The 57,671-nt window shown below is 58.8% G+C and carries 48 protein-coding genes and 1 pseudogene (1 of these 49 cut by a window edge); 25 read left to right on the top strand and 24 right to left on the bottom strand.

The features are described 5' to 3' along the window. The 5 genes from RAD04_RS11245 to RAD04_RS11225 form a co-directional block, all read left to right on the top strand. Positions 1–194: the end of a hypothetical protein gene (locus tag RAD04_RS11245; RefSeq protein WP_461623842.1), read on the top strand. 382 nt of this gene lie to the left of the window's left edge; the window shows 194 of its 576 coding nt (coding positions 383–576); its start codon lies off the left edge, out of view; its stop codon occupies positions 192–194. Between the two features lie 752 nt (positions 195–946). Next, positions 947–1,711: a Crp/Fnr family transcriptional regulator gene (locus tag RAD04_RS11240; RefSeq protein WP_461623841.1), complete on the top strand. Its 765-nt coding sequence runs from the start codon at positions 947–949 to the stop codon at positions 1,709–1,711. Between the two features lie 265 nt (positions 1,712–1,976). Next, positions 1,977–3,017 (top strand): PAS domain-containing protein, encoded by a 1,041-nt coding sequence (locus RAD04_RS11235; RefSeq protein ID WP_461623840.1) that lies wholly within the window; start codon positions 1,977–1,979, stop codon positions 3,015–3,017. Positions 3,018–3,415: 398 nt separating this feature from the next. Further along, positions 3,416–5,524: a HAMP domain-containing methyl-accepting chemotaxis protein gene (locus tag RAD04_RS11230; protein ID WP_461623839.1), complete on the top strand. Its 2,109-nt coding sequence runs from the start codon at positions 3,416–3,418 to the stop codon at positions 5,522–5,524. A gap of 7 nt (positions 5,525–5,531) precedes the next feature. After that, a complete protein-coding gene (locus tag RAD04_RS11225; protein ID WP_461623838.1) occupies positions 5,532–5,876 on the top strand; it encodes a hypothetical protein in 345 nt (114 codons plus the stop codon). Between the two features lie 213 nt (positions 5,877–6,089). On the opposite strand, the gene RAD04_RS11220 is transcribed toward RAD04_RS11225, so the two are convergent. After that, positions 6,090–6,272, bottom strand: a complete 183-nt coding sequence (locus RAD04_RS11220) for a hypothetical protein (RefSeq protein WP_461623837.1) — start codon at positions 6,270–6,272, stop codon at positions 6,090–6,092. Positions 6,273–6,309: 37 nt separating this feature from the next. Then, on the bottom strand, positions 6,310–6,504 hold the full coding sequence (locus RAD04_RS11215; RefSeq protein ID WP_461623836.1) for a hypothetical protein: 195 nt from the start codon (positions 6,502–6,504) through the stop codon (positions 6,310–6,312). A 1,456-nt stretch (positions 6,505–7,960) separates the two neighbouring features. On the opposite strand from RAD04_RS11215, the gene RAD04_RS11210 reads away from it, so the two are divergent. From RAD04_RS11210 to RAD04_RS11200, 3 genes are all read left to right on the top strand, one after another. Continuing rightward, positions 7,961–11,326, top strand: coding sequence for a CHAT domain-containing protein (locus tag RAD04_RS11210; RefSeq protein ID WP_461624076.1), 3,366 nt, complete (start codon positions 7,961–7,963; stop codon positions 11,324–11,326). Further along, complete coding sequence (locus RAD04_RS11205) at positions 11,323–11,787, top strand: hypothetical protein (RefSeq protein ID WP_461623835.1); 465 nt, start codon at positions 11,323–11,325, stop codon at positions 11,785–11,787. Before RAD04_RS11210 ends, RAD04_RS11205 begins: the two co-directional genes overlap by 4 nt. 209 nt (positions 11,788–11,996) lie before the next feature. Further along, on the top strand, positions 11,997–12,761 hold the full coding sequence (locus tag RAD04_RS11200; RefSeq protein WP_461623834.1) for a hypothetical protein: 765 nt from the start codon (positions 11,997–11,999) through the stop codon (positions 12,759–12,761). A gap of 700 nt (positions 12,762–13,461) precedes the next feature. On the opposite strand, the gene RAD04_RS11195 is transcribed toward RAD04_RS11200, so the two are convergent. From RAD04_RS11195 to RAD04_RS11185, 3 genes are all read right to left on the bottom strand, one after another. Further along, on the bottom strand, positions 13,462–15,096 hold the full coding sequence (locus RAD04_RS11195) for a hypothetical protein (protein ID WP_461623833.1): 1,635 nt from the start codon (positions 15,094–15,096) through the stop codon (positions 13,462–13,464). Positions 15,097–15,477: 381 nt separating this feature from the next. After that, entirely contained in the window at positions 15,478–15,660 is a 183-nt protein-coding gene (locus tag RAD04_RS11190; protein ID WP_461623832.1) for a hypothetical protein, read from the bottom strand. A gap of 2,585 nt (positions 15,661–18,245) precedes the next feature. Then, positions 18,246–18,548 (bottom strand): hypothetical protein, encoded by a 303-nt coding sequence (locus tag RAD04_RS11185; RefSeq protein WP_461623831.1) that lies wholly within the window; start codon positions 18,546–18,548, stop codon positions 18,246–18,248. 369 nt (positions 18,549–18,917) lie between these two features. Here RAD04_RS11185 and RAD04_RS11180 point away from each other — a divergent pair, with 369 nt between their 5' ends. The 3 genes and pseudogenes from RAD04_RS11180 to RAD04_RS11170 all read left to right on the top strand — a co-directional run. Further along, a complete protein-coding gene (locus tag RAD04_RS11180) occupies positions 18,918–19,220 on the top strand; it encodes a PQ-loop domain-containing transporter (RefSeq protein ID WP_461623830.1) in 303 nt (100 codons plus the stop codon). A gap of 308 nt (positions 19,221–19,528) precedes the next feature. Beyond that, the gene (locus tag RAD04_RS11175; RefSeq protein ID WP_461624075.1) at positions 19,529–20,269 is read left to right on the top strand and encodes an SDR family oxidoreductase; all 741 of its coding nucleotides are present in this window, start codon (positions 19,529–19,531) and stop codon (positions 20,267–20,269) included. A 43-nt stretch (positions 20,270–20,312) separates the two neighbouring features. After that, positions 20,313–20,432: pseudogene (locus RAD04_RS11170) on the top strand (SDR family NAD(P)-dependent oxidoreductase); the annotation flags it as partial. Between the two features lie 214 nt (positions 20,433–20,646). Here RAD04_RS11170 and RAD04_RS11165 read toward each other — a convergent pair. The 4 genes from RAD04_RS11165 to RAD04_RS11150 all read right to left on the bottom strand — a co-directional run bounded on the left by RAD04_RS11165 (position 20,647) and on the right by RAD04_RS11150 (position 24,012). After that, complete coding sequence (locus tag RAD04_RS11165) at positions 20,647–20,985, bottom strand: alpha/beta hydrolase (RefSeq protein WP_461623829.1); 339 nt, start codon at positions 20,983–20,985, stop codon at positions 20,647–20,649. A gap of 46 nt (positions 20,986–21,031) precedes the next feature. Further along, the gene (locus RAD04_RS11160; RefSeq protein ID WP_461623828.1) at positions 21,032–21,889 is read right to left on the bottom strand and encodes an HD domain-containing protein; all 858 of its coding nucleotides are present in this window, start codon (positions 21,887–21,889) and stop codon (positions 21,032–21,034) included. 527 nt (positions 21,890–22,416) lie between these two features. Then, complete coding sequence (locus RAD04_RS11155) at positions 22,417–22,605, bottom strand: hypothetical protein (protein WP_461623827.1); 189 nt, start codon at positions 22,603–22,605, stop codon at positions 22,417–22,419. Positions 22,606–22,923: 318 nt separating this feature from the next. Then, complete coding sequence (locus tag RAD04_RS11150) at positions 22,924–24,012, bottom strand: ABC transporter substrate-binding protein (RefSeq protein ID WP_461623826.1); 1,089 nt, start codon at positions 24,010–24,012, stop codon at positions 22,924–22,926. An 893-nt stretch (positions 24,013–24,905) separates the two neighbouring features. Here RAD04_RS11150 and RAD04_RS11145 point away from each other — a divergent pair. Both RAD04_RS11145 and gmd read left to right on the top strand, forming a co-directional pair. Further along, entirely contained in the window at positions 24,906–25,472 is a 567-nt protein-coding gene (locus RAD04_RS11145; protein ID WP_461623825.1) for a transglutaminase-like cysteine peptidase, read from the top strand. Positions 25,473–25,739: 267 nt separating this feature from the next. Continuing rightward, positions 25,740–26,831, top strand: a complete 1,092-nt coding sequence (gene gmd / locus RAD04_RS11140; protein WP_028142344.1) for a GDP-mannose 4,6-dehydratase — start codon at positions 25,740–25,742, stop codon at positions 26,829–26,831. Positions 26,832–26,923: 92 nt separating this feature from the next. On the opposite strand, the gene RAD04_RS11135 is transcribed toward gmd, so the two are convergent. The 3 genes from RAD04_RS11135 to RAD04_RS11125 all read right to left on the bottom strand — a co-directional run bounded on the left by RAD04_RS11135 (position 26,924) and on the right by RAD04_RS11125 (position 31,027). Beyond that, on the bottom strand, positions 26,924–28,231 hold the full coding sequence (locus tag RAD04_RS11135; protein WP_461623824.1) for a WcaI family glycosyltransferase: 1,308 nt from the start codon (positions 28,229–28,231) through the stop codon (positions 26,924–26,926). A 63-nt stretch (positions 28,232–28,294) separates the two neighbouring features. After that, positions 28,295–29,269 (bottom strand): GDP-L-fucose synthase family protein, encoded by a 975-nt coding sequence (locus RAD04_RS11130; RefSeq protein ID WP_461623823.1) that lies wholly within the window; start codon positions 29,267–29,269, stop codon positions 28,295–28,297. 756 nt (positions 29,270–30,025) lie between these two features. Beyond that, complete coding sequence (locus tag RAD04_RS11125; protein ID WP_461623822.1) at positions 30,026–31,027, bottom strand: ABC transporter substrate-binding protein; 1,002 nt, start codon at positions 31,025–31,027, stop codon at positions 30,026–30,028. A 251-nt stretch (positions 31,028–31,278) separates the two neighbouring features. On the opposite strand from RAD04_RS11125, the gene RAD04_RS11120 reads away from it, so the two are divergent. From RAD04_RS11120 to RAD04_RS11105, 4 genes are read left to right on the top strand one after another with little or no spacing between them, the layout of a single operon-like run. Further along, a complete protein-coding gene (locus RAD04_RS11120) occupies positions 31,279–32,778 on the top strand; it encodes an undecaprenyl-phosphate glucose phosphotransferase (protein WP_461623821.1) in 1,500 nt (499 codons plus the stop codon). Between the two features lie 11 nt (positions 32,779–32,789). Beyond that, positions 32,790–33,389 carry a WcaF family extracellular polysaccharide biosynthesis acetyltransferase gene (locus RAD04_RS11115; protein ID WP_461623820.1) on the top strand — a complete coding sequence of 200 codons (600 nt, stop codon included), beginning with the start codon at positions 32,790–32,792 and terminating at the stop codon, positions 33,387–33,389. A gap of 25 nt (positions 33,390–33,414) precedes the next feature. Beyond that, positions 33,415–34,161: a class I SAM-dependent methyltransferase gene (locus RAD04_RS11110; RefSeq protein WP_461623819.1), complete on the top strand. Its 747-nt coding sequence runs from the start codon at positions 33,415–33,417 to the stop codon at positions 34,159–34,161. After that, positions 34,158–35,225, top strand: a complete 1,068-nt coding sequence (locus RAD04_RS11105) for a glycosyltransferase family 4 protein (RefSeq protein WP_461623818.1) — start codon at positions 34,158–34,160, stop codon at positions 35,223–35,225. Before RAD04_RS11110 ends, RAD04_RS11105 begins: the two co-directional genes overlap by 4 nt. A 10-nt stretch (positions 35,226–35,235) precedes the next feature. Here RAD04_RS11105 and RAD04_RS11100 read toward each other — a convergent pair whose 3' ends face one another. From RAD04_RS11100 to RAD04_RS11085, 4 genes are read right to left on the bottom strand one after another with little or no spacing between them, the layout of a single operon-like run. Next, positions 35,236–36,729, bottom strand: coding sequence for an oligosaccharide flippase family protein (locus RAD04_RS11100; protein WP_461623817.1), 1,494 nt, complete (start codon positions 36,727–36,729; stop codon positions 35,236–35,238). Beyond that, positions 36,729–37,700, bottom strand: coding sequence for a polysaccharide pyruvyl transferase family protein (locus RAD04_RS11095; protein WP_461623816.1), 972 nt, complete (start codon positions 37,698–37,700; stop codon positions 36,729–36,731). The genes RAD04_RS11100 and RAD04_RS11095 overlap by 1 nt, the downstream gene beginning before the upstream one ends. Positions 37,701–37,714: 14 nt before the next feature. Next, complete coding sequence (locus RAD04_RS11090; RefSeq protein WP_461623815.1) at positions 37,715–38,608, bottom strand: glycosyltransferase family 2 protein; 894 nt, start codon at positions 38,606–38,608, stop codon at positions 37,715–37,717. Between the two features lie 43 nt (positions 38,609–38,651). Further along, positions 38,652–40,097 (bottom strand): endo-1,3-alpha-glucanase family glycosylhydrolase, encoded by a 1,446-nt coding sequence (locus tag RAD04_RS11085; protein ID WP_461623814.1) that lies wholly within the window; start codon positions 40,095–40,097, stop codon positions 38,652–38,654. Positions 40,098–40,225: 128 nt separating this feature from the next. On the opposite strand from RAD04_RS11085, the gene RAD04_RS11080 reads away from it, so the two are divergent. Next, complete coding sequence (locus tag RAD04_RS11080) at positions 40,226–41,653, top strand: hypothetical protein (protein WP_461623813.1); 1,428 nt, start codon at positions 40,226–40,228, stop codon at positions 41,651–41,653. A 423-nt stretch (positions 41,654–42,076) separates the two neighbouring features. On the opposite strand, the gene RAD04_RS11075 is transcribed toward RAD04_RS11080, so the two are convergent. From RAD04_RS11075 to RAD04_RS11050, 6 genes are all read right to left on the bottom strand, one after another. After that, positions 42,077–42,817, bottom strand: coding sequence for a hypothetical protein (locus tag RAD04_RS11075; RefSeq protein WP_461623812.1), 741 nt, complete (start codon positions 42,815–42,817; stop codon positions 42,077–42,079). Next, entirely contained in the window at positions 42,807–45,071 is a 2,265-nt protein-coding gene (locus tag RAD04_RS11070; RefSeq protein ID WP_461623811.1) for a polysaccharide biosynthesis tyrosine autokinase, read from the bottom strand. Before RAD04_RS11070 ends, RAD04_RS11075 begins: the two co-directional genes overlap by 11 nt. Before the next feature lie 269 nt (positions 45,072–45,340). Beyond that, positions 45,341–45,961 (bottom strand): hypothetical protein, encoded by a 621-nt coding sequence (locus RAD04_RS11065; protein ID WP_461623810.1) that lies wholly within the window; start codon positions 45,959–45,961, stop codon positions 45,341–45,343. A gap of 140 nt (positions 45,962–46,101) precedes the next feature. Beyond that, the gene (locus RAD04_RS11060) at positions 46,102–47,550 is read right to left on the bottom strand and encodes an O-antigen ligase family protein (RefSeq protein ID WP_461623809.1); all 1,449 of its coding nucleotides are present in this window, start codon (positions 47,548–47,550) and stop codon (positions 46,102–46,104) included. An 85-nt stretch (positions 47,551–47,635) separates the two neighbouring features. Beyond that, positions 47,636–48,373 carry a hypothetical protein gene (locus tag RAD04_RS11055; RefSeq protein WP_461623808.1) on the bottom strand — a complete coding sequence of 246 codons (738 nt, stop codon included), beginning with the start codon at positions 48,371–48,373 and terminating at the stop codon, positions 47,636–47,638. Positions 48,374–48,381: 8 nt separating this feature from the next. Beyond that, positions 48,382–49,584, bottom strand: coding sequence for a polysaccharide biosynthesis/export family protein (locus RAD04_RS11050; RefSeq protein WP_038973340.1), 1,203 nt, complete (start codon positions 49,582–49,584; stop codon positions 48,382–48,384). Between the two features lie 407 nt (positions 49,585–49,991). Here RAD04_RS11050 and RAD04_RS11045 point away from each other — a divergent pair, with 407 nt between their 5' ends. The 3 genes from RAD04_RS11045 to RAD04_RS11035 all read left to right on the top strand — a co-directional run bounded on the left by RAD04_RS11045 (position 49,992) and on the right by RAD04_RS11035 (position 52,195). Continuing rightward, positions 49,992–50,429, top strand: a complete 438-nt coding sequence (locus RAD04_RS11045) for a hypothetical protein (RefSeq protein ID WP_461623807.1) — start codon at positions 49,992–49,994, stop codon at positions 50,427–50,429. Between the two features lie 76 nt (positions 50,430–50,505). After that, positions 50,506–50,781: a hypothetical protein gene (locus RAD04_RS11040; RefSeq protein ID WP_461623806.1), complete on the top strand. Its 276-nt coding sequence runs from the start codon at positions 50,506–50,508 to the stop codon at positions 50,779–50,781. A 142-nt stretch (positions 50,782–50,923) separates the two neighbouring features. Beyond that, positions 50,924–52,195, top strand: a complete 1,272-nt coding sequence (locus tag RAD04_RS11035; RefSeq protein ID WP_461623805.1) for a hypothetical protein — start codon at positions 50,924–50,926, stop codon at positions 52,193–52,195. An 11-nt stretch (positions 52,196–52,206) separates the two neighbouring features. Here RAD04_RS11035 and RAD04_RS11030 read toward each other — a convergent pair whose 3' ends face one another. Continuing rightward, positions 52,207–52,833: a transglutaminase-like cysteine peptidase gene (locus RAD04_RS11030; protein WP_038949591.1), complete on the bottom strand. Its 627-nt coding sequence runs from the start codon at positions 52,831–52,833 to the stop codon at positions 52,207–52,209. A gap of 193 nt (positions 52,834–53,026) precedes the next feature. Between RAD04_RS11030 and RAD04_RS11025 the strand changes: the two genes are divergently transcribed. Together RAD04_RS11025 and RAD04_RS11020 are read left to right on the top strand one after the other, a co-directional pair. Next, positions 53,027–53,764 (top strand): metallophosphoesterase family protein, encoded by a 738-nt coding sequence (locus RAD04_RS11025; protein ID WP_461619376.1) that lies wholly within the window; start codon positions 53,027–53,029, stop codon positions 53,762–53,764. Positions 53,765–53,826: 62 nt separating this feature from the next. After that, positions 53,827–54,489: a hypothetical protein gene (locus RAD04_RS11020; protein ID WP_461623804.1), complete on the top strand. Its 663-nt coding sequence runs from the start codon at positions 53,827–53,829 to the stop codon at positions 54,487–54,489. A gap of 3 nt (positions 54,490–54,492) precedes the next feature. Here the strand turns inward: RAD04_RS11020 and RAD04_RS11015 are convergent, their stop codons facing one another. After that, positions 54,493–54,939 carry a hypothetical protein gene (locus tag RAD04_RS11015; protein WP_461623803.1) on the bottom strand — a complete coding sequence of 149 codons (447 nt, stop codon included), beginning with the start codon at positions 54,937–54,939 and terminating at the stop codon, positions 54,493–54,495. A 395-nt stretch (positions 54,940–55,334) separates the two neighbouring features. Between RAD04_RS11015 and RAD04_RS11010 the strand changes: the two genes are divergently transcribed. Continuing rightward, on the top strand, positions 55,335–55,661 hold the full coding sequence (locus RAD04_RS11010; RefSeq protein ID WP_461623802.1) for a hypothetical protein: 327 nt from the start codon (positions 55,335–55,337) through the stop codon (positions 55,659–55,661). 785 nt (positions 55,662–56,446) lie between these two features. Further along, complete coding sequence (locus RAD04_RS11005; RefSeq protein WP_461623801.1) at positions 56,447–57,664, top strand: hypothetical protein; 1,218 nt, start codon at positions 56,447–56,449, stop codon at positions 57,662–57,664. The last annotated feature ends 7 nt before the right edge of the window (positions 57,665–57,671 follow it).

The following is a 57,671-nucleotide window of genomic DNA, read 5'->3' as shown; positions in this document are numbered from 1 at the left end:
CCGAAATCGACGCCCGCCTTGCTGCCTATGGCTTCGATCAAGACGCCATCACCACCGAAGTCTACGTCCAGGCGCGCGAAGTCTTGGTCCTGTTCGAGAGCTTACTTAATGCCGCACAAACCAAACGCATGTTGCTGCTCCGCGAGATCCGAAATCAGCGCTTCTTAGGTGGACCGATGCGTCGGCTGCGCTGAACGATTCATCAGCACAAGGGGCCCGCCGTCGTGTCGGCATCCGCCTGTCAGAGCGGCGATGTCACTTTGGCGTGGCATACGGACATCATCCTCGTCCAATGGTCGCGTTGCGACTCCAAGGACCCAGCCAGCGACTTGCGGATTGGGTTGCGGCTCTTTCATATGCCCCCTGCGGTTTCTGGCGAAACGCGTCAGAAAGACCAGTTATTACCAATTACGCAAGGAACTCCCGAGAATATATGCGGCAACAGCCGGCTGACCTTCCTATTCAACATAAGTAGGAGACAAACATCGGTGTACGCGACGCTTGTGAAGAGAGCACCTTTTGCTGCGTCAGTGCTTCCGCGCGGCAATTGCATTGATACTGCTATTCGCACTTACTCTCTTCGTTACGCGCCGCGCGGCCCCCCGCGCTCACATTCATCCGTTCGTACCATGAGGACTTAACGTTGAGCCGACGCACAATTGGAATGCCCGAGGCCGATGAATTGAAAGACTTGACGAGGTTGTTAGCGAGTTTATGGGAAGGCGCGCAGCGGCTTCCTGAAGGATCAGAGCGGCAGGATGCATTCAGACAGATCGGTAGCTTTCATGGGCGGGTGGCGGCATTAATTATACGCCCCCTTTAGGCTCTCAGGGATGGCGTGTCGGGTTCTGCGTTGGCTACCGATCCAACTCGCCGGAAGATGATCTAATATCGGTGCGCGTAGAGGATAAACCTTTGTTGAGACCGGCATTCCGCGACGCTCCAAATGGAGCAGGCTGCGGATGCCTCACCGCTGATTCCCCGCGGTGACGGCTTCCGGCGGAATTGTAACAGCCTTCTTGCAGCACTGCCGGCGACCGACCTCGATTTTCTGAGGCCCGAGCTCGCGGTGGTCGCGCTCGAACAAGACGCTCTTCTTTCGCGTGCGGACGAGCCGATAGAGTATGTCTTCTTCCCTCACAGCGGGGCCATCTCGTTGATGATCGACATGGCGGATGGACAGACGGTTGCCACAGCCGTAGTCGGACGCGAGGGGGCCGTAGGCATGCTCTCGGTGCTCGGGCCGTCACCGTCCTCCGCTACCGCAGTCGTCCGCGCGGTGGGCACCGCCTCGCGGATCTCTGCGTCGCGATTTCACGCCGCTTTCAACCGCAGTCCCGCGATCCGGAACTTGGTCCAGAATCACGTTAGGGCGATGCTGATACAGTTCCAGCTCGGCTCGGCCTGCAATGCGTTGCACCCGGTCGAAGCCCGCATGGCTCGCTGGTTGCTCCAGCTTCGCGACCGCATCGATCACGAGATACTCCCGCTCACCCAGCAGGCGCTTTCGCAAATACTCGGTGTACGACGAACGACGGTGACACTCTTGATGCGCAATCTGCGCGCGCGTGGGGCGATTAAGTCTGATCAACGAGGTCGGATCGAGATCGACCGATTGCGGCTCGCGGCGGCAGCGTGCGAATGCCACGACACCATGCGTCTTGAAGCCGAGGAGATATTCTCGATCAATATGCCCGATCTCGCGCGGTAGCGCGTCTCATGAGTTGAATTGGGCGATGCTATGCGAGGGCGTTTCGGCCCGACCGACCACTATCCCAGTGGCTGAGGGGTAGCGGTCAGGCACCATTGCCGGACCGATCGTCGAAACTGACTGCACAGGCTGCTCCCTCCGAATCGTGGGAGTCTCAAATAGCGCCCACTCTCTGGCGCGCGGAGGAGCCGCCCACTGGACTGCGACCCCATGGCCGGGCTTCCCTCAAACATCAGTATTGAGTTTTTCTGCAATTGAGAGTTGAATGTTGGCATTTCGAAATGGGGGGCTGATTTTGCTTCAGCTGGAGGCACATCTCGGTCTGTCCGATGTGCTTCGATTGATGGAAGAAAAGCTGGGAGCAGGTGTCTGGCGCTGTGATGCAGCCGGCCGGATGCAGTGGTCGCGTGGTTTTTTTGGGCTGCTCGGACTGGATTCGCACACGGTTGCGCCGTCATACGCGGAGATCCAACGAAGAATTCATCCCGACGATCGCGGTCCGAGTCGCGATCCCAGCGAGTTGATGACAGACCGGTCGTTGCTCGATGGGGAATTTCGCATTGTTCGACCCAATGGCGCTTTGCGCTGGATTCACTGCCACACGGAAGTGCTGCTGGATAGCGCAGGTGAGCCGGAATGTATATTGGGGATCGCACTCGACGTTACCACGCAACGTAGGTTGCTCCAGACGCTGCGAACTGACGCCGAGCGCTACAGCGCAGTGGCTCAGGTGGCAGGCGGTCTGCTGTGGATCGGTAGTTCCGACGGTCGAATCACGGCGCTGCCGAATGGCGAGAAGAGACCTGAGGCCCATCGGTTCTTTGGCAAAGGCTGGGTTGATCTCCTTCATGAAGAGGAGCGCGAGGCTGCCCTGAGAAGCTGGACGGCTTCCGTCGAGACGGGACGTCCCTACAACGTCGAGCATCGGCTGCGACAGCCCGACGATACATATCGGTGGTACCGATGTATGGCCGTGCCTGTCGCGAATGGGGATGGCGGCATCCGGGAATGGATGGGTATCTCCATTGACGTGCACCAGGAAAAGCTCTCCGTTCAGCACCCGGCAACCTCGCGGCTTACCGGCGCGCAATTGCGCGCAGCCCGCGGCATCCTCAACTGGTCTGTGAAGCAGTTGGCCGCGCGAACCGGGATTTCTGCCGCCATCATCCGTCGGCTTGAGGAGTACAATGATGCTCCGCCGATGCCCGACCAAACCATGCAAATCCTTCATCATGTATTTTCGGATGCCGGAGTTGAGTTCTTGTTCCCATCTGTCGGCAAGCCTGCGGTTCGGCCACGATCATGATGAGACAGGTTGTCGCAATCCAGCTCGTCTCAGTTTCCACGGATGGTCTAAAGCATTTTCTTGGATCAGTTTTTGGGCTGCCCGCGCATTTCCGCGGCCAAGTGAACGAAAATTTGTGAAGGGTACGCGGTCTAAGTCTCTCGATACCCGTTGAAGCAGCAATTTTTGCGCGACCAACGAAAAATGAGAGTCAATTTTTTCTTAACGCGCTCGTAGGCAATTGTCTTCACCATCGTTTACACGCAGAGATAGGAGACGGGAAGCGTGCGGTACAGTTGTAGCCAGCACAGCTGATCTGCTTGGCAGCCGACCGCCGAACTGCGGCGCCAGGCGCGACACAACTAAATTCATTTTTTGCCCATCTTTTTTAGGGGTCCGATGACCCTCGGAGTGTTGCCATGTCTTTCAAAATCAGACTTCGGATTCGTGGCCGATTGATTTCGGGATTTCTTGCCGTGTGCGCGATTATCGCGCTTTCTGTCGGATACACAGTGTTTGCGGTCGGCGGGATTTCCACGACCGTCGATCGCATGGTGAACCTGCGTACACCCGTTGCGCTCGCAAGTACCGAGCTGGTTGGCAATCTCTATTCGACACTGGCGACACTGCGCGGCTACCTGTTGACGGGAAATCCGCAAGGCAAGCTCGATCGGGCCGCGATGTGGAAGGAAATGGATGCCACAGTTGCTGGCTTCGATGAGAAGGCTGTACATTTTACCAACCCTGAGAACAGCCGAAAATGGGCCGAGGCTAAGGCGCTGCTCGCAGAATTCAGAGCTGCCCAGGACAAAGCCGAAGCTGTCGCGTTTACTTCCGAGGCATATCCAGCAACAAAGCTACTGGTGACCGAAGCCGGCCCGCGCGCCGAAACAATCTTTTCCGAGATCACCAAGATGATCAACGAGGAGGAAGGCCTGGAGGCGACGGCGGAGCGGAAGAGACTGCTGAAAGCCATGGCAGACACGCGGGGCAATTTTGCCGCTGCCACCGCTCAACTTCGTATGTACCTCTTATCGGGTGAAAAAAACGACAAGGAAAAATTCTTCCTGCCGTGGCAGCTCTTCGACAACGGCTATACCGCGGTGAGTGCGAACAAGAACCTGCTCACGCCGTCTCAGCTGCTCTCTTTCGAGAAAATCACGAAGGCGCGGGGCGAATTTGTTTCCCTTTATCAGAAGATATTCGCCTTCAGGGAGTCCACGGACTGGAACGCACCTGTACATATTCTCGTAGCGGAAGCCGCGCCGCGGGCGCTGAAGATTCTCGACCTGCTTGATGGACCGAAGGGCGCCGACGGCACCCGCTCTGGAGGCATCAAGACGAACCAGAGCAGGATGCTAGCCGAGGAAAGCAACCAGGTGCAGACGAGCATATCGTTCCTGAAGCTGGTCCTCTGGGGCTTGCTGGCGGCAGGACTGGGCCTCGGCGCCACCATTGCGCTGCTCACTGCTGGCGCGATCGCGCGCCCGATCCAGGGGATGACTGCCGCCATGGGCAGGCTCGCGGGAGGCGATACGTCCACGACGATCCCCGGTGTGGGCCGGGCTGACGAGGTCGGCGAGATGGCCGAGGCGGTTCAGGTCTTCAAGGACAATATGATTGAAACCGACCGACTGCGCGCCGAACAGGCGCAATCGGAGGCTCGTGCCGCTGCCCAACGCAAGGCCGACATGCACCAACTGGCCGGCCGGTTCGAGGACGCCGTCGGAGAGGTCATCGAGACGCTGTCGTCGTCTTCGACCGAGCTCGAGGCAGCGGCCAAGACCCTGAGCAGGACGGCCGAGAGCACCCAGCAGCGCTCCAGCATGGTCGTTGCGGCTTCTGAGGAAGCCTCGACCAACGTTCAATCGGTTGCTTCCGCCACCGAAGAGATGAGTTCATCAGTCGCCGAAATCAGCCGCCAGGTGCAGGACGCAGCCAGGATTGCGGGCGCAGCGGTGGACCAGGCACAGAAAACTAACGATCGCGTCACCAAGCTGTCACAGGCGGCAACTCGCATCGGCGACGTGGTCGAACTGATCAATACGATCGCAGGACAGACCAACCTTTTGGCCCTGAACGCAACGATCGAAGCGGCGCGGGCCGGCGAGGCCGGACGCGGCTTCGCCGTCGTTGCTTCCGAAGTCAAGGCGCTCGCCGAACAGACCGCGAAGGCGACTGGGGAGATCAGTCATCAGATCACCGATATACAGGCGGCCACCCAGGATTCCGTCGTCGCGATCAAGGAAATCAGCGGCACGATCGGCCGGATCTCGGAAATTTCCTCCGCAATCGCATCCGCGGTCGAGGAACAGGGCGCGGCCACGCAAGAGATATCGCGCAACATCCAGCAGGCCGCGCAAGGTACCCACGAGGTCGCCTCCAATATAACGGAGGTGCAGCAGGGCGCGACCGAAACCGGTTCAGCCTCAAGTCAGGTGCTGGCCTCAGCACAAATGCTGTCGAACGACAGCGCGCGACTAAAGACAGAGGTCGAGAAGTTCCTGACCACTGTACGTGCAGCGTGAGGCCCACATGACAAGTACCACAACATCAGCAGATCACGCTGGAGTGGTCGCAGCGACAATCCGTGATGGGGCCTCCGAGCCGGCGGCTGCCAACATCATCCTGCTGCCATTCAGTCGGGAGCGGCACCTGATTGTCCAGACCAGAAAAGACTGCGAATTGCTGCGACGGAACGTCAACGTCGTCGTCGAATGCCTTAGAGCTCTCGATGGCCTGCTTGAAGATGGGAATGACAGATCGATACGTGAGAAATTCCAATCTCGGGTGGCGCGGCTCAACGAGCTGCTCGTGCTCCGGCTTGATCAGCTATCCGCCGCGGATCGCTTGCTGCAGGAGATGCTCCCTCATACCTGACGCAGGACGCGTACGTTCGTCCTTCAACACCTCGATGTAGCTGTCGGTGGCTTCGTGTCCCGTCGCGCGGGAGTGCCGCCCGGGAGACCGCTCTGGGCCCGTACAGGAATAGTTTGCGACGCCGCGAGATTACCTGATGCCAGCTAGGCCCCGCTGTCGTGAAGTCCCGCTTTTCCGCCCATCGCATCCTCGATCATGGATGTCAGCGCACCTTTATCGCTCGGGTTGGGTGCTAGACACTGTCGCAGCAATGGCCCGCTCGACGTCTGAAGCCAACACGCTCAGATGATCGGCAAGCCTCGCGAACAACTCTCGTTTCCGCAGATCGGTGGCTAGATCGCTGATCGATTTGCAGTCGGCGGCGCCGTTGCGGAGCATCGCCAACTGCTCATGCATGTCTCTCATCTTCGAGTGCCCCGTCAGCATCCTCTGTTCATTCAGATGAATTGATGGAGCTGTACTTGAGCTCCCGCCGATCCATTTCCGAACGGAGCAACTCGGCATAGTTATGAAGATTGTCACCAACAATGCGGGAGCGGCCGCCATTCGCGCGATCAGCCAACACTTGCCGCCGCACACTTTCCCAAAGAGACAATAAGGTCTGATCTTTCGAGCTTGAAAAGTTCATCCGCAGGCCCTCAGTAATTGGCCGCGCCGATTGTACCGCGGACCTGGTGGAACGGATTGTCCGGTTGCCGACATTGGCGTGATGAAGCCAAGGGCTCGTTGCACATTGGTCACACCGTCTGTAGGTTGCGGATGTATTGGTAGCTGACGCGGAATAGCGCGATGATCCCGGTCTAAGCGCAGGAACCGAATACCGGATGCGCAAGGCGGGACAGCCGGGATTGAAGCCTCGGTCAAGCAAAGAGAAAAGTGCATTGGGCTATGGCCGCCGGCACCTGCGGCGCTTGCAGTCGACCAGCACCGATAATGCAACTCAGAAGAGGGCTGCCGGCTATAGGACCTGGAGTTGTGCAAACAATGGGAGGACTGCTTGGCTTGCAAGGGTTTTGCACTCTTCAATATAAAACGGCAGTGCAAGCTGAATATCGATGCGAATGGAAGGGTTGATCGCGACGGAGGCTTACAGAGCAGGTGAAGCGACCAAGAATGATCTCCATCGTTTGGGCCCCGCGAACGCCAACGCGATGGCCTCGAGCAACTGCAGCTTCTCCACCGGCAGAGATCGGGACGGTTTGCGGCTCTGGTCTCGAGTGCACCTTTAGGCGTGCTGGAACAGGGCGAGTCGAGTTGCCGCGGACGATATTTCCGGACCCCGTTTGATTTCTGTTGCGATGAATATCAGCTGGATGTATTTAATAATTAAATCTGTATTAAATCCCGGTTCTCTATTCCGAAAACGCAAAACCTAGGGCGCTGACGAATGGGCGCCACCCAACCGCGCGCCATGTTCACTAAGAGCACGCCGGCGGCGAGCGCCGCAAAAGCTCCGACGTCGTCCAGCAAGGAGGCCAAAATGGGCTTAAAGGAATCCCTGGTTCTAGCAAGCGCACTGCTCGTCTGTTTACCAGCCACCCCTGCGCCAGCGGCCATCGCTGACGCCTCATACACCTTCGCTGCGACCCCCGACACCCAGCGCGGTTCTCAGTTGGCACTTTTGATCGCGCCACTCGGGCAAGCGAAGCACGATGGAGACGCCATTGAGCTGGTGGGCGGCCATGGCGGCAGATGGAATCAAGGAGGCGGCGGCTGGCATGCCGGGATGCACGGCGGCGGCGGAGGCGGCAGACGTGGAATGATGGGCCACGGCTTCAACAATATGCAGGGACGTGGCGGAGGCGGCGGCTGGCATGCCGGGATGCACGGAGCGGGCGGCGGTGGAGCGGGGCACCGCTAGAATGCAAATCCGTTAGGGCGAATGTGGCGCGCCTCGCAACGATGCGAGGTGCGGGGTGGGCCCGTTGTCGCCCAAGATGACGGAGGCCGAGGATATCAGGACGCTGCCCCCGGCAAAATTGTCTCGTCGCACGAATTCCATGCTGCGCAGGGGATTTCAAATGCGATCTTACAGCGCAATCAAAAGTCTCTTATTTGCTCTCCTGCGACCGACCTCTCGCAAGATGATTTTGAGCTGCGTCTTGATAGGGTCGGCATCGTCTGCCACCGCCCTCACGATGGAAGCGGCGATCGGGAGCTGTCGGATAAAGGTCGGTCGGCCGATTGTTCAGGCCTGCATGCAAGCCGGCGGCGATTTCGGCGGCTGTCGTGCCCGGGCAACCCCACCGGTCCGCGCCTGTGTAATGGCGGCTCTGAAATCCGCCAATGGGCGTGCGAATGTCGCGGTCGAGATTCCAGCCGAGGTGGCGCCCAAACTCGCGCCGGGAGCCCCGCTTCCCGCCGGCTTCATTGCGCCGCCGCGCACGATTTCGGACATCACGGCGATCCTCGACAGTGAAAAGCCCGATCTGAAAGTCATCGAGAAGTTGAGGTCGGCGGCTGAGGCATCGCCAACGGGCAAGGAATCCCCGCAAAAGCTGGCGCAATTCTATTTCGATCGTGGCAACGCACGGGCGCAACTAGGACGGCTGGACCAATCGATTGCGGATGCGAACGAGGCCGTTGAAGCGGGTCGGGGAGCTGCCGACCCGAGGATGATGGGGCGCCTGATGCAATTTGCGGGGCAGCAATATCTGGCATCCGGCGAACCCAGAAAAGCGCTTGAGATCTACCAGCGTCAACTCCGTGACATCGCGAATGCGGCTGGCGGCAAGGGCTACCAATTCAACGCAAATCGCCAGGTTGCCGGCATTCTGATTCAAATGGGCGACATCGCACAGGCCGAAGCTTATCTGCGGCGAAGTTTGAGTGCGATCCAGGAGGCGAGGACGAGCGGTCATCCTGCCTGGCGAACTGCCTATGCCAGATTTGGTCAGTCCTGGGAGGCTGAGGTGGAATTTACTCGCGCCATGATTTTCGAGGCACGAGGGCAATTCAGCGAGGCGGAAGCTTCTTATCGCGCGACAGAGCAGCGCAAGCGCGCCAGCATCAAGGAACTTCTGGCCTCTCCCAACCCGCCATCCGCGTCAACGCTGCTGTGGTCGATCGACACCACCGTGCTGAACCTGGCTCGAACGGAGGCGCGCCAGGGAAAACTGGCGGAAGCGGAGGTCGACGCGCGCCGTGCTCTCCTTTCTCGCTTGAAGGACGTCGGGAAGTTCAACCCGGCCACGCCGCGCTTCATTGTGGGTCTCGCCGGCATGCTCGTTGAGCAAGGCCGCTATCAAGAGGCTACGCAATTGGTGCAGGCCGCGTTGGAAGTCAATCAAGCCCTGGGACTTGCGGAAGACTCACAGCCAACCGTGCAATTCCTGGCGCAACTTGCGGGCATCCTGACGCTCCAGCGCAAGGGCCTGGAAGCAAACGAGATTTATACACGGATCGACAAGGCCATCGTCAATTGGGAGCCGCAGCGCCGCCAAGCGTTCGAGCTCAATCCTTCGCGCATCCTTTCGCTTTATGCGTCCGGCCAGGTCGACGCAGGTATCAGCTTGGCTGAGCAGTTGCTGAAGAAGCAGATCAGCCGTGTCGGCGAAAGCCATTTTGACGTCGCTTCGGTGCGTGGCACGCTGGCGGTCGGGCTGATGCGCGCCCATCGCGATGCGGAGGCGATCCGCGAATTCAAGGCCGCGATCCCCGTCATGATGGCGAACACACGCGAGAATGCCGATGAGGAAAACACGACTGTGATAGCCGCTCGCGTCCAGAGGCTGCAAATGACCGTGGAGAGCTATTTTGCCCTGCTCGCTCGTGCACCGCGCACGGCAGACGAAGTCGGCGAGGAAACCTTCAGCCTTGCCGATGCGATCAGGGCTCGCTCGGTCCAGCAGGCTCTGGCCGCGTCCAGCGCCCGTGCGGCCGCAAAAGATACAGTGCTCGCTGAGCTCGTGCGCAAGGAGCAGGACCTCACGAAGCAGGTCAATGCCCAGCTCGGGCTCCTGAACAATGTGCTCGCAATCCCGACCTCAGAGCGCGATGAAAAGGGCATGCAGCAGATCCAGGCGGCGATCTCGACGTTGCGCGTCGAGCGCGATAAGGCACGGCTGGAGATCAAGCAGAAGTTCCCAGCCTATGCTGATCTCGTCTCACCGAAGCCGCCGAGCCTGGCGGAAGTTCGGTCGACACTTGCTGAAGACGAAGCCGTATTGTCCTTCTACTTCGGCCAAAATGGCAGCTTTGTCTGGGCCATTCCGAAATCCGGCCCTCTCGCCTTTGCCGTGGTGAAAGCCGGCATTGGCGATGTTGAAAGGAAGATCCGCAAGCTGCGCGAGGCGCTTGAGCCGCAGGCGGCAATGATTTCCGACATCCCGCCGTTCGACCTGAAGCTTGCTTATGAACTCTACGAGCTTCTGCTCAAGCCAGTGGAGAGTGGCTGGAAGCAAGCCAAGAATCTGATTGTTATCACCAACGGTGCGCTCGGCCTGTTGCCGTTGTCACTGTTGCCGACCGCGCTAGCCGAAATTGCACCCGATGACGATCCTTTGTTTGCGGGATACCGCCACGTGGCGTGGCTTGCCCGCACTCACGCCGTTTCAGCTGTTCCGTCTGCAGCGGCCTTGCGCACGCTGCGCCAACTGCCGCCGGGCAAGGCCGGCCGGAGCGAGTTGGTGGCGTTCGGCGACCCGTATTTCAACAAGGATCAGCTTGCGGAGGCAGAAGCCGAGCAAGACAAAGTTCAGGTGGCTGATGCTGCCGCGAGTCTCACCCGCGGCGTGCCGCTGAAGCGCCGCAACAGCCCGAACCTCGATGGCGTCGACAGCGCGGAGCTGGCTCTGCTCCCTCGCCTGCCAGATACCGCTGAGGAGCTGAGGTCGATCGCGCTGGCGCTGCAGGCTGATCCATCGAACGCGCTGTTTCTGGGCAAGGATGCGGCCGAAGGCGTGGTCAAGAAGTTGAATCTCACCGGATTCAACATCCTGGCGTTCGCCACGCATGGACTTGTTCCGGGGGAGCTCAACGGTCTGACTCAGCCCGCACTTGCGCTCTCCTCGCCGGCAGTCACTGGCGAGGTCGGTGATGGGCTTCTGACGATGGAAGAGATCTTGGGTCTCAAGCTCGATGCCGATTGGGTGATCCTGTCGGCCTGCAATACCGGTGCCGGCGCAGGAGCCGGTGCAGAAGCCGCCTCGGGGCTCGGTCGCGCCTTCTTCTATGCTGGGACCCGTGCATTGCTGGTGACGAACTGGTCGGTGCACTCGCAATCCGCACGGCAGCTAGTGACCGACCTGTTCAAGCGTCAGGCTGACGATCCAACACTGGGGCGCAGTGAAGCTTTGCGCCAAGCCATGATGGCTCTGGTGGATGGGCCTGGTTATCTCGGCAGCGAAGGCAACGCGGAATTCGCCTATGCGCATCCGCTGTTTTGGGCTCCGTACACAATCATTGGCGACGGTGGCGTGCGGCACTCGGGCACTGGAGGGAAGGATTGAGCGGCCAGGCAACAAGGCAGGTCATGAACAAGATATGGGTAGGCGCTTTGGCAGTCAGCCTTCTAATCCCGGGCGCGGCTCAAGCGACGCAACTCATCACGGAAGAGGAAGCAAGGCTGCCGCCGCCAAAAGGTGCCATTGCCGCAGATCGTCGCGGTATTCTGCGCGGCCCCCGGGTGGAGGTGGTCTCGCCGGGTGAGATCGTTCATTCGCCGTTGCGGCTTCAACTGAAGTTCGAAGCCTTTGGCGGAGCCAAGATCGATCCGGATTCGGTCAAGATCACTTATCTTCGGACCCCGAACGTCGATCTCACTCCGCGGGCCAAGCCATTCATCCGACGTGACGGCATCAATATCCTGGATGCTGAGCTGCCGGCGGGCGAATACACCCTGAGAGTAGACGTGAAGGACACGGATGGTCGACCGGCCAGCGCGATCTTCACCCTAAAAGTAGAGCCGTAGTATGCCAGTGAGCTGTCTATACTGCCGATCTGAAAATGCTGAGGGCGCGCTTGTTTGTGCAACCTGTTCGCGCGACATTGCCGTCCCGGCCACGTTGATTGCCGAACTAGATGATCTTGTTCGAAAACGCGATCTTCTGCGCGATCAATTGCGGCACGCGCGAGCCGAGCTTGAGATGATTAGACATCCCACGAAACCGACGCTTACCGATGGAATGTCCGTTCTGCGCCGAAACGATTAAGGATGAAGCGATCGTTTGCAAGCATTGCTCGCGCGATCTGCGGGTGGTGCGTCCGATGCTGCGCGAGATCGATGATATCGTCGTCCAACTCGACGGCCTGAGGCGTGAGCTCGACCAGGTCAACGCCAATCTCGAGCGTCATAGGCATCCGGTACGGTATTTTTCGAGCTATGCAGTACCCTATGCGCTCATTCCATCGCTATTTCTGGTGATCGCGCATATTCTCGTCACGATCGTCTTCAACATCTCGCCGCTGCCACTGCGGCTCGCTTCCGTTGTGATTCCGCTGCTGTTTGGCTTTGCCGCCTATCGCGTGCACAAGGTGTCAGCGAATGGCGCCTTTATGTTGGCGTTATGCACGGCCGCTTTGAGCGTGCACGCGATGCTTACCGTGACAGGTATTCACGACAAGGTCCCAATCCTTCCAGGGCCTTGGATCGAGTGGCGAGAGGTGATCGAGTACGGCGCGAGCATCCTGCTCGCCTTCGTGTCTGGCAACATTCTCGCGGTCCTGATCTTCCATGTATTGCCGCGGGTGCTGGCGCAAGGAGGCAAGCCCAACGCGTTTGCGTTTCGTGCTGCGCGGCTGCTCGGTCAACACGTCGGCGAGGAGCAGCTCCGCCGCCGCGCGCGCCTCATCCAGGACCTGATGCACACGGCGGGCCCCCTCGCCGGTGTCGCGATTACTGCCATCGGATCTATCTATGCGGGGCTGAAGGGAATACTTACATAAGGACTTACTGTTTTGGTTGGTGTCGGTTGCATGGGCATTCGACTGCTGACACGACGACGCCGTCGCGATCTTCGCCTTCAGACCAACGGGCGCATTTTTTTGGATCAGTGTCGCGAGCGACGGCCTGAACTTCGCTGAATGGATGGAAGGATTGGGGCAACGAAGAGCGTTTCGGCGGACACACACCCGGAGCTTCTGACGAACTAGATGCGATCAAAGCAACGATCCGGATAGGCCGACGCTGCCAATCATCTCCGGCCGCCCAACTGTCCCACCCTTTCGCACGGTCTGCTGGAGCACTTCGGATGGACGCCGTTTCGGTCTAGCAACCCAGCGGACCTAGGGTATCAGACGAGTTGAGACCACTCGACCCACTGCTTTTCAATCGGACGAGACATCCTTGGGCGCACGTCCCGTGTACCTATGAACGCGGCGTCATGTGACTGGTGACTACGTCCGCTTTGCTCCTATAGCAGCCAAGTTCGTGTGGCAGCGCAGTATGTCGCGATGGGCCACATCCGGACTCTTGCACCCGCAGCAACTTTCAAGCTTGCCGTTGGCCACACGCAAAAACAAGGCATCACCGGGATGGGTCTGAACGCTGACGGGGAGCCGACCATTACTCGATGACCTCGTCCCGCTGAAGCAAGCACGAAGCTGGAAATGTGTGTCGAGCATGCGGGCAGTCTTGAGCGTCGGCTCAGGTCAACAAACCATCCTGATGTGGCGCGAAGATGAAGTCCTGCGGTCTCAGTGCTTGCTCGCTATGCACCACCACGTCGTTGCCCGGACTCAACGTGATCGTGCTCTCGTGCGTTGCAGGATCAAACGATGAGATGCTCAGATCCCTGAAGTTCTCGATACGAAGCGCAGAGACATCGATGTGATCGGTTCCCAAATTCGAGAGCCCCTGACCGAAATCCTCGATCTTGTCGTGGCCGTTGTCGAAATTGAACGCGAACGTGTCGTTCCCACCTTTGGCGAAGCCAAGCATCATCTGGGCATCGCCCCAGATGTCATCGTTTCCGGTGCCGCTTACGAGCCTGTCATCGCCGCCGCGTGCGTAATCGGACATGGACCGGGCATCGCCGACGAGAGTGGTCTCGTAGCTGCCGGCCGGATGCGCATTCAGATCATCGCCGCCGACCAGCGTGTCGTTGCCGCCGTGCGCATGGCCCGACATGGTCGACGCATCTCCATACACCTGATTGACGAGTTGGGAAAAAACGTTGCCGCCGATATAGGTGTCCTCGCCGCCAACGGCCTGATCACCCATATTGCCGCCGGCATCGCCGTAGAAGATATTCTGGTCTTGCGTGCCTGAGGCCTGGAATCTGTCGTCGCCGCCGTGGGCACGATCAGACATATCGCCGGCGGCGTCGCCATAGAACGTACTTCCCCCTAGGCCGGTCTTGTTGAACGTGTCGTCGCCTCCGCGGGCCGAACCGGACATGTTCCCGCCAGCATCGCCGGAAAAGACATTCTGGTCGGTGAGTGTTACGTCACTCGAGTCATTGAACGTGTCGTTCCCGCCAACGGCGGAAGCGGACATGTTTCCACCTGCGTCGCCAAAAACGAAATTGAACGGATTCGTGCCGCTCACAGCGAAACTATCGTTGCCGCCGGCCGCATGGTCGGCCATGTCACCTCCGGCGTCACCATAGAGATAGTTGTTGTACTCGAATCCGCTCGCAGTGAAGCTGTCGTTGCCGCCGCGGGAATGCCCGAACAGGCTTCCGCCAGCATCGCCATAGAACACCAAATTGCTATCCGGTCCAACGTGACCAACGAATGTGTCGTTGCCGCCGGCCGCGCCATTGAACATGTTTGCGCCCGCGTCTCCATACGCCGTGACTGTTTGATGCCCGCCACCGGAAACGCCGAAGTTGTCATCGCCCCCGTGGGCTTGACCGGACATTGTTTCGCCGGCATCGCCATAGGCATTCACTGTCACTCCGGGCGTAACGGCCAAGGGCAACGCGACATCGAGGATGTCATTGCCGGCAACGGCTCCGTTCGAGATATTGCCTCCAGCATCACCGTACATGTTCAGAGTGAATGTCTCGTCGGCGGTGAGCGCAGATGCCGGCACCTGGGCAGATAACGCGTCGTCGCCTGCCCGGGCATGACCAGAAATGTTTTCCCCCGCATCTCCAAACAGGCTTCCGGAACCGGAGGTCAGCAACGTATCGTTGCCGCCGACAGCGCGACCGAGCAAGTCCAAACCAGCATCCCCGAACAGCGTGTTCGCCGGATCGGAACCAACCAGTGTTTGGGCTCCGCCATGCTGTCGTCCGTTGAGAGATCCACTCGTGTCGCCAAAGAGGATAGCCATGTGCCCCTCCCTCGTGGTTTGGCGATTAATGCATCGCAATGATATACAACGTTTCGTTGCTAAAATTAAATCACGTTTTTAAACAAATTAAATCATTTGCTTGCAACGACTTCTAGCTGGGCGAACTGCGGTGGCCCACGATTCCGGTTTGGGTCATTAGCGCCATTTGGAACAACTGAGGACGCCGTTCGAAGCTCGCCTTTGGTCCATAAACCGACGTTTCGCATACCCTGGCTACGCTCGGTCCGGAGGTGAGCTCTTTTTCGCAGCTAGCCGCAACGCGATGTCGAACACGGATGAGAGTCTAGCTACGCTGAGTGTCGTCTTGAACCTGTGGCGCTCCTCTAAGGTGCCGCGCCGTCCGGGTTTGTAAGATCGATCTCAGATGAGGCCGAAGGTGATCGCGATTATGAAGAACACGGCCAGCCCGATGCCGACCAGCTTGAAGATGTAAGCCGCCTCAACATCGCGCCCAAGCCACTCGAAATCTGGCCCCCATAAGACGGTTGCGACGAACCCCAGAACACGGGTCGTGATCAGCAGGATCACGTAGATGGTGTCCATCGATTGAGCTTTCACTGGCCTACGCCGAAGTCCCATCAGCATTCCATTGATATCCCGGGGTCTTCACGCCCGGGACGCGTTGGGAGGCCGCCTGTCGGCCAGAGGCGGAAGGTAGAGCTGCGCCGAATCAGCTTTCGTTGTGACGTCGAAATGGAGAAGCTGTGCCGAAACGCTCTCGCAGAGAATACCGGCGATAGCGGGGGCCGTTACAAAAAGCGCGGTCATCGTTCCCGCTGCTTTGCGATTGCCATCCCGTGACGGAAATAGACAGCGATGGTCGCGAGAATGGCGATAACGCCAATGATCCAGGGTCCGGACCAGAATAGCGCTATGCTAAAGAGCCAAACGACGAAAGCCGCAACCAGCAAAAGAAACCAATAGCCAGAATACGAGGGAAAATCCGGCATCTTGTTTATCGGCATAATCCCGACCACTCCGTCAGTGGACCGAGCTGCAATGGCCACCAACTTAGCTCTAGCACGTCAAACGATCTGCCCACGAAATGGGTAAATTTCTAGACGTTGAACCGCGAACCACCTCACAATTTTGTCCATTGACGTAACAGCCGCAGCCACGCCCGCAATGTGCCGAAGGCAGCCGTCGCGAGGCAATCCCCTCGGTCGGGACGTCTCTCGGAAGCGGACATAGCCGCGATCTGGCTGAGGGCAGCCACGGGCTACAAGCTGACGTCACGACCGTGCTGCTGGGACCCTAACTGTATCTCCCCCGCCTTAATCGATTGCGCGATAGCGTCGACGGCCCCTCCGCGCATGTTTCGCGCATGGCTCATCATTCGTGCACGATCTAGTACTTAGTTCTCGGCGCCGGATCGAGCTTTTCACGAGGCCGTGATGTCCCAAATTTGCGACGAAGTCGTCCGGAAACGCGATTTTGGGTCGACGACATCGACCGGAAGAAGGACAGGTTCATGATCACGCCATCTCAAGGGACGGAGAGCACCCATGCCCCGCTATATGAACCTTGGCACTTCTCTCGCTGCTGCCATGCTCATCGCCGCTCTTGCGCTTGTGCCACACCCGGTCAAATCCGTTCTCGGCGGTGGTTGGCAGTGCAGCCAGACCCTCATGGTGGTCACGAGTTGTAGGCACGTGAGCGCTCAATGATGCGCAGGAGCACCGCACATAGTGCCGAGGGAAGCCCGACAGCCCGACGCCGGACCGTAGCCGCCCGCCGTGGTCGCAAGCTATGCGCGACGGCAGCAAGCCCTTCCTGCCGGTAGGCTTGCCTCGGCGGGGGGCGCTTCTTTTGCTTGGGCCTGCGTAGCCAAAACGGTCTCGTTGCGAGGTGGCTGGATGGGAAAGCGCTAACGTAAGCCATCGGCTCAATTAGATGTCTGCGGTCAATCGCAGCGGCTTCCCACTGGGCCATCGACTTCCCGTCCTCCCCTGCGCCCAGACTCGCTGCACCGCGCCAACTGAGGCGATGAGCCAGAAGCGGCAGTCATCAACGAGAGGGACAGCATCCGCCCGTCGAAGAATGCAACTGCTCTTACTCTTTCTTGTGCTGCCTTTATGGCCGACGCAGGGGTCTAAAGTCCGGCAGGCATGCTATCGCTTGTTCCAGCTCTCTTGCGATTGCCTTGTAGCGCGTGAGCACCCGCGCATAGACGTCTCGCTTGAGCTGGCTGCTTGCTGCCTGTTGAAGGCGCTCGCACTCGGCCATTTGGACGCGCAGCAGCTCTAGATGGGACAGCATCTCTCTCATGGAGAGGTAATCTATCCCACATCGCCGTTGGTTCAATGGCGAACTTGGGCAGCTACGGGTTAGCGGCGGAAGTTGGCGTTTGGCAATGAAAGAGGCCGCCAATTGGGTCGGTGGAGGAGTTAGTGAAAGCCACGAATGCAAGGGCGGTCCCGATTGCGATGCTCTAATAGGAAGCCCTGGGTTCTCGACTAAGCAGCCTCAATCGTCGTTCAAGCTCTTGTTTGTTCGCTACGAGTTTCGCGGCGAGAATGTCACTGACGACCCTATGGAGCTCCCATAGCTCTTCAAACGCCATGCTCTCAAAAGGCTTCCGTTCCATCAATCCCCCCGACTCTCGCCCCCAGGTTAGCGTTAAAAAGAAACACTGCCACTTTCTCCCGTGCGGATTATGCGAGGACGACTCCGGGCTGCTCGAAGCTGCCCAGCGTTCGCCAAGGCATTCAGTGTGGCACTCCTCGGGGGTAGGGGTTGCCCCTTTCAGGTTGCTCCAAGCGCAATGGAGAGGAGGACGAGCACCCCGGCGGCGGTCAGTGCCCAAACCAGCACGTGCTCTATCCACGGTCTATCGCGCATCATGGCGACTTCCGCCGCTCGGGCTCTTTCCATTACTCGACACCGAGACGCGCGTTGGCACCCTTGATCTAAATCAATTGATTTCGGTATTTCGGTCCACTCCCTCAGGGATCGCTCGTTTTCAGGACTGCGTAGTGAGGTCCGATGTGGTCAAAATAGGAAGAACTCAGTTTGAGCGAATCTGGACTGCTTTGGCGAAGTGAGCGAACCTCCGGCAACGAGGCGCAACGTCGCAGAAGGGCCACAACCGGACTCTAGACCTATTGGAGCGCTCGCCTCATCGTGCTTTAGTGCAGCAAATCGCTAGCTGCTACACGGTTGATAGCGGCGAGGCGCTGCTCGGCGCTTGCACCGAAATCTATGTCAGCCACGAGATCGAGCAGCCGCTGATAGGCATGGTCAGCGACGGCGACCGGTAAAGGCTCTTCGTCGAACGTATCTACATAGTTGTCAACGACGGCACTCAGCAGACGACACAGGCCCTGCTGGTCAGGCTCGTCCTTGCAGGCTTCATGGAGCCTTTGCTGAAATTCGCGGAAAGTGTGCAACCCGTGGTGCTGTTGCGAAAGCCACGTATGCAATGCGTTCATGATAGCCTCTTCAAATAGGAGGAAGAAGCCACCAACTTATACAGCTCGGGAAGGGCATCAACAAATGCGGTTTTCGCAGATCCCTAATGTGGCTTATGCAACTGCAGTCGCGATTCCGTGATCCGTAAACTTCGCAGAAGCGCCGAAATCCACCCATTTTTCGCGAGTTTTTAAACAGGAACGTCTCCAGATGTAGTGCCAGCGACGGGTGAATATGGAAAGCTTGCCGTCCGTCATCCGCTATGTTGGTGGGCTTGTCATCGGCGCTCACAGGATTGACTCCGGACGAGGATCTTGCCGCCAGGATACTGCCAAGCGCTCCTGGAACACCCGCTCGCCGACCCCTGTCGTCAAGCAATGCGTGCTAATATGGAAAACTTGAACCCCTTCATTGGTTATATTGGCACTGGGTTTGTCATTGGCGCCTATGTGCCCCAGATTTGGCACCTCTGGAGTGAGCAATGCTCGGCCGGAATTAGCGAGCGCGCCTACTTAATATGGGTGCTGTCGTCAGCGATCTTTCTCGGACATTCGATCACCATCGGCGATGTGGTGTTCATGGTTACACAGCTCGTCAACATAGTCGCTCTCGTAGCTATCTTAGTGCTTGCGCGGCGGTATCGTAACCAGATCTGCGCCGCGCATGCGCGCCAACTTCACATCCACCAGTAATTAGAGAGCCATCGGCGAACCGTGCTCGCGAGCGCTAACCTGGAGGCCGTGCTTAGTCGCAGGACTCCGATGTGTGACTTTGCTTCAAGGAGGAGTTGGACCAACTGCACTCGCAGTTGCCGCCACCAAATGCCATAGAGCGATGCTGGGCAACGCGAGCGTTCCAATCAACCAGTTTCCCCAGTGTCATTTTGATGCCGCGACAGGTCGGGTCGGCAACAACGGGGTATGATTGTTCATTGCTCAATCGTCGATTGTTCCCGATCGCAGAAGCGAGAGAAAGTTCATTGGAGGCAAGGAGAAAACAAATGGCGAATGCAAACGGAAAAGTCGCAATTGTCACGGGTGGCTCGCGCGGTATCGGAGCTGCAATAGCTGAACGGCTCGGGATTGACGGCTTTACAGTCGTCATCAACTATGCCGGCGGCGCTGCCGAGGCGGAAACGCTGGCCGAAAAGATCTCGCAGGCCGGCGGTCGCGCCATCACTGTGCAAGCTGACGTTAGCAACGCGAGTGCCGTGGCGAGCATGTTCAATACCGTGGCGTCGGCCTTCGGCGGCGTGGACGTGCTGGTCAACAACGCCGGTGTGATGCGGCTGGCAGCAATTTCCGAAGCCGAGGACTCGGTCTTCGATAGCCAGATAGCCGTCAATCTGAAGGGCACCTTTAACACCTTGCGCGAGGCGACGCGCCGGCTGCGAAATGGCGGTCGCATCGTCAACTTATCCTCGAGCCAAACGGGTCTGTTGCATCCGACCTACGGGATCTATGCCGCCACCAAAGCGGCGATCGAGGCGATGACGCAAGTTCTAGCAAAAGAGTTGCGCGGCCGAAATATCACCGTCAACGCGGTGGCGCCGGGACCGACCGCGACAAAACTGTTTCTACATGGCAAGTCGACGGACGTGATCGATCATCTCGCAAAACTTGCGCCGCTGGAGCGGCTTGGTGAGCCCGCGGATGTCGCGGCTGCGGTTGCGTTTCTCACCGGACCCGACGGCGGCTGGATCAACGGCCAGGTGCTCCGCGCCAACGGCGGAATCATCTGATCTTGCCCACCAGTCCCAGCAGAAAACTCGAAAGGGATATCCCATGAGTAAGGTTGTTCTGATCACCGGCGGGTCCAGCGGCTTCGGTCGCCTCATGGCCGAGGCTCTCGCAAAGGCGGGCCACAAGGTGTACGGCTCAATGCGCCAGACAAAATCCCGTAACCCGCGAATCTGCATAAGTAACCATGTGGCCGGCATCCTTGACCAAGTGTAGCACCGAGCGGGGCAACGCCTCGTGCAGGCGGCGCGATGGTCGGCCTCGATGAGCCGGTCACTCTTCCCATGCACGATCCTGACGGGACACCGGATATCCTGATACTGAAGCTGCAAGTGCGCAGCAGCTGGAATGAGGAACGCGCTCTCCTCGGCTGCCGCTCTCAACTGCTTGGGCCGGAGAGCCAACGAGATCGGAAATTCATTCTTGATTTCCTGGCACGCGGCGCGAACAGCGTGCGCATCAGCTTCGGCGCAATAGCCCACGATATGATCGGCGAGATCGTGTAGCGCATCAGATCGCCCAGCAGCGGCAGTGCCGGACCTGACATGAACCAAAAGTCCATCCGAGAGGTTGGAAAATAGTAGCCGGACACAAGCACCAGCCCGCTCACGGCATAACCGCTTCGCAGCGCCAGCGCGATCGCCACCAGCGTTCCCCAGGAGTGGCCAAGCACCACGGGATTGCGCACTCCGAGCTGATCAAGAGCTTTCGCGAACAAAGAAGCTTGCGTTGTGGGCGTACCCGAAACCACATTATTGAAACGCCTATAGCTCTGGACCAGAAAGTCCCACCTCTCGCTCAGCGCGAAGGACGTTGCCATAGAGACTGCCGATCCATTGTCTTCCGCTCGAGGTTACATTCAAATAGCGGATGGCAGTTTGGACGTGCGGTGCGACCTTGGTCCAGTAGAACTGAGGATATTTGTACACCACGTCCGCGGGTGTGGTGTATCCGAGCGACTTGTTGAGTCCTATCTCCTCGAACTCGTAGAACAGCGCATTTGATTTCTTCATGTAATTCGGATCGCCGAGCTGACCGATCAGGTCGGCGGCGCGAAGCAACAAACCTTCCTCTTCGTCAAGATCATCCTTGAGTTCGTTCGCTGATGCGTCTTCATAAGGAAAACGAGTGTATTCGATGGCTTGGGCAACGCGAGCAGCTTCAATTTCGTCAACTGCGTCGAGACGCTCCATGGCGAATATTTTTGAGCGGTCGACATGATAGGGCGCAAGCGCTGCATCGGAAGAGCCGATCGGTAACTCAACCGTTCGGCCGGTACCATCAACCACATAGGCACCGTCCTGGTCTCCGTGAACTATTCCCCGAACGTAGCCAATGTCGTGAAGCAGGCACGCCAGGATGAAGTGAGCATAGTCGCTAGCCGTCGTTGGCCTAAGAAGGGAGCGGCCGATCAGGATGTCGTGCCCCACGAGCGTGACTAACAAGGTGTGCTCGACGTTGTGGTAGAGTGCATCGCTGTTACCAATACATTCCAGGGCCAGCTTTGCTGCATAGGGCAGCAATTCCGGCAAGCTGGCGTGGGACGAGCCGAAGCGACCGCGTGTCTCCGAGATCAGGAACGCACCAAGAGCCTGGGACGTCAGTTCTGGGATTGTTATCATGAGCAATCTCTCACTTTGGCCGCCGAACCTCAGGAGGCCTTCTGCAGGATTGAGAGGGAGAGGACGACCTTAATAGTCTGAAGCCAAGGGATGGGTGGTAATTGACCTAGATCAACAGCAGCGACGCCGCAATACGCGTGTGCCCAGTATCGACTTCCGCTGAGTGTCACAAGCGGCGGTCAGGCAAGCCCTAGCCTGCCCCTAGCCTGCGTCCGCCCTGCCTCCCAAAACTGACAATGCAAATCCCTCGGCCCGGTTCGGCTAAGGGCCAGAAGAGAATCCCAACCTATCCTGCCCACGTTCACTTCGCCGAGAGCGAACATCGAGGTCGAGGCGCCCGACGTCAGCTCGGGCCCATCAAAGGCTACGAAGAGGTCTCCGCGGCATCGGGCCTTCGTGAAGTGTTTAGGCGCGCTTCACGCGCGGATCGCTCGTTCTCAAGGGCGATGTCGCCCCTCGTGAGTAAAGGCCTCCAGCGTCATTGCGGAGATCCGCTCGAGAACGCCGCGTCGGGTCTGCTCTTTCATTTACCCCTTTTGTTTTTCTTCTGCGCTTTTTCCATCGGAGCTTTTGGAGCGTTCTTCGAAGCGATCAGTACCCTTGGCCAGATCGTGCCCCGTCTTGCTCTCGTTTTTTGCTTCTTCCTTGGCAGTTGCCTCGCGCAAGCCCTCAGCGGCCCGCTCCCCCGCCTTTGATGATTTCCGTTCGTCATCCATTTGTTGCTCCTTACCGATAAAGCCGCTTGCCCAGGAATACTTCCTTATCTCTCTCATCAGCCGCTACAATTTCCAATCAGATTGCCCGGACATTGTTCCAGTTAAAGCTAGGTGCGCCTCCTGCCTCAGTCGAGCCGCGCGGTCCACATTCCCTAAACAGCGCAAAGCCGACATCGAAGCTACAAACAGTATGCCCGCCCTGGGTCAATCCTGTCGATCTAGTCGCGTTCTCGGCACGTCCGGGGTTGCCTTAACGGCTGACATGCCGAGCTGAACCGCAATCTTCGCCTCAGGGTTAGGAGCAGAAGCATGCCTTCGTCACTCGATCAGTTCGTCGGCACGAGCGAGGAGATAGGGCGGGATAGTAAGGCCGATGTTCTTTGCTGTTTTGATATTTATCGCCAACTCGAATCTAGTCGGCTGTTCAATCGGAAGATCGGCGGGTCGAGCGCCGCTCAGAATTTTTGCCGTGTAGTCGGCAAGCTGACGCTGAACATCGGTAATGCGTGGCGAATAACTCATAAGTCCGCCGGATTTGACGAAGAACGACCATTCATAAGTCGCGGGGATCCGATACTGCTCGCACAACGCTGCGAGTTGCTCTCGGCGTGCAATATAGAATGCATCTGGACTGACAAGAAGCGCGGCGTGCTTCCGGTTTCTGATTTCGCCGAAGGCAGCAGAAATTTGCTCGTCGGTGCTCGCCTTCAGGACGTGGATTTCTCGGCCAAGCGACTTGGCCGCAGCTTCGGCGTCCGATACCACTACGTTCGCGTTTGGATTCGTTGGATTTACCAGCATTGCGATTGTTCCGCCTGCCGGTGTCAACTCTGCCAACAACTCAAGTCGCTTGGCGGTCAGTTGCGGAGTGTACATGCTCACGCCAGTCGCGTTTCCTCCCGGCCTGTTCAAACTGGAAACAACGCCAAGAAGTACCGGGTCCATGGCAATTGCAAATACGATCGGAATCGTCTTAGTCGCTTTCGTTGTCGCCAAGACTCCGTTTGTACCAGTCGCAGCGACGATCACTCGAACGCGATCCTGAATCAGATCTGCGATCAATTCCGGAAAGCGATCATACTTTCCATCAGCGAAGCGGTACTCGATTGTGACGTTCTGGCCTTCTACAAGGCCCTTGGTGCGGAGACCATCCCGAAAGGCGACGAGCAACTCCTTACTTTTGTCGGCTGAGTCGAAGCCAAGATAGCCAATTGTTGGAAGTGCACCCGTTTGCGCGTATGCCGCGCAAGGGAAGACAACTGCCGCGACGCTGAAAAACGCAATCAATCCTCGCCACTTCATGTGCAGGCCCTCAAGGTCGTAACTGCAGGCGGCTAAGTGAGTATAGGTCAGCTGTTCGTCGCGCGCGATACAGATTGTCGCGCGCCGAGAAATACCGTATCGCAATGGGCCGGAGCCCGACCAACTTTGGATCAGAATGCGAAGAACTCAACGTCAGCATATCGGGTCCGCCCCGCCTCGCTGTGCGGACGTCGAAGAGCGCGCGGCATTATTCGCTGATGGGACGCTAGGAGACGTTTCCCGAGCAAGATTATAAGGAGCTAGGGTCTGCTCAGCGTCACAGGTGGACGAACGAAGCTAGGCCGGCAACTGTCCGTTCTCCCCTTGAAAGCGAACCCTTGCTCCGCGCTCCACCGGGGCAGCTTCGGGCCAAAAACTGACATCGTCACCGCTTCCGCCGGCCTCCATCCTATCGCTCGTTTGCCTGCTCACGCGTGTCGCTGAAGGCCCCGACGCAGAATTGCTGGCTCCCCTTGGGAGCTTGCTCACCACCAGACCAAACCGAGATGCGAAGCTTGGTGCGCGATCATCGCACTCTCAGCCAGAACTCTTCCTCGCCCCGCTCCGGGGCCACATGCGCCTGCTACCAAGGGACATCAGCGATTGGGCTGCACCAGCGGTCGGCTACGAGCTCACTCTTGAAGCGGGTCGACCTTGAGGTCCGCGGACCGGTCTCATGCTGCGGCACGTGTTGGGGCAAGAGTCACCAAGCAACGTCACGTTCTGGCGGAGGACATCCGGACGAGGTCTTGCACGGACCCTAACTTCATTCCGCAAGCGGCCTCATACGACGGCGGATCGAGTGGGAGCAGACACCTTAGATCTTGCAGGTGTCCAAGGCCGCAAACTAGTGTACCGTGGCAGCCTTCACCTCGTTCAGATCAAGCGCGCGCACGCTGCTCCACGATTGTGCATCGATTGCCTCACAATTGTCATGGCGCTTCCATCGCATCGCAATATACTTCGCCTAACAATCAGAAATGTCAGGCGAACTTTCGATGATCAGACATGCGGTCCGCATGCTGGCCATAATGTATTGCGTTTGCGGCCAGCCCGCCTATTCGAATTATGAATCCCAAGCGGTGACGCCACCGCTTTCATTCTCTCAATTCTGCATTCAATATCCCGAGGACTGCCGGCGCCATGACGATCGCAGGATCCGAGACTTCCGCTCTTCAATCCAGCGCTGGCGCGAACTCGCCCAAATCAATTCAACGGTGAACTTCGGCATAGCGCCGAAGGATCCGCCCGCAAGCCGACGCGACGCGGAATGGCAGATATTCCCTGACGAGGGCAATTGTGGGGATTACGCTGTCACCAAGCGCCATCTGCTGCTGCGATCCGGCTGGCCCAGCTCGGCCCTCCTTCTCGCTGAGGTCGTCATTCGGGCAACCGGAGAGCACCATCTTGTGCTGCTCGTGCGTGAGGGAAAAGCGGTCCTCGTACTCGATAATCTAACCCCGGTAGTTACGCCGCTGGTCGATGCTTTGGATCGATTTGCTATCGTGCGTGCGGAGTCGGGAACGGATCCTCAACGATGGACGCGAGAAGTTGCGGCCTTTTAGCCGGCCTCCTGGTCAACCGGGCTAGGACTCATAGGGTCATGAGACCCGATCGAATTTCCTCCGGTTTGGATGCTTCTCTCCGGCTACGGCCAAACGAGGGACGTACACCCTGATGGACACTGCGCCTCCGACGTAATCCGATAGGAGGATTTTTGGCGCGCCAGCTGGAGCCAGACGCTGTTAATCTAAGCTTGATTTTCGCTCTATTTCGCTCTCCCTAACCAGGTCGATTTCGTGTAAGCACCAATTTCCATTTTTGGGACAGATATGACAAAGAAACGAGCACTTATTACCGGCGTCACCGGGCAGGACGGCGCCTATTTGGCCGAACTTCTTTTGCAGAAGGGATACGAGGTCCACGGCATCAAGCGCCGGACCTCCCTCTTCAACACGGACCGCATCGATCATCTGTATCTCGATCCGCACGAGCCCGATCCACCCTTCCGGCTTCATTATGGCGATCTGACGGATTCCTCGAGCCTGATCCGGATCGTTGGCCAAGTGCAGCCCGACGAGATCTACAATCTCGCTGCGCAAAGTCACGTGGCCGTTTCATTCGAGGAGCCGGAGTATACAGCGAATTCCGACGGCCTTGGCACACTTCGAATTCTCGAGGCCATGCGGATCGTTGGACTGGAAAAGACGACCCGATTTTACCAGGCATCGACATCGGAACTGTACGGTCTGGTCCAGGAAATCCCACAAAAGGAGACCACTCCCTTCTACCCGCGTTCGCCGTACGCCGTCGCCAAGCTCTATGCTTACTGGATCACGGTCAATTACCGTGAAGCTTACGGGATGTATGCCTGCAACGGCATTCTCTTCAATCACGAATCTCCCGTCCGGGGTGAGACTTTCGTCACCCGAAAAATCACGCGGGCATTGGCCCGGATCCATCTGGGCCTGCAGGAGCGGTTGTATCTCGGCAATCTCGATGCATTGCGCGATTGGGGACACGCGCGCGACTATGTCGAGATGCAGTGGCTTATGTTGCAACAAGAAAAGCCGGAAGATTTCGTCATCGCGACCGGTGTTCAACATTCGGTTCGAGATTTCGTTAACGTGGCGGCGAGCGAAGTCGGCATGCAGATCCGATGGGAGGGGGCCGGCGTCGACGAGAAGGGTTACAATGTTGCAAACGGAAAATGCGTGGTGTCGGTCGACCCGCGCTATTTCCGCCCAACAGAGGTCGCCACGTTGCTTGGCGATCCGTCCAAGGCGAAAGAAAGACTCGGCTGGCAGCCCCAGACCTCATTCGAGAGCCTCGTTCGCGAGATGATGAAGGAAGATCTCGAATCCGCAAAACGCGATGAGCTGATTAAGCAGCACGGCTTTAGGTATTTCCCGCGCCACGAGTAGTCCTGGCAGATCGGACAGCAAGGCAAGAAGCCAAATGAGCGCCCAACTCGGCGCTCATTTTTTTGGACGACAACGAATTGAGATCCGATGCTTTAAGGTGACCGAACGGCATCCTCCACGGGAAGCCCAATGTCGCCGGCAGCGTTTTTCGAGTCGACATTCTTCTGCCCTGTCGCACTGCCCTGCCCTGCCATCGCCTCCGACCACCGGTGAACAATTGCGCGTCGATCCCAACGATCAAGCGCGCGCCTTCTTCCTTCTTCGCCGTAATGCTCACGGAGAGCCGGCGCCTCGCTGAGCTGGCAAATTGCAAGCTCAAGCGCGGACGAATCTCCGGGTGGAATCACCAGGCCCGCATCCGTGACTTCCGCCGCGAGGCCCGTGCCTTCTTCAGCCATCGCAATGACCGGCCGAGCCGACGCGAAGATCGCGCCAAGCTTGGAGGGCAACACCAGATCGGCGGCCTCGGCTTTCTGCGGGATCAGATGAAAATCGGCCGTGGCCATCAATTGATTGAAACTTTCGTTGGGCTGAAGCCCGAGAAAATGGACATTGCGACGTCCGGCAGCGAGCTGCTCCAGCCTCATTTTATGTGGCCCCTCGCCTGCAAGGATGAAGTGGATATGAGGATGGCTCTCCTCCAAACCGATCGCAGCCTCGATCACGAGTTCAAGGCCTTGCTTGTTCGACATTGTTCCGGAGTAAAGCGCAACGATATCGCCCGCGCCCAGCTTCAGCTGCTGACGGTATTTGGTCATTCGCGAACCCGGGCAGATCGCGTTGGTGTCAATCCAGTTTCTCACCTCGGCTGTCTTGTCAGGACTCAACCCCTTGATTCTCAACCGGTCCACCATCGCTTGAGAGATGGTTGAAACATGGTCGAACGATTTGAGGATCGCCGCTTCGGCTCGAAGCATCCATTTTCGCAAGCTAGGATTGCGTAGCAGACCAAGATCAAATGCCGCGTCCACCTCGAAGTCCTGCACATGAAGCCATGATTTGGCGCCGACGCAACGAGCGACGAATGAGACGAAGGCAGCCGACATTAATGATGGTGCGACGGCGATCATAACGTCGGGGCGCCAGGATAGCGCCTCAACGAGGACCGGCGCCCCGCTCGAAAGCGCGAATGAAGCGTGATGAACCAGCCGCTTGGCGCCCGAGGGATGTCCGGGCACATAAATCGGCGTACGTGTCACGCGAACGCCGCGAATATCTCTCGACCTGAAGTACGACGACTTGAACGCCGGGGGAATCTTCCAGGCCGGATAATACGGAGGTGCCGTAATGACCCTGACTTCATGACCTTCGGCGGCCAAACTTTCGCAGAGCTCAGCGTTGTATTTTGCCACACCGATCAGATCGGGGGCATAATTGATGCCGACCAAGAGAACACGCATAAGCCCCGCCCAAATCAAAAAAGTTCAGAATAAAAAAGTTTCTTGTAGTCTTACGTGTTTTTCTCAGCGCGTCGTGCTGACTTCCAGATGACGTCCAGAGCCCTTTAAAAAGTCTGCGTAGGCGGCCGCGAGACCGGCCCGCAGAGCGACGTTCGGTCGCCAGCCAAGCCCTCGAATTCTCGAGCTATCGAGCAGCTTGCGTGGCGTGCCGTCAGGCTTTGACGTATCGAACGCGAGCTCGCCCTGATAGCCCACGACCTCCGCGACTGTCCTCGCGAAATCGGCGATCGACAATTCGTCGCCGCTGCCGACATTGATCGGAAGATCGCTTGAATAGTTCTTCAGAAGGAAGACGCAGGCATCGGCAAAATCGTCGACGTTGAGGAATTCGCGGAGCGGTGTGCCGGTGCCCCACACCGAGACGCTGGATGCATTGGCGAGCTTGGCTTCATGGAAGCGCCGGATCAACGCGGCCGGGACGTGACTATGATCGGGATGATAATTGTCGCCGCGGCCGTAGAGATTGGTCGGCATGACCGAGATGAAATCATCGCCATATTGTCGACGATAGGCCTGGCACATCTTGAGGCCGGCAATCTTGGCGATCGCATACCACTCGTTGGTCGGCTCGAGCGGCCCGGTCAACAATTCGCTTTCGGCCATTGGCTGCTTGGCGTGCTTTGGATAGATGCACGACGAGCCAAGGAACAGCAGGCGCCGCACACCAACCGCGTGACTTGCGCGGATCACGCTCAATTCCAGCGCAAGGTTGTCGCAGAGAAAGTCGACCGGGAAATTGTTGTTGGCTGCGATACCGCCGACCTTTGCAGCGGCATGAATCACGACGTCCGGGCGATTGGCATTGAGCCATCTGAGCGTGGGTTCTTCCTTTGTCAGATCCAGCTCACGCCGATCAGCAACCAGCACAGTGCAATTCTCTGACGCAAGCCTTCGGACGACAGCCGATCCGACCATGCCGCGGTGACCCGCGACAAAGACACGTTTGCCCGTGAGATCGTAGGTTGAAGCCCCTGTCATCGTATCCTCTACCGGCGTTCGATTGGCCGGATCGTCACTTCCGTGAGATCCGGCTACCGCCGCATTACGCAATCACGCTGCCGATGCAGCCCCGCCAAACTGGTAACACAATCTTCACCATGCAACAGCCTATCCCGGCTCGGCAAAGATATTCATGGTGAACCCGTGCTGCGCGCACAAAAGAGCAGCACACGGCGAAACAAAAATGAGCAAGGCAGCCGCATGAGCTGTGCGGCTGCCTTGTAAATCTTCTAAGAAGCGGCGCTCGCCGCTCAGGTCAGCCGAATCTCAGTATGCCCGACGCAGGACAGGGCCGACGGGCGCGCAAACACGGTCCATATACCAGCCATAGGGCGTCTCGACCCGCACCAAGGGGCAGTGGCGCGACGGCACATACCTATATGGGTAGGGCTGCGCCCAGAACGTGACAGGCGTCGCTTGGCTTGCACCCGTGAGCAGGGCCGCCGGCGCTGGCATTTGCATCGCCGCGCTTGCTCCGCTCGCTGCACAGAAGGAAACGGTGGCGGCCAAAAGGCCTGCTCGCATCAAGGTCTTAAACATCCCAAAAAGCTCCTTGCCCCTGCGGATTTGGTCCATTCCCCGCGCCCCACCAGGAGGCTGCAACCCGAGAACCACCGCGAACCAGCCTAAATAGTAAAGCTGAGATTACCAAGGCTAGGACCAAAAAGGCAACCGACGCCGCGGCTTGGGGAGGGCCTTTATAGCGATATGGCGCGCAACTGTGGCTTCTTGGTCCTATTTATCCTCGCTCCAGGCGCCCGGAGCAGCGAGGTCGGGTGAACGACGGTACACATCCCGCAGGAACTGGTAGTTGACCGTTTGAGCTAAGGGCACCTCTTCCTCGCCAAGCTTGGCGAACAGGAGGATATCCCGAAGCGTCCGCCAACGGCTTTCGTCGTAGTCGCCGATACGGCCGCCCGTCGGCAGCACCAGGGGGCGCTGCTGCTGCAGCTCGAATGTGAGCCGCTCAGGATTCAGCCTAGTCGGCCCGGTCCCAGCCAGAACGGGCACGCTCCGTGCATAGTCCGCATAGGTAAATTGCCATCCTCTGATGAGGCCCTGAAGGACATCGGCAATCAAGGATGGCTGTTCATGGACGAGAACGTTACTCGCGAAGTAGACCAAGCCAGGAACATGGATGCCGTAGTCTTGCGGTTTGATGACATTCAGCTTCGTGAACGTCGAACTGGAGGGATCCGGTTGCTCGTCGATCGCGGCGATGATGGCATCCACCTCACCGGCCCGCAGAGCTTCGAAGCTGTCGCGGTCTGGGACCTTAGTAATCTGGCTGCGGGGAAGCCCGAGCTGCGCCATCATGGCGTCGAAAACGACGTCGCCCTCACTAACCCTACGGTATCCGACCCGCTTTCCGACCAGGTCGGCCGGACGCCGCAATCCCGAGCTTTCGAGTGTGAAAATTGCGACCGAGGTATCGAGAAAGCTCGCAGCGAAGGCGGTCACGGGCGTGCCGCGCCAACTCGCCAGCAGGAACTTCTGGCCGCTCGTCACGCCGATGGCATGTTGGCGTGCAATCGTCTGGACGAACTCGGGGTCTTCGGGCTGGGCCGCCACCTCAATGCGGGAGGAGAAATATCCCTGCCTCGACGCCGAGAGCTCGCCGGCGAAACGCGCGCCATACTGGCCGTCGAGGAGGAGCTTGACCGCGACGGCCGCGGAGGCCGTCGGAGCTCGTACGGGGGCCGCATCGGGGCGAAGAAGCAGAAGCGCGGTACCCACCAATGCCGCCGCAGCGAGGCCAATGGCGAGGTAACGCCTCCCTTTCGGCCGGGTCCGCCGCCGGGACTGGGTTCGGGGCAACGAGAACTTCCTAACGGGTTGTGAAATTTAACATATCAGTCGAGGCGAGATGGGCTACAATGAAGCTTCTGGGGTAAGGTTAATTTTCCCTTCGCCTTGTTTTAAAAGCGATTTTGACCGATAGCACAGCGCGTTCGGATAATGAATTTTGCGTCAATGGGCTTGGCAAGATGACGATTCTTTCCACTCGACCGGTGCCCGTCCCTGATTCTGCGACGGAAATTGGTACGGTCGAGCAATCCCCGGCAACCGCCACCGGCTATGCGCCGAGCTGGCTGCGTCCCGTGGTTGTCGAGCGGTTGATGGCTGTGGTCGATGCGGCACTCATCGTATTCAGCGGGATCGGCTGCGCGGTCGGCTATCACATCGCGACCGCGGGCACGCTCGGCAAGGCGGACGTCTATGCGGCGGCCAGTGTCCTGGTCGCAATCAATTTCATCCTTCTGACCATCGTGCAGCACGGCTACCGCCTGAAAACCGTCACCGACCTGCCACGCACGTTCCGGATGACGCTGACGACGTGGACCGGCCTGTTCGGCGCGCTGCTGGCGATCGCCTTCACGATGAAGGTCAGCGACGAGTTCTCCCGCGGCACCACCATCTCGTTTTATCTGGTCGGCCTCGCCGTTCTGCTCGCCTGGAAGGTCGCGGCCGCGCGCTGGACCGCGCATGGCTTACGCACCGGCGCCTTCGCCAACGGCCGCGCGATCATGATCGCCGAGTTCGGCCTTGCCACCTCGTCCAACGCGGTGGATGACCTCGGCCAGCACGGCTACCGCCTGATGCGGGTGATGGAGATCCCCGCCAAGGAGCTCGCCTCGCCGCTGCTGCTCTCCTCGCAGGCGCCGCGGTTCGAGGAGCTGATCAACTATGCGCGCGAGAACCGGATCGAGCACGTCTTCCTCTTGATGAACTGGAGCCGGCAGCACGCGATCGACAGCATTCTGGACGCGCTGAAGATCCTCCCCGTCCCGGTGCATCTGGTGCCGGACGCCAACACGGCGCGCTTCCTGCGCTATCCGCTTGAAGGCACCGGCAACACCTTCACCGCCGAGCTGCGCCGCGCACCCTTGTCCTGGAAAGAGCGTGCGCTCAAGCGGGCGCTGGATCTCGTCGGGGCGAGCTTCGCACTCCTGGTGTTCGCGCCGGTGATGCTGGTGACCGCGATCCTGATCAAGCTGACCTCGAAGGGCCCGGTGTTCTTCCGCCAGACCCGCCACGGCTTTGGCGGGCGCGCGTTCAAGATCTTCAAATTCCGCACCATGCGCGTGCTGGAGGACGGCCCGACCATCGTCCAGGCGCAGAAGAACGACCCGCGCGTCACGAGAATCGGCAAATGGCTGCGCAAGACCTCGATCGACGAGCTGCCGCAGCTTCTCAACGTGCTCAAGGGCGACATGTCGCTGGTCGGCCCCCGCCCGCACGCGGCCGCCCACAACACCGAATATGAGCAGATCATCGGCAACTACGCCTTCCGCCATCACGTCAAGCCCGGCATCACCGGCTGGGCCCAAGTTAATGGTTATCGCGGAGAAACCCGCACGCTCGACCTGATGCAGAAGCGCGTGGAGTATGATCTGTGGTACATCAATAACTGGAGCTTGGGGTTGGATCTAAAAATCATCGTTGGGACAGTATTGGTCACTTTCGCCCGACCCAACGCGTATTGATTGAGAAGGCAATGACGTCTGACGAGCGACCGAGGTTTCAGGACCTCTCGCGATCCAAAGTGCCGCCTGGGTTTAGAGGACGTTCGGGGCTGGTCGTGCTGCTGTGGCAAATTGTTCAGCAGACGTTGTTCGCTTGGTCTCCTCAACCCGCATACGGGTGGCGACGATGCTTATTGCGAATGTTTGGCGCCAAAGTCGGCAAAGGAGTACTAGTCCGGCCGACGGTGCGTGTGACTTACCCTTGGAAGGTGAAATTGGGCCATCACTGCTGGATCGGCGACAACGCCGAGCTGTACAGCCTTGGTTCGATCGAGATCGGTGAAAGCGCGGTAGTTTCACAACGGTCATACGTGTGCGCGGCGACCCACGATCACAACGATATAACATTCCCACTGGTTGCAAAAGCTGTGGTCGTTGAGCGAGAAGCTTGGGTCGCAGCGGATTGCTTCATTGCGCCAGGGGTAACAATCGGAGCTGGGGCGATCGTGGGTGCGAGAAGCACCGTTTTGACAAACATCCCGGCGGCGGTCATCGCTGCGGGATATCCAGCGGCTATACTAGGACCACGGCAGGAATCCACTCTGCTAGCCAATAGCGAGTCCGGATCCTGAGCAGAGCGAGTTTGGGAGCGACGACATGAACGCACGGCCCTCTTTTATCGAAGAGACTTATCCCGAGCTCAAGGCCGGAGGTTTCGACCGAGTTGACGGCACCGTCCAATTCTATTCCCGAGTTAACGCTCTACTCTCGCCCGATAGTATGGTAGTAGACTTTGGTGCTGGTCGTGGTGGACCTCTCATTGACGACCCTGTCACTTACCGCCGGCAGCTTAGAATGCTGAAGGGGAAGGTACGCGAAGTGATCGGTGTCGATGTCGACGATGTCGTTCTGACAAATCCAGGCGTTGACCGAGCCGTCGTCCTGCGCGGCGCGGCCATTCCACTGGAAGATTCCTCGATCGACCTAATCGTGTCCGATTTTACCTTTGAACACTTACCCGATCCACGAAGCACTTGTACTGAACTGGCGAGAATTCTCAAACCGGGTGGCTGGATCTGCGCGAGAACGCCGAACCGGAATGGATATATCTCGATGATGAACCGCCTGATTTCCGATAAGATCAAGGACAGAGTGCTGCATGCTGCTCAGCCTGATCGGAAAGAAGAGGACGTTTTTCCAGCGCATTATCTGGTGAACACATTGGGGGCACTGACAGAATTTTTTCCAACGCACCGGTTTGAACATTCGACTTATTCTTGGGATGGCTTTCCATCCTATCACTTCAACAGAAGGCTCCTATTTGCGGGTTTTCGAGCGCTGCAAGCTATTTCGCCCTCTGGCTTCAAATCGACGCTGATGATTTTCATTCGAAAGCTAGGATGAGCAAGCATCCCTTCGTCCTCGCGATAGGGCACCTTCCTCCGCCCGTTACAGGCTTTGCCTTCATCACGGGTGAAACAATCAAAATTCTCGCGAAACATGCCAACGTCGAGATCGTAAATATCGCACCCCCGACAGCGGCAGCTGCCGCACTGAGACACTTGCGCAAGTTGAAGCAAGTGCTGAAGGGGTGCTTGCGCCTTTTGCGCAACAAGCACTCACGAAAGCTCCTCTATACTGGTTGCGAAGGCGATTGGGGGTTGTTGTACACCGCAGCGACCGTCTCGATCGCAGCGGCGCGCGGGTACAAGATTTTTTTGCACCACCACAGCTTCAGCTATATCGACCGACATTTTTTTCTCATGCAACTCATTTTGCGCTTCGGCGGCGCCAGGATCGAACATATCTTCCTCTGTACGACCATGAAGGTTCGTTTCGAAGCTCAATATCGAGAGCTACCGAACTCACGAATCATCTCAAACGCCGCATTCGTACCTCTTCGTCGAAGTGGTCGTCTGCGATCGAATATAGGCCCGGTTCGCGTGGGCTTCTTAAGCAACCTAACGCGCGAAAAGGGCCTGTACACCTTTCTTGAGCTTATCAGACGCTTACGTTTGGAGCAGATCGACGTCGTTGGCATTCTTGCTGGGCCTATTGCAAACGAAGAGGACAAGGCCAATTTGGAGGCCGCCGCAAAGGAATTCGGACCATCCTTAGAGTACCTCGGACCATTATTCGGAAAAGAGAAAGATCATTTCTATGATGAAATCGACCTCTTTGTTTTTCCCACAGAGTACGCGAACGAAGCTCAACCGACTGTCCTTTTCGAAGCTCAGGCCGCTGGAAATCGAATAGTCTCCTTTGACCGCGGTTGCATTGCGAGCCAGATAGGAGACTGCGGTACCGTCATTGCTCCGGGCGATTCGTTCTACTCGGCAGCTATCGATGAAATAAGACGAACCTTAGACGAGAGGCGGAAAAGCGAAGGAGTCCGCACAAAGGTCAGAGAACACTATAGTGCACTACATCAAGCTGCGCTTCGAGAGGCCAGCGAACTGCTGGACTGAAGCTGGGGCCTCACAGAACATTCCGCCTGACCGCTGAATTCGCAATATGCCGTATAATCTTAACGGATTCCCGATCCATAATTAGCGCCACGCAAGCATAAACGGCCACGCCGAGCGTGGCTCCTACCGCGATATGCGACCAAGGGGGGAGAGCTGGTAAAAGACGGTCCACCGCCACCACCATCGCGCTCATAGCGGTAATCGCTATGAGAGGACGCACGGCTAGGTCGGCCAACGATCGGTAGGAGAGACCGTAGCGATAGTGAACAACCCATACTGACCAAGGAACAGCAATCACATGTCGTGCTGTCCATGCAATAGCAATGGCAGACAGCGGCAACCCCGAGGATGCCAGACAGGCAAGCAACGTGAAGCCGCACGATGCGCCCGCGTAGTATAGGACTAGCCTTTGGTCACCTCGGGCACGAAGCATGGGCGCAACCAATATCCTTGGAAACGCGAAGATCCACCCGATACTTAGAATGGCAATGAGAGGTGCCGATGCGTCCCATTGTTGGCCGAAGAGGATCGCCAACACATCTCCTGAGAATAAGGCCAACAACGCGAACGCAGGCGACGCAACCAAGGTCAGCACGCGCGTTCCTTTAATGAAAGCACTGACCGTAGCATCCACTGATGCTGCTCGCTGCAGACCCGCGAAAAGCGATAATGCGAACCTGCTCACTATTAGCTGGAGCATGCCTGCAATCTCTTCGACCAGTCTTAATGCGAAATAGAAGTAGCCGAGAGCGGCTGCACCGTGGAGATACCCCAACAAAACTCCGAACAGTCGATATGTTGCGCTCCAAAAGACATTCTCTAGACCTTGCAATATCCCGAAGCCCAAAAGCTCTCGCGCTCTCGCTTTATCGAAACGAAACTTTGGAAAGCGCTTCGTCAGCAGAGCCAACACGAGCAGACCGCCAGCGCTAGTGGCAATTGAGCTCAAGACCACGGCCCAAGCACCGGTGCCAAATACTCCTGAAAGAAGTAGAACCGTTAATCCGAGCAGTTTGCCGAGAATCATACGCTTCGTCAGCGCCGCTCCTCTGACTTTTCGCGCGAGCATTGCCGCCGGCACTGCCAACAAAGCATTTAGCGGAATAATTGTAGCTGCTGCGAAAAGCAGCGCCGTGATCTCGTAGCTACCGTATGCATAGCCTAAGGGCACCGCGGCCCCACCTGCTAAGAGAACTCCACAGCACCCGGACAATATGGCTAAAGAGAAGGCGGTATCAGTAGTTAACGTTTCTCCGGATCGAGCTCGAATGACCGCCTCTTGAAGCCCCAACGATGTGAACGATTCGATGAAAAGAACCGTTGATAAGGCCACGCTAGCTCGCCCAAGTTCAGAAGGCGCTATCAACCATCCGATCGCAAAAATCGACGCCAGACCGTGACAAATGTTGAAGCCGGCTTCCAGCATCACCCAAGGCACCGAACGGAACAAATGCCGCGTAGCCGGCCGGCTGGATGTGGTCTTGCCGCTTCGAGTCTTGGACATCAGTCGGCTTGACTGAGTTTTGGTGAGTCAGCAAAAAACATTTCGAAATAACGGCCCAGTTTGCCATAGGAGTTATCGCTAAACTTTACCCTTCTTGAAAGCAGTGCACCCAGTATCATCGCGTGAAGCCGATCAGTTACAATCGTTTCGTGCTCAGAGAAAATTCTAACAGCCTTTGCAATCAAGCGAGTCTCTGTAAAAGCCCATAATGGGTAAGTCTCCCAATGCCGCCGCAAGGTAGGCCCCGCGAGTTCCGCAGCTTGGAAGACCTTGAGCAGGCCCCTTTCCGTCAATCCTACTACATCGTCCCAATCGAACGACCGGTCCTGCACATTGAGACTGCCGCTCTTCTCGCTGTCTCGTCGGCTGACGATCAGAGTTCCGGATTTCAAACTGCTTGGCGGCGACACGTCCAACTCGCCCCAAAGCTGATGCGCCATATCCGGGAGAACGGCCACTTTAGCCGCACAAGATTCCGCGAACTCTATCGATTCTCGATCTCGAACGTATAGCGATACCCCGCCATGGCTACGGATCGCGCCGAGTGCACGCCTAGCGTCCACATCGGAAGTAAAATGAATCGATTGAGGAAGGAAAACAAATTTAGCGTTGCCATATCTTCTCAAGAGCATTTCACGGCACAACTGGTGCTCGGGCCATATGTCACCGAGATTACCACCTCCGTGGCAAACTATAGTAGCTCCCGACCGAACCGCGCGATCCAGCAGAGAAATAGATCTTCCAGCTTCGAAGCCACTCCTATTGGCGCGCCCCAAATCACCGATGCTGAATCGTCCAACGACATCGTGGTGCGATTGGCGGAAGAATTCCTGAGTGCCCCGATCTATGAGGAGGTCGCCAACGTTGAAATGGACAGGATAGTCCACAAAGGCGATCCTCGATTCACGTGGAATATCCGCTAGTAGCGCAAGGAGCCGATCCTTCAGGTTGTCCATCAATTGTGCGTGCATACCGTCCTCTGGATCTACGTCGACTTTGACAAGCCTAAAATGCGTCCGGGATTGATCCGTCCAAGAGCCAGATCTTTCAGAGCGGATAAATTGCCGGCAAGGCGTCCCTTACGATCAACGTACGTATCGGCTCTCGACAGCCGCAATACATTAGCGACAAAGTTTTTACCTGCGTGCGACAACACTACAGTCCATGAAATCAGTCCTTTTCGCCAAAGGTGAATTGGATTGGCAATCTGAGCATAGCCAAAGCTGAAGCCTGAACTACGTGCGGACTTGATTGAAAGATGCACACCACGAAGCTGCGGAACCCATAACACGTCGCCGTACCGGGCCATTTGTCGGCTGAATGACATATCCTCCAACCAGCCATACAAAGGTAATTCCTCATCAAATTCCAAGCAATTCGCAATAGCGACTTCAAGTCGGATCGCCATATTGCAACCATAGGCGCTAAAGACAATCTCAGGCGCCGCCGTCGGATCAATCATAGCTTCGGACGCGCGGAGTATCTCGTCTGCGTGTTCGGGTAAGATGCCAGGGCCATTCGCGCCGTCTGCAATCACCTGGCCGGTCACAATGGCGGCGTTCTCAATCTGAACGAAGATATGCTCAACGCCTTCTAAGTAGTCGGCAGCAGGGAAGAAATCATCGTCGAAGAATACAGCGACGCTAAAGCCCTTAAGTTCGTGAAGGATGCGATTCCTTTGAACCGTTAGGCCGGGCGAACTCTGAATAACAGCTATTCTGAGAGGAAGATTAGCTATGACCTCGCGATCTACGTCATCGGCCTTTACATGACAGATAACGACAAGTTCCGGCCTTCTAGTCTGCGCAGCTACTCTTCGCAATGTCTCGGACAGCAAATCTCGACGTCCAGTCGTGGCGAAACCAACAGCGATATTCAATGGAGCCCCCCACCTAATCGATGGCTAGGAATTTCAAACTTCGTCATCGACCAGCCGGGTTCTCGAACGGCGCGCGGTGCGATGAACCACCATGATAGAGCAAGTCTTGATACTGTGAGTTTTCGCGAACTTCGAAGGCGCTCGTCAACTCAATCGTAGGGCGTCCGTTCCTGATTAGCCGGAAGACTGGCCGCCCTGGCGCGATCGGTGCACGAACTGAAGTTATTCCCTTCTGCGCCTCGAGAGACGTTACCCCTAAGCTAGTGGAGATCTCCAGACGGCCGGGGCTGGTCAGCAGCGCTAGCAGTTCGATCTCGTTTCGCGCGTCCTCGCCAAAGCGAATAACAAACCGTCGAGGCTGTAGGATTCCGGTTGTTGACCACTCCGTCGATTCAGTCCGATGAAAGTAAAACAAGACGTCTTCTGTGATACCTGGCATCTTACCCGCCTTGAACCACTTAGCGTAAAACGAAGTTAGATCGTAAAATGCGGACTGAATGCCTGTCGAAGGTTCAACTTCAGAGCTCTCTGAATAATCGTTCCAGGTTATGACGGCAGCTGCGTCCGCATTGCTTGCGATCGCGCGGCTCCAGCCCTCTCTGTACAACTCGCTGTTACGAGCCTCGGCAAACCAGCCGTCTTTCGGTCGAAAGTCTTGGGACCAGACGGGCGCAATCCAACTTTTGCCGAGTTCACGAACGGAACTCCCAAACCTCTCGATCGTCGGTAGCTGGTTGAAACGGTTGCCGCCCCAAACTGATGCTCCATCTGCTAGTGGAAGATAGGGTCGCGCTTCCCTAGGATTGAGAAACGTCGGAATGAAATAAGTGGAGTGGCCCTGATTGGAGAGACCATCCAAAACATTCCTCCATCTCTCGACTGACCAGAGCTCGGCCGCGAACGCCCCCAGTAACAGACGCCCATCAGAAGCTCGCGCCACGCGAGCGCGAGGCGCAACAGATACAAGGGCGTCAACGAGGTCAGCGACGGGCTTATCGGGCTTAATAATTGCACAATCCAAAGATAAAAGAATTGAAAAATTGGAGTTCACTCTCTCGCTCGCCTCCAGCATGTCTTGGAGCGCCAGCCAAAACAGCTTCGAGTCCCGTTTGACCGAGCCTATATTGAATTGGAAACCGTCGATCCCCGCTGCTTCCGCGAGACGTATCTCGTCAACGCAATCCAGCACGGCCCAGTCGGTTTCGCTACGCGCCGGACGAGGATAGGGGCGCTCGCGAATGAATCCCCCAACGTTGCGGTATTGTCCGTTCGAGCCCTCCGGTGACAGGTATCGAGCGTACTGATCGTTAGCTGGAGCCGCGTTGTCGAAAGAACGTCTGAAGATATGCCAATGCGCAAAAACGCGTCGCCCCAGAGGTGCAATCTGGACAACTGGCGGGAGCTCGGGCACCGAAGCGGCAAAAAGGGCCCTTGGAATAAGGTCAGCTAGTCCCATCAAGCCGAAGATAACTTGACGACGATCTTGCATTAATGGACTCTCCAATGGTATTGGCGGCAATGGACATGGAGGCTCTCTGGCGGAATTCCGCGGCAATCCATGTTCCACTGTTTTGCTCAAAAATAGCTTTGCCGCAATAGAGCGGCGGAATAACGCGAGTGAATACTTCGATCCGTGCAAGCAGAAGCGCGCGTCATTCCCCCGGCCTGGCAGGGATTGCCGACGTCCTGCTATTTGCCTTTCTAGGATGCTACCTAGCTTGGTCGCTTGTACATGCTGTGAGCGAAACACCAAAGTCGCTTGTTGTTGAGCTTATCCTCGCTCTCAATGGAGTTTTAGCCCTAATTGGCCTCTCCCGTTCGACAGCGAGAGGTTATCCGCTCTTCGTCGTCTTCTTTTTCTTTAACTTTTTATTCCACGCCCTGGCACCTCTGCAGCAAATCGCAGAACAAAAATCTCCGATTTTCGATGATGCAGAGGTTCTCTTGCTAGCATCGTGCCTCTGTGTCCCGTTTACCGTCTTCGGACTTTTCTTTGTGTTTCGGCGCCGTAACGATTTCGGCAAGCCCCATGGAAAGCCTGGTCTGCTAGACTTAACCTTGTTCCGATTTCGGCCAAGGGACACAACGATACTCCTCGTGGTCACCGCGACGATAGCCGGGGGCCTACTGATCTACTACCTGCCTATTCTCTTCACGAATCGCCAGGCCGCAAGTCAAGCGCTCTCCGGCGACGCCTCAAAGACAGCCGTGATTCTTCTGCATGCGTTTGTTGATCCACTCGCATTTGTCGGAGCTCTTATCGGCCTCATTCTGAACTATCGACATTCCAATCATGGCCGCGTCTTCATATTCGGACTGCTTACGGTCCTTGCCGCCCTCGTAAACAATCCTCTTATACATGCCCGATATCAGTCCTCCGCGCTGATTGTGTTCGGCCTTTTAGCCATCTACGGGTGGAACAAAACGAGGTTGATCCTTTACCCGATACTCGCAGGCATCGCCGTCTCGCCAATATTTAACAGCTTCTTCAGATACAACTCCGTCACAAATGATACCCGCGACCTGCGTAACTTTTTCGCTCATATGGATTACGACGCCCTAAACATCTTCTGCTACACTGTTGTTTGGGTGCGCGAACGCGGGATCGAATATGGCAGCAACCTTTTTGGCGCATTCTTCTTTTTCATTCCGCGAAGTTTGTGGAGCGAAAAGGGTGAACATCCTGCGAAGATAATATTCGACTACCTTCATCAATACGAAGGCTATACGAGCGACAATCTTTCTTCTCCCCCTCCGGTAGAGGGCTATCTAGCGTTTGGCTTGCTTGGAGCACTTGCATTGTCGCTAGTAGTGCCATGGGCATTTGACATGATCGAACGACGGGCTGCTCGAGCTCAGACCTTTTCCGCATGGCAGCTGATTTCCAGCATCCTCGTTATGCTTGCGATGATCTTCTTGCGTGGGCCGCTGCAAGTGGGATTTGCTGAAGCAGTGATGCGGTTCTTCACAATAGTAACAGTCACGTTGCTTCTTCAATTAGGAGCAGTTGCACGCTCCTCTGCCGTCCCACGCAAATCGCGCTAGCGCCCGCAACAAAAGTGCGGCTTCATTTTTGAGACAACGAATACCTAAAGAATCTTATTCCGGACATTGTTCCCAAGATGGAATCTACTCTTTTGTATCCATCAACGTCAAAACTGTTGCATTTGTCAGAGTTGAAGTAGCAAATCCTGACATTCACCTTACGAGGGCAATTGTTCTTAACACTGACAACGTGATCCACAAGATCGGGATTCACAAGGTGGGCTCGCGCTATAGCCTCAACATCAAGGCACGGGCGTCCCGTCGCGTTTCGGGGAATTGGCTTCACTTGCTGTTCGGCCGGGCCTTGTACGGTTAACCGCGGGGAACTCACACTGGCCTGCGAGTAAGCGATGCTTGATTGCGATTGCTGTAGAAAGGCTACGGTCAAGCAACTGTACCAAATAATTCGACGCGCGACATAATTCATCGCCAAGGCCTCTCATCTAGCTCAATTCCGGGAATGACAACGCGCACTCTCTCGAACGACAGCCTACGGCTGAGAAGCTCTCGAGATCGTAGATCAACCTTACTCAAACTTGCCAGCAGCCGATCGCGATGAGGCCAGCCTACGCCCATCAGGAGCCGCGAAGCCTCTTCCGTGAAGTCCGTATCCACCATTGCAGAATACTCGGCAACGGCCATCTGCTGCATCACGGCACCCAATTGCGGAAACGCAGCCAAGGCTAACCGATTCCGCCGCAAAGAAATCCAACCCTCGCGAGGTCCTGTAGTATAAGACTGACCGAGATAGGTGAGTGCTTTGTCGTCAAGGCCACTTCGAGACATCGTCACTGAGTAAAGCAACATCCAAAAGAAAGAGTCGATCGGACTATTCACCAGTGACTTGAGCAAGTCCTGTTCCGCAGTAGCGAACTGCTGATCAGCATCTGGCTCGTTCTGCTGCAAAGAGCGTTCCGCCAGCCAGAGACGGGTGAGCGCTCGCGCGCGCGAGACAGAAGGTTCAGCACCAACAGATTCATTCTCGGCACCTAACTGGAGCAGAGTGCTCGTTAGCGCGCCGGGCCCGAAGCGATCGTCACGCACGATCCGGTCGGTGATTTCGCGCGCCAAAACGGCCGAGCGGAAGACCGGTAGGACGACGACACACCAACATATTCCAGCAATACCGAGCGCAACAAACGCAAGCCGGACGCTATTCGACATAACCATAGCGGGCGTAGTACTTCTGGTAGTAGTAACGGCCGTGATAAGACTCGTAGCGTGCCAGCGCCTTGGTGTCGGCTTTGTTCAATATAACCCCGAGCAGCTTGTCCTGGATCTCCGGTGAGCCGCGCAAATTGTGGCGGACGACGTCTATCTTGGTTTTACCCCACTCCACAACAAACACATAAGAGTCGACGAAGGAGGAGGTGACGCGCACGTCCACCACCGGCGCCATCGGCGGCATATCCAGGACTACGTATTCGAACTTCGAGCGGAGTTCGGTGACCAACGCGTGCATCGCCTTCGAGGCGAGGATCTCGTTTGTGTGCAGCAGCTTCGAGGTAGTGCCTGCCGGCAGAATCGAGAGCTTGGTTACGGGATCGACGATCAGCGCGTCCTCCAGTTGGGCCTTCTGCGCGACAACGTCGACCAGCCCAATCTTCGCGTCGGGCACCAGAGCACGCGATAGCGAGGGATTCCGCAGGTCGGAGTCGACAAGGATGACGCGCGCACCGCCATGCGCCATCAGCTGGGCCAGGTTAGTCGAGAGCGTGCTCTTGCCCTCGTTCGGCAGGGTCGAGGTGACCGCGAGGACGCGATTTTCTCGTACGATCGAATTGAGGTCTACCGCCACCTTCGTTGAGCGCACAGCTTCGGCGAAGCGCGACAATGGATTCTCGACGACATAGCGCAACAAGTCGGGCTGAGGGTTGTTACTTGGCTTGCTGAACTTCCCGAGCCTGCCGCCGAGCGTAGCAGGTGACACCGCGTTGCCGAGCGCCGGCAGAATGGCGATGCAGTTCGCACCGAGTTCCTCCTCCACTTGACCAGTGGTGCGAAAGACCTTGTCGGTGAGTTCGCGAGCCATTGCTATGCAGAAAGCTAGTAATAGGCCGGCCAACACCGCGGCCGCCAGGATGATCAACGTTTTCGGATAACTCTTCCTCAACGGCGTTGTCGCGGCGCTGATGATCCGCGCCTCGGTGATCGGGAAGGATTGCTGCTGCACGCTCTCCATGTAGCGTTGGAGGAAGTTGTCGTACATCGCCTGGTAGGACTGCGCGTTGCTCTCGAGCTCGCGGAGCTGAACCTGGGCCTGATTGGTGAGCTGCGATTCTGAGACGACATTGGCGAGGCTCGACTTGATCGCCTCCTCGCGGGTCATCGCGATGTCGTAGTCGCTTTTGTAGGATTCCTGGATGCGCTTCAGCTCGTCGATGATGTTCTTCTTGATCTCGGCCATTTGCCGGCGCAGATTGACCGCAGCCAGGTGATCCGAGCCGTATTTCATCGCCCAAATCGATTCCTTCGAGGCCATGTCGACATATTGGCCGCGCAGCTTGACGATGGTGTCGTTCTTCAGCGCGTCGGCGACACTGGCGTCCGGAATCTCTTGCTTGAGGATGTCGTTGATGCGGTCCATCCGCGCCTTGGCCTCGGCCGTCGACGCATGCGCCATCACCAGCTGACTGTTCACCTCGGCGAGCTGCTGCTCGTTCATCAGCCGGCCGCCGCTGTCGACGATATTGTTAGCGATCTTGAAATCCACCACCGCCTTCTGCGCGACGGAGGCCTGGGTGCGCAGCTCCTTGATGCGGTCCTGCAGCCAGACGCTGGCGCGCCGCGTCGCCTGGTACTTCGCCTCCAGCGAGTCGACGATGTAGGCATCGCCTATCGCATTGGCGATTTTCGCGGCCTTTTGCGGGTCCTTCGACGTGTAGCCGATCTCCATCACATAAGTGAGGCCGATGCGCTTGATGGTACGGTTCTTCTCGAACCGCTCTAATGCCTTGCGGATGAGCTCAAATTCCGACGGTACGTGCCCGTCGGAAAACAACCCGCTTACGAAATCGGCAATCGCGCCGATCACGCCGCCGCCAGAGCCGGTGAACTCGGGATCCTCGATCAGGTGTAGGTCGCGGATCACGGCGAGGCTGATGTTCTCGGATTTCAGGATCTCGACCTGAGTTTCCACCGTCGCCGAATCGACCGCGATGTCGCCGAGCACGGATTGCTGCTGGAACAGCTGCACCTTGCGGGTGTCGATCACCATCGAGGCGGTGGAGGTGAACAGCGGCGCGGCGGTGAAGAGATAGAGCAGCGCCAGGATCACGCAGGCCGACACGATGGCGACCATGGTCGGGAACTGGCGCCTGATAATGTCGAGATAGGAGGTCAGCGTCTGCGACGGGGAGCCGTCGGCCTCGGCGAAATCACGATTGATCTCGGAGGTCGGCTTGTTCACCTGCAACATCTAGCAATTCCTGAAAATGGATCGATGCGTCGTTTTATGGATTGGAAATCTGCCAACAGCCCAGCTTGCGTTGCGGAGCAAACCCGATGCCAACGCCCGCGCTGCGCGAGAGACTAGCATACTCTCATCGGTAATTGAACGCGGTTGATGCAGCGCACAGCGCTGCTTGCGCGACATTTGCCGTGAAGCTTAACGGCGCAAAAGCAAAGCGGCGCCCAATGGCGCCGCTGTCGTCATGTCTCATCTGGCCGGCCGCAGGGCCGGACCGGTCATCGGCGCGGGCTGGTGCTGTTCGTGGTGCCGCCGACGCCGCCACTGCCGCCGCCGGGCGCGTTGTTGGCGGTCGTGTTGTTGCCGAAGGTGGTGCCGCCGCCGCCGTTGCCGCCGGTCGCAAAACCGCTCGTGCCGGTCGGGCCGCCTGCGCCGGTGCCACCGCCGCCCGCGCCGCCGCCGGTCGCGGCGATCGCGACGTCGCCGGTCGCGGCCTGGTAGGCGGCGATCACGTCGGCATTGCCGGTGTTGGCGATCGCGGCCTGGATCTCATTGGCGAAGGCCTGGTCGGACTGTGCGGCCATGCGGGCGATTTGGGCGAGGCCGCCGACGATTGCGCGCATCTGATCCTTGGTGGTCGCGGGATCCTTCAGGAGTGCGATCAGGCCGGGAAGCGTGGTCGGATCGGAGGCGCCGAGGTCGCGCACGCGCGAGATCAGCTGCGGGCCGCCGGTCGGATATTGCTGCAACAGGCTGTTGGGGGAAGCCTTGAAGTCGGAAATGACGGTGGCCGGCAGCTGGCGCTGCGGCGGGTAAACGGCGGCGCTGGCGGCCGAGGTAATCGTCGCGGCGATGGCCGCGGCGGCAGCCATACGAAGCGCAATCTTGATAACGCTCATAAATCAACCTCCAAAAAATCAGCTGCCCCGATGTGCTTCCTCGGCCCGGGCAAATGGCTGTGCAGTGCGGAACCTAACCGAAGAGAAAAGAGCTGTCCACTTATTCTAAAGACTTCGTAAACGACGCAACTGCTTCAAATCTAGACACTTTTGTGAAGCTGAGGCATCGGGCTCGGGGCGGCGTCCCGGGTTGTCGGATGGCCCTCGCCTCGCCGGCTGGTAGAGCCCGCCTCCGCCATCGCGCGGCCCTCCTTGGTGCGGAAGGATTGCGCCAGGCCGGCGCCGAAAAGCGCAAAGAATGGAATGCTGTAACCGGGCACCTGCAGCGTGAAGTCGAGGCTCGAATGCAGCAGCGACAGCGTCGCGGTCGCCACCGCCGCCAGCGGGATGATGGCATCGCGCCGGCGGGTGAACACGCCCTTGGCCAGCACCAGCAGCATGATGGCCCAGGCAAGCGCCACCAGCAGCGCCATGGGAATGCCCACCTCGGAGGCAAGCTCCAGCGGCGTCGAATGCGCGGCATCCCAGATTCCGCGAATCGAGATGTTGGGGCTGCGGTAGGGCGGGAAGGCCCATTGGAAGGTACCCATGCCGGTGCCGAACCACGGGTTGTCGCCGATGATTTTGAGCGTTGATTTCCAGGCCTCGATGCGACCTTCGTCGACCAGGCCATTACTATCGAAGCGGCTGGAGACGCGGCCGCCGAGCAACTGCAAGAGGCCGAGCGCGACGGCGAGGCCCGAGCCCAGCGAAATCCAGATGCCGGTGCGCGGCGGCAGGTCCTTCCTGAGAAAGAGCGTGAACGCGACGATCATCGCGAGCAGCGACAGGCCGACGCCGGCGCGCGAGGTCGTCATGAACATCGCCATCAGGCAGATCAGCAGACATGTGAGCTGCGGCAGGATTTCTTTTGGCGGGATCGTGCGCACGTCGAGCGACAGGCGTTTCCATTCGATGTGCCGCTCAGGAAGCCGGCGGCGGACATCCTCCAGGATCAGCAGCATCCAGATCACCGCGCAGGAGCCGAAATAGGCCGCCGCCGTGTTGCGGTTGATGAAGGTGCCGGTGACGCTACCAAGATAGGCCGTCTTGTCCCGCCACAGGATCATGGTGGGCTCGATCAGGAACGAGAGCACGCCGTAGAGGGCGTAGGTCGCACCGGAGATCGCGATCACCCACAGCATGCGGCGGGCGCGGTCGCGGTTCGCTCCGACGGTAATGCCGAGGACGATGGCGAGGATGTTGGCGAGCGGGGCGCCGAGCGCGAAGAACGCCTCGTTCTTCACGATGGAAGCAGAAGGAGCGATCGGCACGCCCAGCAGCTCCGAGGCCTGCTTCCAGATCGGCTGGAACGGCGCGACCCAGGGATGGTCGGAGAGCTGCTCGTGCAGCACGAACGCGTAGGCCACAACGATCACGCCGATGCCGGCGAGCAGCCAAAGATGCGGCCGACGCAGATCGCGCGTCGGCGCGAAGATCACCGCGATCCCGAGACACAGGCACCAAAACGCGATCGAAAGATCATTGGTCGAGCCGAACGGAAACGGCGCGCCGGCCACCACAAAAAACAGGATGAAGGTCGCGGGCAAGCTCCATGACCAACGAATCCTGAACCAGCTCATATTGGGAGGCCAAAGGCGCATCGTGCTTTCTTAAGGCGAGCTTGCTTTAGGCTTAGAGGAAGCAATCGATCGGATAGATCTTCAGATCCACGTTGAGGCGGCTGTTCCGGGTCTGCGCCCGGAATGCCAAGAATACGCCAAAGCTATCACTGCCCGGATCGAGTTTTATTCCAGGGGTTAATTCGTCGGGCGGGACCAGGACGCCGATGTGCCGGTTGATGGCCGAAATCTCGATCCGCCCCTCCCCCTCGCCGAAATGCCCGCCGAGCTGCGTCACCGTGACTTTGGGCAGGCCGCGACGCTGATGACAGACCTCCTCCTCCCATAGCTTGGTCTGCTGGACCAGCGGCTTTCCCGCACCATCGGGGACAACGATATCCGGGAAGGACGGGCGCAGCATTCCGAAGAACTTGCTCTCCTTGGAGTTCGCCGACAGCCGGACCGTGAACGACAGCTCGCCCTTGGCGCCCTTGAGGCGCGACAAGACAGGAGCGTCGGGCTCGGCGGAGACCATCACGTCGATGCGGTGGCGGACGCCTAGCTCTGCAGCAGCGCCGAGAGCCTGCCCGAGCGGTGCAAGCCCGAAGCCGACGGGGACGAGAGCCAGAAGACGGCAAAGTGTCCGAAAGCGCATGAAGCCCCTTGCAACAGTGCGGGGTGCCCGATGACCGGCGCCCTGCCCAGTGGCGCCTTGATCTTTCCCGAACTCGTAGCCGCAGCAGAACCGCTTCGATCTAAACGAAAATGGCACCGGGACAAAGCCCCGGTGCCATCGCTTCTGGTCGATCAAGTCGGCCTTTACGGCGCCAGCTTGACGTTGTTGCGGAAGATCAGGGCGTCGTTGGAGAGATTCACCGCATCCGAGCCGGTGGCCATGATCACGCGCAGGAACTGCAGGAATTTCGTAACTTCGACGTTGCGGGAGTTCGAGACGTAGATCACGTCGCCGTTCTTCATCATGACCTTGGTGGTAAGGAAGAAGCCGCCGGGATCGCGGAGGTTCACGTTGAAGATGACCGGAACGGTCTCTGACGTGTACTTGCTCACGTCGATACCGAGCTGGGCCGCAACCTCGCGCGGCTCGCGGCGATACATGTACACGGCGGCCGGATCGGCTTGGCCATCGAGAAGACCGCCGGCCTTGCCCATGGCTTCGCCGAGGTTGATGCGCCAGGCATCGAAGTTGAACTCGCCACTCTGGCCGCTGGCGCCGAACGCCAGGAACTTCTGCTGCTCGCGATAGACGTAGATGCTGTCGTCGGGGCGAACATAGACGTTGTTCTCGGGCGCCATCACGAGATTTTCGAACGGCACGGTGGCCCGCCGTCCGCCACGCTCCAGCATGACCCAGGTCTCGAAGCCCTGGCCCTTGATGCCGCCGGCGCGGGTGATCGCATCGAGCACCTTGTCCTTTGCGCCCGCCGCGCTCGCGGGATAACGCGCCGGCGAATTGACTTCGCCGAGCACGCTGATGAGCTGGGTGCGCTGCGAGGACATCGCGACGACCGCCTGCGGCTCGATGGCGCGGTTGCCGATCTTGTCGATGATCGCGCGCTGGATTTGCACCGCCGTAAGCCCCGCGGCCTTGATCTGGCCGGCATAGGGCACCGTGATGAAGCCGTCATTGTCGACCGACTGATCCGGGATCGTCACATAGTTGCCCGGACGGACGCCGGCTTCCGCCGGAATGAACAGACCGCCTGCCGCGGCTTCGAAGATGGTGACGCTGACGACGTCGCCGATGCCGAACACGATGCTGGCCGGCGGCCGCTTGTCCGTGAACGCCCCCGCGAGCCCCTTGGGCTCATGGGTGTGCAGGATCTTCACCGTGGCCGGATTGAGTGGCACCAGCTCGTAGGCCGGAGCATTTTCAGTCTGAATCTTGTTGTTGACGTCGTCCGTCAGCGGACCCGAGCCGGGATTGGTCGAGCACGCTCCGAGCGCCAAAGCGGCGGCCAGAAATGCTGGCTTGAAAAGATATGACTTGGCAAAGGAATGCATGAATCGCGCCCCAGGAGACCCCAATTAGCCCCTGATTGGTACGGCCTAGGGGGTGGTGCGACAAGGGTTCCCGGTGGTTAACGGAGCGATCCGTCGGCTACTGTTGCGTGCGGGCCACTCTTTGGGGCTTGGTTTAACCCTTTGTGACCATTTGTTGTATTTCGTGTGCCCGGTCGGCGAGCATTCCGCCCAACTCAAGGGCTCAGTGTGTCGAGCGCGAGGCTTCTTGACCTCTCTCCGCTCTGCTAAGTCTGGGCCGTTAAGGATAGGAACTCCCATTGTCTGGCCTCCTTCTTGTCCCGCTGTTGGCAGGCTCCCTCCTTGGCCCCGCCGATCGCCCATGGGGCTCTGCTACCTCCTGCGCTGGCAGCGCGCGGTCCTCGTGCCAGGGCGCCCCCATTGTCGAGGTGGCCGCCCCCTCCTCCGTCTGGAAGTTCAGCCGCACGCAAGGGGCTAAGGACGGCGAAAGCTTCGCCGCCATCACGAAGACCGCGGATACCACCCAATCCGACCCGGACTTTGCCGGCCTCATCGTCCGCTGTGCGCCAAAGGGCAAGATCGACGTGCTGGTGGCCCTGATCCGGCCCTTTCCGCCGCGGAGCCACCCCAAGGTCACCATCGCCGCGAGCGGCGGTGGCACCCTGACCTTTGACGCCAGCATGGCGGCCGCAGGCGCCGCGGTGCTGCTGCCCGACGAGGTCTCGGCCTTTGCCGCCGGCAAGTGGCAGACGACGGCCTCGCTGTCGGTGGTGGTCAGGGAAAGCGACAGCGAGATCAAAGGCGTGGTGGCCATGAACGGCTTGCGTGAGGCCTATCATTCGCTGCTGGCAAATTGCAGCCAATAGGCCAAATTTAGCCATACAGCTTAAGGGTCTTTTTAGGGAGGGGAACCTAGGGTCCGAAGCACGGAGAGTGTTTCGGATGACCCCGCTTTTGATTTTCAGCTTTTTGGTAGGTGCCGTGCTGGGCCAACGCTTTCGCGTCCTGGTGCTGCTGCCGTTGACCTTCGTCATGGTGCTCGCCGCCATCCCGGTCGGCTTGATGGCCAATCTCACCGTACTCGAGAGCCTGAAAGGCGTGGCACTCGCGGCCATCGCTCTCCAGGGCGGCTATCTGTTCGGCTCGGCGGCGCGCTTTGGCCTTGCCGCCGCTCGCGCCGCCCGCGTCTTCGGCCGACCGATCAAGGCCACCCGCTGATCGCGCCGATCAATGCTGCGACGAGCCCGCGCGCAAGCGGCCTCGGTTTTAAGCGTTGGACCAAGGCAGGCCTCTGTTTGAAAACCGCCCGCCCGCTTGTATGGTGACCTGACCGTTTCAGGATTCCCTTCGAGCGCGCCGTTTGTCCCTCGCTTATTTTGCCCTCATCGTTTCCATTGTCTCCGCTTCCGCTCTCGAAATCGCCGGCGCCAAGTTCGGTGCACAGCTCGGGACGATGGCCGCCGCGGTAAGTCTGATCGCGGCCACCGCGAGCGCGCGAAAAGCCGATTACGACCACTATGTTCGCGCGATCTCCTGGGGCCGCTGGATCCCGATCGCCATTCCGCTGTTCATCGCGGCCCAGCTCGTCCCGCTTCCGCTCAGCTTTGCCCATCCGATCTGGGCCAGCACCCGCGATGCCATAGGTGGCCTGCCGTTCGGACCGATCACGGCCGATATCGGCCTGACCGTCAGCGCGCTGCTGCTGGCGCTTGCGGCGATCTCGTTGCTCGGCGTCACCATCCTGGTGGTCCGCAACCGCAGCCGGGCCGAGCTGGTTCTCTTTGTGCTGAGCGGCGTAACTGGGGTCTCTGCTTTGATGTTGGACCTGCATCGGCACTCGCCGTCACTTGCCGGGGCCGCGCCCTCGGATTTCACGACGACTTTGGCCGGCCTCGGTCTCATGCTCAATCTGGCGGTGATGCAGCTTGCGGCCGAACGGGCCGAGACGCATCACTCGGTCCTTCGCTCGGTGGCGATCGGCCTTTGCGGTCTTGTGGGCGCACTGGCAAGCGCGCTTGCGGTGTTCGGCCTGTCGGGCACGAACAGCGCGATCGCCGCGACATTTGGCATTGTGCTGATCCTGCTGATCCTCGTCATTCGCAGGCTCGATCTATCGCCATTGGCAGCGGGCGCCTTGTCGGCCGCCGCCTTGATCGGGGCTGCGATCGTGCTGTCCTTCCTGTTCGAAAAGGGCTCCGGACCGGTCCTGCTGCGGCTCGTCCCGGATATGGGGGCCGAAACGCGGGCCGCGCTGGAGCGCATGTTGACCGACACGCGCTGGTTCGGCGCGGGCGCCGGGACCTTTGCTGCGGTGGGCCGTATCTATCAGAGCGATGTCGGAGCCGCTTTGACCGCGCCGTCGACAGCCGCGGCGGTCTTTGCTGGCATGGGATGGATCGGCCTGGCTGCCGCGCTGGCGGTGAGCTCGATCGTTCTGGTACGCCTGTTCTTCGGCGCTTTGCAGCGCGGACGCGACTCGTTCTTCCCTGCGGCCGCCGCGGCCTGTGTTTTGTTTGCGCTGGTTCAGAGCTTTGCCGGTCCCGGGCTGCTGCGCCCGGCAGCAATCCTGTGCCTTTCCGTGATCGTGGGACTGGGGCTGTCGCAGAGCGTCAGCCAATCCGGATCACGATAGAGCGCGGGTGATCAGACCGCGCGATCGCCGAGTGAGGCCCAGTAATTCGGGTTCTTGGGCGACTGAATGCGCACCCAGCGATAGGGCTTCTTCGACCACGGCAGGATGTGGCCGGAGAGATTGTCCAGCACGAGATCGCCGGCGAAGGTGCGCACCACGACCACGAGATGATGCTCGCCCCAGGTGGTCACGACCTCGCTGAGCAGCACCGAGCGCGCCGGAAAGCCCTTGGCGATCAGTTCGTGGCGTTTTGTCACAGCGTAATCGTTGCAGTCGCCGCTGGTCGGATGCAGCAGCCATTTCTCGCCGCGCAGCCCTTCCAGATTGGCCTCGGGACGGATGGCGGTATTGACCTTCTGGTTGACCTCTTGCATCTGCGCCAGCCGCTCCGCCGTAAGCTTCAGGCGCCCGCCCCTGAACACGATGTGCTGCGGCCGCGGCTTGCACTCGTCCTTGTACTTCAGGCAAAACAGCGTGAACGCCATCGGCGCCAGCGTCGGCTGGTCGAACTTGATGTACTGGATGGCCCCGCGCAGCCCCAAGGGCGCACCGACGAAAGCGGCTTCAGCGCGCTGCTGCACCCCTGCAGCAACGACGATGGCGGCCACGGCCGCCAGGAACTTTACAACTTTGCGCATGTCGCGCTCCCCGTTTTTGTTGGGGAGACGCTACGCGAGACGTCTTGAAATACGGCTCAAAGGCCGCGCGATCCTTTAATCAAAATGCAGGCTACTCGGTCGGAAACAATTAAGAATACCGATGTGTGACTTGTTCTGCTAAGAGCCATCGCGACGTTCCGCTCGTGACGCTGGAAGCGATTCGACCGACCTGATGGGCCTTTCCTCACGCTTTCGAAAGAAGACCAAGCCTCGGCTTCCCGACGGCGTTCGCGTCTATGCCATCGGCGACGTGCACGGCCGCGCCGATCTGCTTCAATCGCTGTTAACCGTCATCGACGTCGATCTGGCCCGCTCGGCCCCCGAACGGGCCATCCAGGTCTTTCTCGGCGACTATGTCGACCGCGGCCCGGACTCGCGCGGCGTGCTTGATCTGTTGATCGAACGCTCGAAAACACACGAGACGGTTTGTCTGAAGGGCAACCACGAGATCTTCCTGCTCGAGGTCCTCAAGGACCCCGCCCGCCTGCAGGAGTGGCGCCACTATGGCGGCCTGCTGACGCTGGTCTCCTACGGCATCACGCCGACCATGAATCCGTCCGCGGAGCAGCAGGTCGAGCTGATCGAAGGACTGAAGCGCGCGCTGCCGCCCGAGCATCTGGCCTTCCTGCAGCAATTGCCCTCGTCCTTTACCTGCGGCGACTTCTTCTTCGTCCATGCCGGCGTCAAGCCTGGCGTGCCGCTCGAGCGCCAGAAGGATGAGGACCTGCTCTGGATCCGCGAGGAATTCCTGGCGTCCGAGGAGCGCTTCGGCAAATACATCGTCCACGGGCACACGCCGGTCAGCGCGCCCGATATTCGCCCGAACCGCATCAACATCGACACCGGCGCTTACGCGACCGGAAACTTGACGCTGCTGACGATCCAAGGTGATAGTCTGCTCGCCATTTAAGAGCCCTGCTCTCGTTTCAATCCCGTGCTCGCTTCGCCCTCACAGGCCTCGTCGATTTCACCATGAACCGCATGTTCCGGCTTCGCGTCATCGGCATCTGCACCGCCATCGTGCTGGCGCTTCATGCCGGCATGGCGTTCTACGGCGATCTCGTCCGACCGAACTTTCGCGCGAGCGATTTGTTCTCGGGCGAGATTCCGCCCGAGAAGGCGAAGCTGGCGGCCGGCGGTGTCTTGGCATCGGTTTCGCTGGATGGCGACCTGCTCGCGAATTACGCGGCGGCAATGGCCGCTGACGTTCTTCACCGTCCTTCAACCGATGCGGCCGGACGGGCCAGCGAGAACAAGGCCGCCCAAGGCGCCGTCGTCGCTGCCTTGAAGGTCTCACCGATCAGGCCCGCGCTCTGGCTGACGCTCGGCACGCTGCAGGCCCAGGCCGGCGAAGCGGCGACGCCCGCTGTGAAGATGTCCTACTTGACCGGATCGGTGCCGATCGACGTCGCCTTCGCTCGGGTCCGGACCGTGACCTCGGGCGCGGCCGCAACGGACGAGGAGATCAAGCTGCTGGCGCAATCCGACATCCGCTCGGCGCTTGCCAATCGCTCGCGTTACGAGCCGCTGCTGATCGCGGCCTACGTGCAGGCAACTCCGCAAGGCAAGGCGCTGCTGCTCGACACCACGAAAGTGTCCGATCCCAAATTCAACGAGATCTTGCGGCGGTACTGAATTTCAGCGCACCGATTTCGGGTTGACCGGCACGAAGTCCTGATCGCGACGCGGTTGGTCGGATCGCCCCTGATAGACGAACATGCCCTTCTTGGTCGTGACGATATCGCCTCGCTGCAGGCTATCGTCGCGGAGAAGGCGTTCGGTCGCGACAAGGTCCGGATCTTCCGGAATCGGCTTGTAGAGCTCGGGATGCTCCCGCCGCTCGCGCGAAGCTTCCTTGGCTCGGCGCCGTGCGTCCTCGATCCGCTGCCGCCATTCGTCGCGCGTCACTTCCGGCTCGCTTGGCGGAAGGTAGTCGCTGATGGATGGCTCCGGCTCAGTCTGAGCACGACATGAGAGCGGGTAGGCAGAGAGGACCAATCCGACAGCGGCGGCCACGGCCGCCTGAACCGGCGCTTGCCCGGATATCGAGCGATCCGATGTGGACTTGCGGCGAATGGATCGCACTCCGATGACTCCCGAGCGGGCCGAGCAGCATCCAGCGGCCCCCTCAACTTCAGCTCATGCGGCTGCCAATTGCAAGATTTTAGGAACGCGGGGCCGTCCCATCAAACAACCCCATGCACAGTAGCCGGCGCCAGCCATTTCAATCAGTTACGTCTTTCCCGAAATCCGATTTGATCCGTCGGGCAAAACAGAGGTAGGATGGCATGATCTGGAGAGAGCCGACCGGATCATGGCGCTTTCTGATATCCACATGTGATGAGCGGTCAAAGGCAAACAGCTGCGTTCCAAGACCTCGTTAAATCGTCACCGTTAGATTTCGGCATAAGCTGGTGGAGTTGCCGAGAATGCGTACAAGACCGGTATTGCTGTCAGGTGTTGTCCTCGCGGCGTCCGCCATGTCTAGCCTCGCGGCGCAGGCGAGCCCCATCTGCATCAAGGAACGGACGCCGTTCGCGTTGTCGCACGATACGGTGAAATGGACGATGTCGATCGCGCCGGGCACGGAGTGCATCCAGGGCCTGCGCTGGTCGTACATGCAGATCTTCAAGGTATCGGTCGTGAGCGGGCCATCACGGGGACAATTGGCGGTGGTCGGGTCCGGCTTCCGCTATTCGGCAGAAGCCGAGGCGCCCGGCAGCGACAAGTTCACGCTGCTGATCTCGGGCAAGAACCGTCAGGTTGCGGGGACATCGACACTGGAGGTCGAGGTCAATCCGCAATAGCCGGCCCTGGGTCTTGGCGGGTGTTCAGCGCGACTAACGGCGGCTCGAGCCACTGCCACTGCCCCGGGTTCTATTCCCGTGATAGGGTCGGGCGTATCCGCCGCCCCTCGTCACCGGGGGCTCGATCCGGCTCGGGATGTTACGCGTCGCGTTGGGCGGCGCGGGCTGCGACGGATTGACAATGGTCACGTTGCGGTTGGGCGTCGAAGGATCGTTGACGCCCTGGGCCCAGGCAGCGGCGGGCACAAGCAACGCAATGGCGATCAGAACTGGTCGTTTCATACGATATCTCCCGAGCATGAACGTCAGGGAGGCGATCACCGTTCCTTCACGGTTCGTTGGGCGGCGGCCTCAGCGGGGAACGGCAACCAGCTTGCCGTCTCGCCAGACGCCCTGGGCCGACTTTCCAGCAGGCAGCCTGCCTGAAAGGTTCCGAACGGCGGTCGGCCGCGAGGCAGCCTGATTGGTCTGCGCCTTTTTCGTAGGGGTCGTGATGATGCTGGAGCTCGTGGTGTTGGCCTGATCCTTGGTCCCTTGCGCAACGGCAGGCGAAACCAGGAAGGTCAAAACCGTGAGAACTGCTAGAACGCCGCGCATGGTCGAGCACCAGAAAGAAAAGAGAGCTTGGCGAAATGTCACAGGTTCTCGCCCAAAAGCAAGCACCTTCGAACATCGCGCGAGGCCTTTGCGGACCCGCCAATCGAAGCCAAACCGCCTCAACTCGAGACGTTTGAAGCGGAAAGACCTAGCGAAATAGCCCTATCCGGGCTACTTGATCGACCTTGATGACCGACTCCGGTGAAACTGCGGCCAACGCTCCCTCGGCGCAACAGATCAAAGCCGGGTTTATCCGTCTCCTGTCGAGCCGCATCCGCGCCGTATCCGACGATCCCCGGCAGATGCGGGAGATCGTCTATGAGCTGGCGCGCGTCAAGCTTCTGGAGCAATTCACGCATGCCGATGCGCGGGAATCGCGCGAGTTTCAGCAAGTCCTCGAACGTGCTATCAAGGAGGTCGAGCGTTCCTTCGAGCGTAGCGCCGCGTCCGAGCCGCAAAAAATTGTCGCGGCAACCGACGTTCCGGTCCCGCCCCCGGGCCATACCCCCGCTCCCCCGCCCATTCCGATGTCGTCAGCCGTTTCGGCTTCGCCGCCTGCTGCGAAGGACGCGGGAGCACCGCGCCGTCCCGTGGCTTCGCCGCGATCGCCGGATCAACCCAAACGCAGCGGCGCCTTCACTTTTCCGGTTCGACTGGCCGGCATTCTCCTGCTCATGGCCGGCGCCAGCAGCGCGGTGATCTATTGGCCGCGTTTGAGGACACAGGTGTCCGCACTGTCACAATTGGTGCTGCCATCCGAGCGCGCGCCGGGCACCCCCGAGCCCCGGCCGGCCACCGCCCCGACCCCGTCGGAGAGCGCGAGTGTCGAACGATCGCCCGACAGCGCAAAGGAGCCGGCACCCCCTGCACACCCCTCCATGCCTTTGCCGACAACCTTCGGCGTCTACGCGCTGAACGAGGGGCAACTCCAGGAACTGAAGCCGGTCCCCGGAAAGATTCCAGACCGCCGCGTTGCGATCTCGGCGGCCATCAACACGCCGAGTGCAACGACCCTGACAAGCGGAGATGTCCACTTCATCGTGTTCAGACCGGACGGAAGCATTGAGGCAAGCGTGACCGAGGTTCGAGTCGTCGCGAAGGTGTCCCGGTCAATGGGCGTCGATGCCTCCGGCAAGGCCGCCATCGTCAACGCGGGCGATTCCTGGGTCATTCGCAGCATGTCCTACCCCTACAAAGTGGGGCCGGTCGAGGATCAGCAGAGGATGCTGTTGCTGCAACCGGAGCAGGACGGCTTCACGCTTTCGCCGGGTCGCTACATCGTCGTCGTCAAAGGCATCGGCTACGATTTCACGGTGGCAGGGACGATCACCGATCCCAACCAATGCGTCGAACGCATCAACGCGGCGAACGGCGCGTTCTATTCTCCCTGCCCGCCGCCGCGTTAGTCGACGG

Source organism: Bradyrhizobium sp. 25ACV (assembly GCF_054863005.1).
This window is presented reverse-complemented; position numbering and strand designations above follow the sequence as displayed.

What these genes read in the sequence shown, in the direction of transcription:
- RAD04_RS11240 (WP_461623841.1), top strand. Translation starts at nt 947, where the DNA reads ATGGAGCAGGCTGCGGATGCCTCACCGCTGATTCCCCGCGGTGACGGC.
- RAD04_RS11235 (WP_461623840.1), top strand. Translation starts at nt 1,977, where the DNA reads ATGTTGGCATTTCGAAATGGGGGGCTGATTTTGCTTCAGCTGGAGGCA.
- RAD04_RS11230 (WP_461623839.1), top strand. Translation starts at nt 3,416, where the DNA reads ATGTCTTTCAAAATCAGACTTCGGATTCGTGGCCGATTGATTTCGGGA.
- RAD04_RS11225 (WP_461623838.1), top strand. Translation starts at nt 5,532, where the DNA reads ATGACAAGTACCACAACATCAGCAGATCACGCTGGAGTGGTCGCAGCG.
- RAD04_RS11220 (WP_461623837.1), bottom strand. Translation starts at nt 6,272, where the DNA reads ATGCATGAGCAGTTGGCGATGCTCCGCAACGGCGCCGCCGACTGCAAA.
- RAD04_RS11215 (WP_461623836.1), bottom strand. Translation starts at nt 6,504, where the DNA reads ATGAACTTTTCAAGCTCGAAAGATCAGACCTTATTGTCTCTTTGGGAA.
- RAD04_RS11210 (WP_461624076.1), top strand. Translation starts at nt 7,961, where the DNA reads ATGATTTTGAGCTGCGTCTTGATAGGGTCGGCATCGTCTGCCACCGCC.
- RAD04_RS11200 (WP_461623834.1), top strand. Translation starts at nt 11,997, where the DNA reads ATGGAATGTCCGTTCTGCGCCGAAACGATTAAGGATGAAGCGATCGTT.
- RAD04_RS11195 (WP_461623833.1), bottom strand. Translation starts at nt 15,096, where the DNA reads ATGGCTATCCTCTTTGGCGACACGAGTGGATCTCTCAACGGACGACAG.
- RAD04_RS11190 (WP_461623832.1), bottom strand. Translation starts at nt 15,660, where the DNA reads ATGGACACCATCTACGTGATCCTGCTGATCACGACCCGTGTTCTGGGG.
- RAD04_RS11185 (WP_461623831.1), bottom strand. Translation starts at nt 18,548, where the DNA reads ATGAACGCATTGCATACGTGGCTTTCGCAACAGCACCACGGGTTGCAC.
- RAD04_RS11180 (WP_461623830.1), top strand. Translation starts at nt 18,918, where the DNA reads ATGGAAAACTTGAACCCCTTCATTGGTTATATTGGCACTGGGTTTGTC.
- RAD04_RS11175 (WP_461624075.1), top strand. Translation starts at nt 19,529, where the DNA reads ATGGCGAATGCAAACGGAAAAGTCGCAATTGTCACGGGTGGCTCGCGC.
- RAD04_RS11160 (WP_461623828.1), bottom strand. Translation starts at nt 21,889, where the DNA reads ATGATAACAATCCCAGAACTGACGTCCCAGGCTCTTGGTGCGTTCCTG.
- RAD04_RS11155 (WP_461623827.1), bottom strand. Translation starts at nt 22,605, where the DNA reads ATGGATGACGAACGGAAATCATCAAAGGCGGGGGAGCGGGCCGCTGAG.
- RAD04_RS11145 (WP_461623825.1), top strand. Translation starts at nt 24,906, where the DNA reads ATGATCAGACATGCGGTCCGCATGCTGGCCATAATGTATTGCGTTTGC.
- gmd (WP_028142344.1), top strand. Translation starts at nt 25,740, where the DNA reads ATGACAAAGAAACGAGCACTTATTACCGGCGTCACCGGGCAGGACGGC.
- RAD04_RS11135 (WP_461623824.1), bottom strand. Translation starts at nt 28,231, where the DNA reads ATGCGTGTTCTCTTGGTCGGCATCAATTATGCCCCCGATCTGATCGGT.
- RAD04_RS11130 (WP_461623823.1), bottom strand. Translation starts at nt 29,269, where the DNA reads ATGACAGGGGCTTCAACCTACGATCTCACGGGCAAACGTGTCTTTGTC.
- RAD04_RS11120 (WP_461623821.1), top strand. Translation starts at nt 31,279, where the DNA reads ATGACGATTCTTTCCACTCGACCGGTGCCCGTCCCTGATTCTGCGACG.
- RAD04_RS11115 (WP_461623820.1), top strand. Translation starts at nt 32,790, where the DNA reads ATGACGTCTGACGAGCGACCGAGGTTTCAGGACCTCTCGCGATCCAAA.
- RAD04_RS11110 (WP_461623819.1), top strand. Translation starts at nt 33,415, where the DNA reads ATGAACGCACGGCCCTCTTTTATCGAAGAGACTTATCCCGAGCTCAAG.
- RAD04_RS11105 (WP_461623818.1), top strand. Translation starts at nt 34,158, where the DNA reads ATGAGCAAGCATCCCTTCGTCCTCGCGATAGGGCACCTTCCTCCGCCC.
- RAD04_RS11100 (WP_461623817.1), bottom strand. Translation starts at nt 36,729, where the DNA reads ATGTCCAAGACTCGAAGCGGCAAGACCACATCCAGCCGGCCGGCTACG.
- RAD04_RS11095 (WP_461623816.1), bottom strand. Translation starts at nt 37,700, where the DNA reads ATGCACGCACAATTGATGGACAACCTGAAGGATCGGCTCCTTGCGCTA.
- RAD04_RS11085 (WP_461623814.1), bottom strand. Translation starts at nt 40,097, where the DNA reads ATGCAAGATCGTCGTCAAGTTATCTTCGGCTTGATGGGACTAGCTGAC.
- RAD04_RS11075 (WP_461623812.1), bottom strand. Translation starts at nt 42,817, where the DNA reads ATGTCGAATAGCGTCCGGCTTGCGTTTGTTGCGCTCGGTATTGCTGGA.
- RAD04_RS11070 (WP_461623811.1), bottom strand. Translation starts at nt 45,071, where the DNA reads ATGTTGCAGGTGAACAAGCCGACCTCCGAGATCAATCGTGATTTCGCC.
- RAD04_RS11065 (WP_461623810.1), bottom strand. Translation starts at nt 45,961, where the DNA reads ATGAGCGTTATCAAGATTGCGCTTCGTATGGCTGCCGCCGCGGCCATC.
- RAD04_RS11050 (WP_038973340.1), bottom strand. Translation starts at nt 49,584, where the DNA reads ATGCATTCCTTTGCCAAGTCATATCTTTTCAAGCCAGCATTTCTGGCC.
- RAD04_RS11040 (WP_461623806.1), top strand. Translation starts at nt 50,506, where the DNA reads ATGACCCCGCTTTTGATTTTCAGCTTTTTGGTAGGTGCCGTGCTGGGC.
- RAD04_RS11030 (WP_038949591.1), bottom strand. Translation starts at nt 52,833, where the DNA reads ATGCGCAAAGTTGTAAAGTTCCTGGCGGCCGTGGCCGCCATCGTCGTT.
- RAD04_RS11025 (WP_461619376.1), top strand. Translation starts at nt 53,027, where the DNA reads ATGGGCCTTTCCTCACGCTTTCGAAAGAAGACCAAGCCTCGGCTTCCC.
- RAD04_RS11020 (WP_461623804.1), top strand. Translation starts at nt 53,827, where the DNA reads ATGAACCGCATGTTCCGGCTTCGCGTCATCGGCATCTGCACCGCCATC.
- RAD04_RS11010 (WP_461623802.1), top strand. Translation starts at nt 55,335, where the DNA reads ATGTCTAGCCTCGCGGCGCAGGCGAGCCCCATCTGCATCAAGGAACGG.
- RAD04_RS11005 (WP_461623801.1), top strand. Translation starts at nt 56,447, where the DNA reads ATGACCGACTCCGGTGAAACTGCGGCCAACGCTCCCTCGGCGCAACAG.